The 57671-nt window shown below is 69.7% G+C and carries 42 protein-coding genes, 1 tRNA gene, 3 rRNA genes and 1 riboswitch (2 of these 47 only partly in view); of the genes, 19 read left to right on the top strand and 27 right to left on the bottom strand.

What is annotated here, in order from left to right; genetic code table 11:
- The 4 genes in view from EDD29_RS04125 to EDD29_RS04110 are tightly spaced (at most 24 nt apart) and all read right to left on the bottom strand, a layout consistent with a single transcriptional unit that may run on beyond the window.
- On the bottom strand, positions 1-586 hold the beginning of the coding sequence (locus EDD29_RS04125) for a hypothetical protein (protein WP_123662437.1). The gene continues 1178 nt to the left of window position 1, outside the view; the window shows 586 of its 1764 coding nt (coding positions 1-586); the start codon lies at positions 584-586; its stop codon lies beyond the left edge, outside the window.
- Positions 587-610: 24 nt separating this feature from the next.
- Positions 611-2545, bottom strand: coding sequence for a hypothetical protein (locus tag EDD29_RS04120; protein WP_123662435.1), 1935 nt, complete (start codon positions 2543-2545; stop codon positions 611-613).
- A 1-nt stretch (position 2546) separates the two neighbouring features.
- Positions 2547-3509 carry a hypothetical protein gene (locus tag EDD29_RS04115; protein WP_123662433.1) on the bottom strand — a complete coding sequence of 321 codons (963 nt, stop codon included), beginning with the start codon at positions 3507-3509 and terminating at the stop codon, positions 2547-2549.
- 5 nt (positions 3510-3514) lie between these two features.
- Positions 3515-4882, bottom strand: a complete 1368-nt coding sequence (locus EDD29_RS04110) for a hypothetical protein (protein ID WP_123662431.1) — start codon at positions 4880-4882, stop codon at positions 3515-3517.
- Between the two features lie 239 nt (positions 4883-5121).
- On the opposite strand from EDD29_RS04110, the gene EDD29_RS04105 reads away from it, so the two are divergent.
- The gene (locus EDD29_RS04105) at positions 5122-6618 is read left to right on the top strand and encodes a DUF4407 domain-containing protein (RefSeq protein ID WP_170201283.1); all 1497 of its coding nucleotides are present in this window, start codon (positions 5122-5124) and stop codon (positions 6616-6618) included.
- Positions 6619-6620: 2 nt separating this feature from the next.
- A complete protein-coding gene (locus EDD29_RS04100) occupies positions 6621-7973 on the top strand; it encodes a serine/threonine-protein kinase (protein WP_170201282.1) in 1353 nt (450 codons plus the stop codon).
- Between the two features lie 61 nt (positions 7974-8034).
- Here EDD29_RS04100 and EDD29_RS04095 read toward each other — a convergent pair whose 3' ends face one another.
- The gene (locus tag EDD29_RS04095) at positions 8035-8652 is read right to left on the bottom strand and encodes a TetR/AcrR family transcriptional regulator (RefSeq protein ID WP_123662425.1); all 618 of its coding nucleotides are present in this window, start codon (positions 8650-8652) and stop codon (positions 8035-8037) included.
- 197 nt (positions 8653-8849) lie between these two features.
- Between EDD29_RS04095 and EDD29_RS04090 the strand changes: the two genes are divergently transcribed.
- From EDD29_RS04090 to EDD29_RS04040, 11 genes are all read left to right on the top strand, one after another.
- Positions 8850-10502, top strand: a complete 1653-nt coding sequence (locus EDD29_RS04090) for an MFS transporter (protein WP_123662423.1) — start codon at positions 8850-8852, stop codon at positions 10500-10502.
- Positions 10503-10682: 180 nt separating this feature from the next.
- Positions 10683-11693, top strand: coding sequence for a phosphotriesterase family protein (locus EDD29_RS04085; RefSeq protein WP_123662421.1), 1011 nt, complete (start codon positions 10683-10685; stop codon positions 11691-11693).
- A 53-nt stretch (positions 11694-11746) separates the two neighbouring features.
- Positions 11747-12703, top strand: a complete 957-nt coding sequence (locus tag EDD29_RS04080; RefSeq protein ID WP_123662419.1) for a phosphotriesterase family protein — start codon at positions 11747-11749, stop codon at positions 12701-12703.
- An 11-nt stretch (positions 12704-12714) separates the two neighbouring features.
- Positions 12715-13845: an FAD-dependent monooxygenase gene (locus EDD29_RS04075; protein ID WP_123662417.1), complete on the top strand. Its 1131-nt coding sequence runs from the start codon at positions 12715-12717 to the stop codon at positions 13843-13845.
- 3 nt (positions 13846-13848) lie between these two features.
- Positions 13849-14769 (top strand): alpha/beta hydrolase, encoded by a 921-nt coding sequence (locus EDD29_RS04070; protein WP_123662415.1) that lies wholly within the window; start codon positions 13849-13851, stop codon positions 14767-14769.
- A 35-nt stretch (positions 14770-14804) separates the two neighbouring features.
- Positions 14805-15764, top strand: a complete 960-nt coding sequence (locus EDD29_RS04065) for an MBL fold metallo-hydrolase (protein WP_123662413.1) — start codon at positions 14805-14807, stop codon at positions 15762-15764.
- Positions 15757-17481, top strand: coding sequence for a CocE/NonD family hydrolase (locus tag EDD29_RS04060; protein WP_123662412.1), 1725 nt, complete (start codon positions 15757-15759; stop codon positions 17479-17481). Before EDD29_RS04065 ends, EDD29_RS04060 begins: the two co-directional genes overlap by 8 nt.
- A gap of 5 nt (positions 17482-17486) precedes the next feature.
- Complete coding sequence (locus tag EDD29_RS04055) at positions 17487-18689, top strand: thiolase family protein (protein WP_123662410.1); 1203 nt, start codon at positions 17487-17489, stop codon at positions 18687-18689.
- Positions 18686-19381, top strand: a complete 696-nt coding sequence (locus EDD29_RS04050; RefSeq protein ID WP_123662408.1) for a 3-oxoacid CoA-transferase subunit A — start codon at positions 18686-18688, stop codon at positions 19379-19381. The genes EDD29_RS04055 and EDD29_RS04050 overlap by 4 nt, the downstream gene beginning before the upstream one ends.
- Positions 19381-20013 carry a 3-oxoacid CoA-transferase subunit B gene (locus EDD29_RS04045; protein WP_123662406.1) on the top strand — a complete coding sequence of 211 codons (633 nt, stop codon included), beginning with the start codon at positions 19381-19383 and terminating at the stop codon, positions 20011-20013. Before EDD29_RS04050 ends, EDD29_RS04045 begins: the two co-directional genes overlap by 1 nt.
- Positions 20014-20887: 874 nt before the next feature.
- Positions 20888-22474: an IPT/TIG domain-containing protein gene (locus tag EDD29_RS04040; RefSeq protein ID WP_246052497.1), complete on the top strand. Its 1587-nt coding sequence runs from the start codon at positions 20888-20890 to the stop codon at positions 22472-22474.
- 178 nt (positions 22475-22652) lie between these two features.
- Here EDD29_RS04040 and EDD29_RS04035 read toward each other — a convergent pair.
- The 3 genes from EDD29_RS04035 to EDD29_RS04025 form a co-directional block, all read right to left on the bottom strand.
- Positions 22653-22724 (bottom strand) — tRNA-Gln (locus EDD29_RS04035).
- Positions 22725-22834: 110 nt separating this feature from the next.
- Positions 22835-23602, bottom strand: coding sequence for a fumarylacetoacetate hydrolase family protein (locus EDD29_RS04030; RefSeq protein WP_123662404.1), 768 nt, complete (start codon positions 23600-23602; stop codon positions 22835-22837).
- 25 nt (positions 23603-23627) lie between these two features.
- Positions 23628-24851: a cellulose binding domain-containing protein gene (locus EDD29_RS04025; RefSeq protein ID WP_170201281.1), complete on the bottom strand. Its 1224-nt coding sequence runs from the start codon at positions 24849-24851 to the stop codon at positions 23628-23630.
- A 355-nt stretch (positions 24852-25206) separates the two neighbouring features.
- Between EDD29_RS04025 and EDD29_RS04020 the strand changes: the two genes are divergently transcribed.
- Positions 25207-25557, top strand: coding sequence for an antibiotic biosynthesis monooxygenase family protein (locus tag EDD29_RS04020; protein WP_123662400.1), 351 nt, complete (start codon positions 25207-25209; stop codon positions 25555-25557).
- Between the two features lie 524 nt (positions 25558-26081).
- On the opposite strand, the gene EDD29_RS04015 is transcribed toward EDD29_RS04020, so the two are convergent.
- From EDD29_RS04015 to EDD29_RS04000, 4 genes are all read right to left on the bottom strand, one after another.
- Positions 26082-26360, bottom strand: a complete 279-nt coding sequence (locus tag EDD29_RS04015; RefSeq protein ID WP_123662399.1) for a GNAT family N-acetyltransferase — start codon at positions 26358-26360, stop codon at positions 26082-26084.
- A gap of 18 nt (positions 26361-26378) precedes the next feature.
- Positions 26379-27953 (bottom strand): citramalate synthase, encoded by a 1575-nt coding sequence (gene cimA, locus EDD29_RS04010; protein ID WP_123662397.1) that lies wholly within the window; start codon positions 27951-27953, stop codon positions 26379-26381.
- A 496-nt stretch (positions 27954-28449) separates the two neighbouring features.
- Positions 28450-29541, bottom strand: a complete 1092-nt coding sequence (locus EDD29_RS04005) for a branched-chain amino acid aminotransferase (protein WP_123662395.1) — start codon at positions 29539-29541, stop codon at positions 28450-28452.
- Positions 29542-29738: 197 nt separating this feature from the next.
- On the bottom strand, positions 29739-30788 hold the full coding sequence (locus EDD29_RS04000; RefSeq protein WP_123662392.1) for a 3-isopropylmalate dehydrogenase: 1050 nt from the start codon (positions 30786-30788) through the stop codon (positions 29739-29741).
- A gap of 123 nt (positions 30789-30911) precedes the next feature.
- Positions 30912-31055: riboswitch (adenosylcobalamin (AdoCbl) riboswitch) on the top strand.
- Between the two features lie 2 nt (positions 31056-31057).
- Between EDD29_RS04000 and EDD29_RS03995 the strand changes: the two genes are divergently transcribed.
- Together EDD29_RS03995 and EDD29_RS03990 are read left to right on the top strand one after the other, a co-directional pair.
- Positions 31058-31252: a CbtB domain-containing protein gene (locus EDD29_RS03995; RefSeq protein ID WP_123662391.1), complete on the top strand. Its 195-nt coding sequence runs from the start codon at positions 31058-31060 to the stop codon at positions 31250-31252.
- Entirely contained in the window at positions 31252-32007 is a 756-nt protein-coding gene (locus EDD29_RS03990; RefSeq protein ID WP_123662389.1) for a CbtA family protein, read from the top strand. The genes EDD29_RS03995 and EDD29_RS03990 overlap by 1 nt, the downstream gene beginning before the upstream one ends.
- A 48-nt stretch (positions 32008-32055) precedes the next feature.
- Here the strand turns inward: EDD29_RS03990 and EDD29_RS03985 are convergent, their stop codons facing one another.
- The 3 genes from EDD29_RS03985 to EDD29_RS03975 form a co-directional block, all read right to left on the bottom strand.
- Positions 32056-34140 carry an AAA family ATPase gene (locus EDD29_RS03985; RefSeq protein ID WP_148085871.1) on the bottom strand — a complete coding sequence of 695 codons (2085 nt, stop codon included), beginning with the start codon at positions 34138-34140 and terminating at the stop codon, positions 32056-32058.
- A 449-nt stretch (positions 34141-34589) separates the two neighbouring features.
- A complete protein-coding gene (serA, locus tag EDD29_RS03980) occupies positions 34590-36179 on the bottom strand; it encodes a phosphoglycerate dehydrogenase (protein WP_123662385.1) in 1590 nt (529 codons plus the stop codon).
- Positions 36180-36268: 89 nt separating this feature from the next.
- Positions 36269-37021: a hypothetical protein gene (locus EDD29_RS03975; RefSeq protein WP_123662382.1), complete on the bottom strand. Its 753-nt coding sequence runs from the start codon at positions 37019-37021 to the stop codon at positions 36269-36271.
- A 158-nt stretch (positions 37022-37179) separates the two neighbouring features.
- On the opposite strand from EDD29_RS03975, the gene EDD29_RS03970 reads away from it, so the two are divergent.
- From EDD29_RS03970 to EDD29_RS03960, 3 genes are read left to right on the top strand one after another with little or no spacing between them, the layout of a single operon-like run.
- On the top strand, positions 37180-37683 hold the full coding sequence (locus EDD29_RS03970; protein WP_123662380.1) for a PadR family transcriptional regulator: 504 nt from the start codon (positions 37180-37182) through the stop codon (positions 37681-37683).
- Between the two features lie 35 nt (positions 37684-37718).
- On the top strand, positions 37719-38399 hold the full coding sequence (locus EDD29_RS03965) for an ABC transporter ATP-binding protein (protein ID WP_123662378.1): 681 nt from the start codon (positions 37719-37721) through the stop codon (positions 38397-38399).
- Positions 38396-40357, top strand: a complete 1962-nt coding sequence (locus EDD29_RS03960) for an FtsX-like permease family protein (protein ID WP_123662376.1) — start codon at positions 38396-38398, stop codon at positions 40355-40357. Before EDD29_RS03965 ends, EDD29_RS03960 begins: the two co-directional genes overlap by 4 nt.
- A gap of 195 nt (positions 40358-40552) precedes the next feature.
- Here EDD29_RS03960 and rrf read toward each other — a convergent pair.
- From rrf to gatA, 12 genes are all read right to left on the bottom strand, one after another.
- Positions 40553-40669, bottom strand: a 5S ribosomal RNA gene (gene rrf, locus EDD29_RS03955).
- Positions 40670-40801: 132 nt separating this feature from the next.
- A 23S ribosomal RNA gene (locus EDD29_RS03950) occupies positions 40802-43910 on the bottom strand.
- Positions 43911-44325: 415 nt separating this feature from the next.
- Positions 44326-45836 (bottom strand): 16S ribosomal RNA (locus EDD29_RS03945).
- The 16S, 23S and 5S rRNA genes sit together here, the layout of an rRNA operon.
- Before the next feature lie 542 nt (positions 45837-46378).
- The gene (locus EDD29_RS03940; protein ID WP_123662375.1) at positions 46379-47323 is read right to left on the bottom strand and encodes an NADP-dependent oxidoreductase; all 945 of its coding nucleotides are present in this window, start codon (positions 47321-47323) and stop codon (positions 46379-46381) included.
- A gap of 104 nt (positions 47324-47427) precedes the next feature.
- A complete protein-coding gene (gene ilvC, locus EDD29_RS03935) occupies positions 47428-48411 on the bottom strand; it encodes a ketol-acid reductoisomerase (protein WP_211360203.1) in 984 nt (327 codons plus the stop codon).
- Positions 48412-48446: 35 nt separating this feature from the next.
- Entirely contained in the window at positions 48447-48974 is a 528-nt protein-coding gene (ilvN, locus tag EDD29_RS03930) for an acetolactate synthase small subunit (protein ID WP_123662371.1), read from the bottom strand.
- Positions 48974-50716, bottom strand: coding sequence for an acetolactate synthase large subunit (locus EDD29_RS03925; protein WP_123662369.1), 1743 nt, complete (start codon positions 50714-50716; stop codon positions 48974-48976). The genes ilvN and EDD29_RS03925 overlap by 1 nt, the downstream gene beginning before the upstream one ends.
- 261 nt (positions 50717-50977) lie before the next feature.
- On the bottom strand, positions 50978-53650 hold the full coding sequence (locus EDD29_RS03920; RefSeq protein ID WP_123662367.1) for a putative bifunctional diguanylate cyclase/phosphodiesterase: 2673 nt from the start codon (positions 53648-53650) through the stop codon (positions 50978-50980).
- A 340-nt stretch (positions 53651-53990) separates the two neighbouring features.
- Positions 53991-55493 (bottom strand): Asp-tRNA(Asn)/Glu-tRNA(Gln) amidotransferase subunit GatB, encoded by a 1503-nt coding sequence (gene gatB / locus EDD29_RS03915; protein ID WP_123670257.1) that lies wholly within the window; start codon positions 55491-55493, stop codon positions 53991-53993.
- Complete coding sequence (locus EDD29_RS03910) at positions 55484-56056, bottom strand: DUF4276 family protein (RefSeq protein WP_170201280.1); 573 nt, start codon at positions 56054-56056, stop codon at positions 55484-55486. The genes gatB and EDD29_RS03910 overlap by 10 nt, the downstream gene beginning before the upstream one ends.
- An 11-nt stretch (positions 56057-56067) precedes the next feature.
- Positions 56068-57315 carry an AAA family ATPase gene (locus EDD29_RS03905; RefSeq protein WP_123662365.1) on the bottom strand — a complete coding sequence of 416 codons (1248 nt, stop codon included), beginning with the start codon at positions 57313-57315 and terminating at the stop codon, positions 56068-56070.
- Between the two features lie 26 nt (positions 57316-57341).
- On the bottom strand, positions 57342-57671 hold the end of the coding sequence (gene gatA, locus EDD29_RS03900) for an Asp-tRNA(Asn)/Glu-tRNA(Gln) amidotransferase subunit GatA (protein WP_123662363.1). 1155 nt of this gene lie beyond the right edge of the window; only the last 330 of its 1485 coding nucleotides appear in the window; its start codon lies off the right edge, out of view; the stop codon is at positions 57342-57344.

The following is a 57671-nucleotide window of genomic DNA, read 5'->3' as shown; positions in this document are numbered from 1 at the left end:
GGTCGACGGTCGCGCTCACCCAGGTCGAGACCGACAGCCGGGCCCGCAGGCCGAACGGGAGCATCGCGGCGACGTCGTCGAGGAAGCCGATCCGCGCGGCGAGGTCGAGGCCGCCGGGATCCAGCACGGCCACCGGCTCGCCGGTCAGCAGCAGCGCCGCCGTGGTCAGCGCCTGGTCGTCGGGCCGCCGTTCCGTCGAGCGCGGGTCCGGTTTCGGGAAGGACACCGCCAGCGCGCCCTCAGCGGGCAGCTCCACCCCGGCGAGCGCCCCGTAAAGGGCCGTGTAGCCGATCCGGCCCAGAGCGAGCCCCGCGTAGGGCACGCAGAACACACGCCTGCGCACCCCTCGGCGGCCGTAACGGTCGGGCACCGGCGCCGGCTCGTGGACGATCAAGCAGACCCTGGCCCGCACGTCCTGCCCGAGCCAGGCGATGGTCACCTGCGGCAGATCTTCGGGCGTGCCCACCGCGTAGCGGTCGAGGACCCGCTCGAAGTCGCCGCGGCGCAGCTCCCCCGGGCCGTGGCGCAGCCCCTCCCCCGGGTCCGCGCACGCCCATTCGACGTCGAGCTCGATCCCGTCGTGCATCCGGCCTCTCCATCAGATCGGGAACTACGCGAGCAGAAGGACTATGGCGACCACGACGGCGACGAGCCCGAGGGCGATCAACGTCGACCGCGCGATCGGGCCGGCCAGCACCGCGCGCAGCCGGCCGGGCCAGGTCGATCGCAGATCGCCGCCGGACGCGTGCGCCACCAGGCCCGCCTGGAACCCGGCCGCCTCCGCGGGCGAGTACAGGGGCGCGGGCACGTCCTGGAGCAGCGCGTGAATCCGGTCCTTCTCCAACCGGTTCATGCCCGACTGCTCGATCACGACCGCGAGGAACTTGTGGATGAGCGCGGCGCCGGCCCCTTCGCCGTACGTCTCGGCCGCGGCGCCGATGAGGGCGACCGTCGGCAGCACCTTGACCTCGCCCGAGGTCAGCGCCTCCTGGAGTTCGCGCGGTCCGAAGCCCTCATGGCCGTAGACCTTCGCCAGGAGCTTCTTGAGCCGCTCGGCCTGAGCGCCGTCGACACCCGGGAGGTGCCGCCGCAGCACGTCGCACAGGAAGGCGTGGCGGAGCAGGGCCGTGGCCAGTTCTTCGCTCGGATCCCTGCGGTCGATCTCGCGGAAGACCGCCTCGCGCAGCTCATGGGACGTCCTGACGTCCGCGGCCACCGTCACCAGCTCGTCCGGGCTCGCGGCCTGCAGAAGCTGACCGAGGACGTCGGCGCCCTGCCACCAGGCGAGGGTGAACTTGAGCCACACGTCCCCCGTCGTGAGCTGGCGCAGCGCCTGGATGTGCTCCTTCGAGAACGACGCCCTGCCCACGAAGTCCACGATCTGCTTGTAGGACTCCTCCGTCAGCCTCTGCCCGAACGCCGTGGCGAAGAGCGACTGGTAGAGCGCGACCTTCGCCGAGGGCTGTACCCGCACCGCCGCGGAGAAGAGGCGGTAGGTCATGATGTTCTCGCGCAGCCGCTTCTTGACGTGCTCGGGATGGTTCGCCGCACTGGCGATCTTCAACTGCTTGAGGCACGAGTCCACCTTGTCGGTCTCGCCGGACTCCAAGGCCGCGCCGAGCGCGCGCACGACCTCCGGAGGGTCATCGGGCATCCGGCCTCCGGCGTCCCCGAAGTGGACGTCGGAAGGCCGGTCGTCCAAGGCCTTCAGCAGCAGGTGCGGATCCTCGAAGGAGACGGGCGCGACCGTCCCGGCGAGCCGTCCCACGAGGTGGTCGCGGCGCAGGCTTTCGCGCAGCCTGGTCTGGTAGTTCACGGCCATCTGCCACGTGGCCCTCGGAGGCTCCTCGCGTGGCCGGACGAGTTCCTCGCTGTCCCAGAAGAGATTGAAGGAGTCCTCGCGCGGCTCGTCGGTGAACGAGAACCGGATCTTGTGATCGGCCGTGGAGCTCGTCCAGGTGGAGGCCGAGAGCTTCGTGCGCACCCCGTAGGGCAGGAGCGCGGCCGCCGCGTCGAGGAACCGCAGCCTGTCGTGCACGGTGACCCGCTCTCCGGCGACGACGCAGATGGGCTTGCCGGTGATGAGCAGGGCGGCGGCCTTCTCGGCCTTCGACGTCAGGTCCACCTCGATGTGGTCGGGGCGCAGCAGTGGCACGGTCACCGTCACGGGCATGCCCTCATCGGGCAGCGAGACGTTCCAGAACTGCTGGAACAGGTCGAGGTAGGTGACCTGATTGTGCCGGAGGATCTCGTAGGGGACGCAGAAGAAGCGGGTCTCGCTGACCCGGCGGCCGACCCGGTCGGGCCGGCTCGACGCCTCCTGGATGCCGATCCCCACCCAGTGCGTCCGCTTCTGCCCGGCCCACCCGATCGTCACCTGGGGCAGCCGCTCCGGGGTGCCCGGGGAGAAGCGCTGGAGCAGCTGGTGGAAGTTCTCCCTGGTGAAGTGCGCGGCGCTGTGCGCCAGCACCTCGTAGCCCCGGTCGTCCGCCCTCTTGCCCCACTGGGCCCATTCGGCGCTGATCTCCACCAGGTCGCCGCTCATGTCAGGTCCCCTTCCCGGAAGTAAGCCTCTCCCCCAGCCAGCTCAGGGGCTCCAGCACGTTGATCGGGTTGACCGCGCCGCGGATGCGCTTGAAGCCCTGGGCGTCGACCATGTCGTTCTGGAAGTCCTCGGCGTCGAAGGTCCCGGTGTCCTTGTCGACGTGGAAGCCGATCGCCGACGTCACGAAGTACCTGGTCCGGTCCGGCAGGAAGTACTGCTCGATGGAGTTCAGCACCATCTCGGCGTCGCCCGTCGCCGAGATCCGGCACAGCTCGGTGAAGAGCTGTTTGGCGTCCTCGGTGCCGACCCTGGGGAAGTCCTGGGGGTCGTCCGGGTCGAACTGGATCAGGTCGAGCTTGTCGGCGGTCTCCAGCACCCGCGGCTCGTCGAACTTGGTGATGACGACGGCGAGGTGGTGCGGCAGCCGCCCGCCGACGAGGTCGGAGTTCTCCATGACGTGCTGGGCGAGATGCGACAGCACCCCGAAGAAATGGGTGAAGGAGTCGCCCTCCTCGAACTCGCGCACCGGGTCGAACAGGAAGATGATCCCGCCGCCGTTCACGAGGTTGTCGATCAGGCCCTTGGGCGGGGAGACCAGGGTCGAGGAGTAGCCCTCACCGCCGAGGTCCGCGAGGTCGAGGGCGAGCCGCACCTCCTGCGTCTCCGCGCGCAGGAAACGCTTCCAGCTGCGCACGGTCCGCTCGCCCACCAGCCGCCAGCGGTACTGCTCGATGACCAGGTCGGACGCCTTGGGGAAGACCCGGTCCTTGGTGAGCTTCGTGGTGAAGTTCACCAGCGCGTTCGTCGACGGGGTGTCCGCGCCGATCACCTTCCAGCCCACGTTCCTGCGGCCGAGCGCGATGCTCAGGGCCGCGAGGAACGTCGTCTTGCCGCAGGCCGGCGCCCCCCACATCACGATGCCCGCCTTGTGCGGCCGCTGCTGACCGCCGGGCGCCTCCGCCATCGGCCTCACTCCGTCTCGCTCAGAGGGAACGCGTACTCTTCGCCGGGCCCTGGCAGCCGTAGTGCCTCGGCCACCCCGTCCTGGTCCCGCGCCGCCGCGTCGAAGAGCGCGTCGGGGGCGAAGGTCCGCCAGAAGTCCGCGGCGTCGTGCCCGTCGCGCACCGCCGCGATGCGGACGCCCCGCCGCCGCAGGTCGGCGGCCAGCCGCTGCCAGTCGTGCCGTTTCGGGCACGGCAGAATCTGCGACGGGTGGACCCGCGGCGGGAAGGCCGGCCGCGAACCGACCGCGAGCAGCGCCGTCTCCTCGGCCCCGTCCTCCAGCCGCGCGGCGACCAGCGCGAGCGCGCACTCCAGCCGGGCCGCCAGCGGATAGCCCTCGGTCGCGGCGGGCCGGTTCGCCAGGTCCGTCAGCCGGTCGAGGAAGACGGGCACGGGCTCCGCCCAGCACAGCAGCTCCGGCACCGAGTCATCGGCGGCGCGTTGGAAGGCGTGCGGGCCGTAGGCGAGGAGCGAGAGCCGCATGCCGGGCGGACAGGTCTGCGCCAGGCTGCGGAGCAGCGCGATCCGCTCGGCCATGACCTGGGCGCCGCTGCCGGGCACCCCGGCCTCCACCGCGCAGACGAGATGGCCGGTCCGGCCCGCCGGACGCGGCGCGGTCCTGCCCTGGAGGCCGTCCACCAGCTCCGGCCACGGGCGGCTCTCGGGAACGATCCGGCCCGGCACGTCCGGGAAGCCGACCTTGCCGGGGCCGTCGAGGTCGACCCGCAGCTCACGGGCCGCGGGCGCGGTGTGCGCGCGGACCAGGACGACGGGGCGGAAGCGGCGTTCCCTCGGGCTGCTCGCCACGACGGCGAGCGTGGTGCCCGTCTCTTCGCGGGCGGTGAAGCGCACCGCGACCCGGACCGTCGCGCCCCGCTGCGTCCCCATCGGGAACAGCGGCACCGCGCCGAACTCCAGCCGGCCGCGCGGGGTGGCGCGCAGCGTCACGAGCTCGTACATCTGGGTCAGCGGCTCGTCGGCGATCGCGGTGCGCAGCGCCTCCCGCACCGGCGCCGCCGACTCCATCGTGTGGACCGCACCCACGCGGAGGCCCGGATCGGGAACGGGGCCACCGGGCCGGGCGACGACCAGCACCGTGTCCGCGGGGCCGACGCCCAGCCGGCCGAGAAGTCCCCTCACCATCGCCGCACTCCGGTCCGGCGCGGATTCGGCGGCGAAGGACGCGGAGCGCATTCGGGGAACACCCGCGTCATCGCGCTTCACCTTCCACACCGAGACCTGCGCGCCGGTCATCTCGACGACGACGAGCCGCCGTGTGCCGAACACCTCCGCCAGACTTCCGACGAGGGCCTTGCCCAGGTCCTCATCAGGCACCGCTTACCGTCCCCCTCCGGTCCATTCGCAGGGAAGGCTAGCCCAACCACTCCCCTCGCATACTGGATTACGGGCACCATTGGATAACTCTGCCGCACCTGACACAGATTGACCGCATGCGGCCATCAGTATCACTCACGTAACAGCGTCCATTTCGGCTACCCGGCGAACTAGGGTGGCCGTCGGAGAAGTGGAGACACCGGCTAATGGGGAACGGTGTCGTGCCGAGGGGCGAGGTAGTGCGCGATTTCCTGATCATCCTGTCCGGCGCCAATCGCAAGGTCCTGGCCCAGTGCCCCAGTGAACGGCCCAAATTCCAGGGGATCGGCGGCGCCGTCCTCACCACGTCGGTCCTCGCGGTCTTCTCGATGTGGTTCGCCCTGTCGAGCGCGGTCGGCGTGTCGGGGCTCGTCGCCCTGCCCGTCGCGGTCATCTGGGGCCTGATGATCCTGGGCCTCGACCGGTGGCTGGTCAGCACCCTGCCCACCGAGGGCTCACGCCGGTTCCGCACCGCGGCGCCGCGCATCGCGATGGCCCTGCTCATGGGCTTCGTCATCTCCACCCCGCTGGTGCTGCGGATCTTCGAGTCCGAGATCAACGCGCAGATGGTGGTGATCAAGCAGCGGGACATGGACACGTTCGCCGAGAGCCAGAAGACCGGCGCCAACGGCCAGGACGTCGCGACGCTGCGGGCCACGGTCGAAGGGTTCCAGGAGACCATCAACAAGAACGGCGACGTCCCCGCCGACCCGGCCAAGGACCCCCGGGTGATCGCCCTCTCGGCCGAACTCGAGGGCGCCAAGACCGAGATGGACGACGACTACGACAAATGGCAGTGCCAGCTGTACGGCGGCGCCGGCTGCACCAAGAAAGGCAACGGCCCGCTCGCCGAGGCGAGCCACAATGCCTACCTCAAGTCCAAGAAGCGCGTGGACAATCTGACGGGTCAGATAGAGAAGCGCAAGAACCAGCTCATCTCCAGGGACGAGGGCGCCCGGGCGGGCCGCGTCGCGGAGGCCAAGGCGGAACTGCCGAAGGCGAAAGAGCAGTTGGCCGCCGCGGTCGATCGGCAGAACGATCTCCAGGAGAAGTTCGACTCCCAGAACACCGCGGCCAATGGCCTTCTCATCCGGCTGAAAGCACTCAACGAGATCACCGGGGGCAATACCACGCTGACCGGCGCGCGCATTCTGCTGTTCCTGCTCTTCCTCCTCATCGAGTGCCTGCCGGTGCTGGTCAAGCTGATGCTGCGGGCCGAGAACTACGAGCGCATCCTGGAGATCGAGAAGCGCGACGAGCTCCGCAGGGCCCGGGGCAACTACTCGCGCGGCAGGCTCGGCGGGCTGGGCGGGGGCCGCGGCGACGGCGACCGTGAATGGTCGGTCAACGACACCTGGAAGCGCGACGGCGGCGGCAGGTCCGGCGACTCCCGCAGGGCCGGCGAGGCCGACGGCGGCGCGCGCGGAGCCGGTACCGACCGGGACCGCGACGGCGACGGCGCGGTGAGCGGCAACGGGGCGAACGGCACCTTCACCACCACCGCGATACCGCGTCCGGCGACGGTCCCGCTGCCCACGGACCCCGCAACGGGCACGCCCGCCGAGTCGGGCCAGGCGCACACCTCGCTCGACCACGTGAAGATCCGGGACATGGAGGTGTCCCCCTTCCGCCTGCCCGGCGACTCCTTCGACGGGCTGGGCGACGACGAGGACCTCTTCGGCGACGAGAAGTTCTGAGGATGGAGCGTGTCCTGAACGACCGCTTCCGCCTGCTCTCCCAGCTCGGCAGGGGCGGCATGGGCAGCGTCTGGCTGGCCGAGGACGGCATGCTCGACCGGCAGGTGGCGCTGAAGGAACTGGTCCGCCAGCGCGATCCGAACCATCACGAGGAGTTCCGGCGCAGGGCGCTGCGCGAGGCCCAGGCCCTGGCCCGGCTGCGGCACCCCGCGATCGTCCAGGTCTACGACGTGATCATGCACGAAGGCGATCCGTGGATCGTCCTGGAGTACATCCCCGGCCGGTCCCTCGCCGAGATCATCGCGGCCGAGGGACGGGTCGCGGAGCGGATCGCGGCGCAGATCGGGCTGCGCGTCGCGGGCGCGCTCAACGCCGCGCACAAGGCGGGGGTGCTGCACCGCGACGTGAAACCGCACAACATCCTGCTGTCGGCCGACGACCGGGTCCACCTCGTGGACTTCGGCATCGCCCAGCTCACCGGGACCGATCCGATGACGTCCGCGCACATGATGATCGGCACCGTGGAGTACATGGCGCCGGAACGCTTCTCCGGGCAGCCCGCGCAGCCGTCGGCCGACCTGTGGGCCCTGGGCGTCACCCTCTTCCAGGCGCTGGAGGGCTACTCTCCGTTCCGGCCCGACGAGTCCGACGAGGTCGCCGCGACGATCCGGGCGGTCATCGACGGCGCCGTCCCCACCCCCGTCCACGCGGGTGCCCTCGCCCCCGTCCTCGCCCGCCTCCTCGACCCGTCCCCGCGCACCCGCATGACCGTCACCGAACTCGCCCGCGCGCTGCGCGCCGTCCTGACCGTCCGGGACCCCATCCCCAGCCGGCCGCCGATCCCGCGGCAGGCCCAGGCCCAGGTCCCGGCGACCGTGGCGGTCCCGGACTCCTCCGCCCGCCGGCCGGTCCGTACCGCCGCCGAACGCGCCGCGGCCATCCTCGAGGCCGAGTCGTTCACCGACCGCCTGGCCCTCATCTCCGCTCTCCCCGGGACACCGGGCGCGGCCGACGTGGTGCAGGCGCTCCCCGCCCCGCTGGTGGGCCGCGCGCTGGGCCACCTGCCCCCTGCGGAAGCCGCCGACCTCCTCCACGGCCTCACCTCGACGGCCCTGGCCGCGATCCTGGCCGGGACCGACGCGCGCACCGCGGCCGGAATCCTCACCGACCTCCCCGCCCAGGCCGCCGCCGACCTCATCGCCACCCTCACCGTCGAGCGCGCCGCGGCGATCCTCACCTACGTCCCGCCCCCCTCCACCGCCACCATCCTCCGCGCCTCCGCCGACGGCCGCTCCCCCACCCTCCTGGCCGCCCTCAACGCCTCGGTCCGCGACCAGGTCCTCCGCCACCACTGACCGCGGCACGGAGAACGCCACGGACGCCGTCCGCGGCGCAGTCGACGGGTCGGGCGGACGGTCAGGGGGCTCCGAGGAGGGCGGACCAGCTGGCGGCGAGTTCTTCGAGCATCTGGTCCCGGGTGAGCTTCCAGTCGGCGGCGCCCCAGTTCTGGGCGACGAAGTCGAGCTGGGCCATGGCCAGGACGCCACGGAAGCGGCGCTGGTGGGGAGCGAAGCGGCCGGCGGCGGTGAGGCCGTCCTCGACGTCGCTGATCGCCTCTTCCATCCAGTGCTCGACGAGGTCGTGCAGGAGGTCGGGTTCGGCGGCGGCGGCCTGACGGCCGATGCGGATGATCGGGTGGATCACCGGCCACTGGTCGGCGGTGCGGCGGAGCCAGTCCGCGATCACCTCGCTGCGGCCGTCGCGGACCGCCTCGACCAGGCCGAGCGCGGTCGAGCCGTGCTCGGCGGACCGCTCACGCTGGAGCACCTCGTTGAGGCGCTCGGCGATGAGCGCCTTCATCAGCTCGCCCTTGGACGGGAAGTGCGCGTAGAAGGTGACCCGCGTCGTGCCCGCCGCCTGGGCGATGTCCTCGACGGTCGTGGCGATGTAGCCCCTGCTCGTGAACCGTTCCAGCCCGGCGTCGAGCAGCATCCGCCGGGTCATCTCCTTCTGCGCTTCACGGAGGCTGGCCACGCGAAGACCCTAGCGCAGGCGTCCCCTCGCCCGTCCGTCGCGGCAGCTCGCCATACAGACCAACCGTTCACTTGACGCCACGTCAGTCGATATGACACTGTGCACAGGCACTACGGGTGATCTCGATCACAAACACTTGCCGCTCCCCACGGACTGTGAGCACGAGCCGCCCGGTGAACGACAAGGAGTCCCATCCCATGGCCCAGAACCCGTTGCCCGGCACTCGGATGCCGGGCTACGCCCCAACGGTGGTCGCCGGCTGCTTCGCGGTCCTGCTCGCGCAGGTCGCCTACTCGCTGCCCGGTGCCCTCAACGGCACCTTCCAGCAGGAGTTCGCGACCACCGGGTCGCAGCTCACCTGGATCACCGCGGCCTTCGCCATCCCGATGGTCGTGCTGGAGCTGACCACCGGTGTCATCGGCGACCTGTTCGGCCGCAGGCGGCTGCTCCAGTCCGGCGCGGTCCTCACCGTCATCGGCTCGCTGATCTGCGCCCTGGCGGGCACCGTCCAGGCGATGTGGGCCGGCATGGTCGTCGCCGGGCTCGGCGCGGCGATCCTCTACCCGATCTCGCTGGCCATGATCGCCGCGGTCGCACCGGACGAGGAGGGCCGTGCCAAGGCGATCGCGCTGTGGGCGGGCTTCCTGTCCATCGGCGCGGCGGTCTCGCCGCTGCTCGGCGGGGCCTTCGCCGAGGGCGGTAGCTGGCGCGGCGCGTACGGCGTCGTCATCGGCGCGGCCATCGTGTCCTTCCTGATCACCTTCAAGGCGACCGACTCCTCCGCGCCGGAAGGCCGCAAGCTCGACATCCCCGGTCAGGCCACCCTCGCGCTCGGCCTCATCGCGCTGCTGTTCGCCGCCACCCAGGGCTCGGAGACCGGCTTCGCCGACCCGAAGATCATCGCCGCGTGCGTCGCCGGCGTCGTGCTGCTCGCCGCGTTCATCGTGATCGAGCTGCGCACCGAGGTCCCGCTGCTCAACCTGCGCCTGTTCGCCAACCGCGCCTACGCGATCGTCGCGATCGCCACGGTCATCGGCATGTTCGCCTTCCTGGCCATCTGCTACTCGATGAGCATCTGGCTCGGCGCGATCCAGCACCAGAGCGCGCTCAAGATCGGCGTGCTGTTCGTGTTCATCCAGGGCCCCGCCCTGCTGCTGGTGCCCGTCGTCTCCCACCTGATCCGCAACGTGGCGCCGCGTTGGGTGCTGACCGGCGGCTTCGCGCTCATCGCCGTCGCCGGGATCTGGTGCTCGACGTTCGACGTCGCCGACCTGGACTGGGTCCGGTTCATCGCCCCGATGGCGATCATGGGCGTCGGCTTCGCGCTGACCGTCGGCTCCATCACCGCGGTCGCGATCAACACGGTCCCCGTCCGGCTCGCCGGCATGGCCAGCGCCACCACCAACCTGCTGCGCGACCTCGGTTTCGCGCTCGGGCCCGTGCTGATCGCCGCGCTGGCGATCGGCAAGGCCAACGACGGGCTGCTCACCGGCCTCGGCGGCGCCATCGGCGCCTCCGGCCTCCAGGCGCCCTACACCGACATCGCCGGAGGCATCGCGCACAGCGGCGGCGCCATGGCGATCAACGCGATGCCGGTCGTGCCGGGCGCCGGTCCGGACGCCGCGCCGGTGCCGATGCCGCAGCAGCTGACCGAACTCGCCTTCACTTCGCTCGGCGACGCCTACAGCACCGCCTTCCTCGTCGCGGGCCTGTGCGCGGCCGCGGCCGGAGCGCTGACGCTGGTGGGCCTGTTCGGTCGGCACGGCAGGCATGTGCAGACCGATTCCGGCTCGGTTTCCAGCCCGCTCGAAGGCGATGGCAATGCGTCACACAGCCTCGTCGGAAAGTGACTTAGCCCACGTCGGAGCAGGGTCATGAGGAGGCCCCCGCCCTTGTGGGCGGGGGCTTTCTCCATGGAAGCGATCTTTACTACCAGAAAGTTCGGTTGACATCACGTAAACTCAAGTGACACCATTCACACCGCGGCGTGATCGCTGTCACTCGCCACCACCCCGAGAGGAGTACCAGTGATGGGTACCCAGACCGCCGAGGACACCACCGGCACCACCATCAACACCAGCACCACCGTCAACACCGTCCTCGGCCCCGTTCCCGCGCAGGAACTCGGCGTCGTCGCGGTCCACGAGGCCCTGCTGTCGGTCGTCCCCGGAGCCGAGCACGCGTTCGACATCACCATCGACCGGGCCGAGATCTTCCAGACCCTCGCCGCGAAGCTGACGGAGTTCCGCGGCGCCGGCGGCGGCACGATCGTCGACAGCACCGGCATGTTCCACGGGCGCGACGTGAAGCTGTACGAGGCCCTCTCCCGCACGACCGGCGTGCACATCGTCGCGTCGACCGGCCAGGGCCCCGAGGAGATGCTCGGCGGCTACTTCCTGACCCCGCAGACCAACCCGCCGACCCCGTGGCCCGCCGACAGGTTCGCCGATCTCTTCGCCCAGGAGATCACCGAGGGCATGGTCGTCCCCCGGGTCGAGCGGCGCGGCCCGGCCGGCCTCGTGGCCACCGCCGCGACCCTCACGGGCATGACCGCGACCGACGAGAGCCTGCTCCGCGGCGCCGCCCGCGCCGCCCTGGCGACCGGGGTCCCGGTGTCCCTGCGCCACGGCCACGACGCCGTGCGCGAACTCGACACCGTCCTCGACGAGAAACTGCCGGCCGACCGCGTCGTCGTCGGCGGACTCGACCGCAAGGACGCCGTCGCCGCCTCCGCCCCGCTCGAGGTCGCCCGCCGCGGCGCCTACGTCGCGATCGACCACGTCGGCACCGAGGACGGCGCCCGCATCACCGACGCCGAGCGCGCCGCCCTGGTGGCCGAGCTGGTCGAAGCCGGGTTCGGCGACCGGATCCTGCTCTCCAGCAGCTCGACCGGGGTGGCCAAGGGCCACGAAGGCAACGACGTGTCTTACGGCCACGTGCTGTCCGCGTTCGTCCCCCTCCTCAAGGCCCGGGGCCTGAGCGACGAGGAGGTCCAGCGGATCCTCGTCGCCAACCCGCGCGCCCTGCTGTCCGTGCGCTGAGCGCGCCCGGCAGCCGGCCCAGAACAACCATGAACGTGATTGAGGTGAGCGTTGTGTCGAGAGTGAACACGGTCCTGGGACCGATCCCGACCGAGGAGCTGGGTCTCGTGGCCGTCCACGAGCACATCGGCTACGGCATGCCCGGCTCCGAGCTGGACACCAAGTGGTGGAAGACGCCGGAGCAGCGGTACGACGAGACCGTCCCGAAACTGCGCAGGTTCCACGAGTACGGCGGCGGCACGTTCGTCGACGCGACCGGCATCTGCAACGGCCGCGACATCAACTACTACCAGTCGCTGTCGGAGAAGACCGGCGTGCACATCGTCGCCTCCACCGGCTTCGTCGGCGGTGACACCGCCCTGCCGTTCTTCGAGCGGGCGAGCGTGGAGTACCTCGCGGACCACTTCGTCCACGAGATCACCGTGGGCATCGGCAGCACCGGCGGCAAGGCCGGGATCATCAAGGTCGGCGTCAGCCGGGGCGGCCGGATGACCGACCTGGACAAGCGCATCTACCGCGCCGCTGCCCGCGCCGCCAAGGCCACCGGGGTCGGCATCCTGACCCACCTGGCCATCGACGCCGAGAACGCGATCGCGATCTTCAACGAGGAGGAGCTCCCCCTCGACCGGGTGCTGTTCGGCCACGTCGACGACGGCGTCAACGCCGACAAGACCCGCGACACCTGGATCGCCGAGCAGGGCGGCCGGATCGGCTTCGACACCTTCGGTTACGAGACCGAGCTCCCGGACCCGCCGTTCTGGGCCCGGCCGCGCAAGGAGCGCCTGGACCACTTCCTCCGGTTCATCGCGGGCGAGGGCCGCATCAAGCAGGTGCTCGCCTCCGCGGACGCGAACTGCAGCGCGCTGGGCTGGCCCGGCGTGAAGGGCCACACGGTCAACTACATCTTCGAGGACCTCATCCCCGACCTCCGCGCCGCGGGTCTCGACGAGGCCGCGATCCGGACGATCTTCGTCGACAACCCCGCCGACTTCCTCTCGATCAAGAACTGAAGGACCACCCCATGCAGTCCGAAGACCTCAAGAACCTGAACATCGCCATCGTCGGCGCCGGATACGGCGGCGCGGCGGCGGCCAAGGCCCTCAGCCTCCTCGGCGCCACCGTCAACGTGTACGAGCAGGCGAGCCAGATCCGCGAAGTCGGCGCCGGCATCGGCCTCCGCCCGTCCACCATGGGCCGGTTCCACGAGTGGGGCATCGCCGAGGCGGTCCAGAAGGTCAGCTCCGCGAGCGACTACTTCTCGATCCTCACCGGCACGGGCAACCCGATCATGCAGGAGGAGTGGCCGGAGAAGGAGACCTTCGGCTTCACCACCCACCTGATCCACCGCGGCGACTTCATCGAGGCGCTGCTGTCGGTGCTGCCCGAGGGCATGGTCCACCTCGGCCACAAGCTGGAGAAGATCGAGGACAAGGGCGCCACGTCGGTCCTCACCTTCGCCAACGGCGTCACCGTCGAGGCCGACCTGGTCATCGGCGCCGACGGCATCAAGTCGGTCGTCCGCAAGGCCCTGTTCTCGGAGAACGAGCCGGTCTTCTCCGGCGAGCACGCCTACCGCGCCGTCATCGACATCGACGCCGCCCACGGCATGGTCGTCGACGACAACCTGCGCATGTACATCGGCAAGGGCACGAAGGTCTACCTCCTGCCGCTGCGCCACCGCGGCCAGGTCTCCTTCGACATCACCGCGCTCTGCCCGGACGGCACCTGGGCGCCGGACATCACCGTCGCCGACATGGTCAAGACCGTCGAGGGCTTCGACGAGCGGATCGTGGCCATCACCCGCGAGCTCGACCTGAGCACCGTCAACTGCCGCGCGGTCTACGACATCGACCCGGTCGACCACTGGCACACCGACTCCGTCGTGCTGATCGGCGACGCCGCCCACTCGATGCTGCACCACCAGGGCCAGGGCGCGAACTCCGCGATCCTGGACGCCGGCGCGCTCGCCGACTCCCTCAAGGAGGCGCCCTCGGTCAAGCAGGCGCTGGCGCTCTTCCAGGCGACCCGAAAGCCGGTGACCGACGAGCTCCAGCGGATCTCCCGCCAGGGCTGGACCGAGGACGAGGTCAACGACGTCTTCCCCGGCCAGAAGCCCGCGTCCCAGAGCCCCTCCCAGAACCCGGAGGCCTGAGCCATGCCGCTGCACCCCGCCATCGCCCAGGCCCTCGCGAGCCTGCCCGCGCCGCCGCCCGGTCCGCTGAACCCGGCGGCGATGCGCGCGGGCGAGGAGTCCCAGGTCCCGCCCCTGGCCGACCGCCTGCCGCTGCACTCCGTCGCCGACCTCACCGCCGAGACCGCCGTCGGCGACGTCCCGGTGCGGGTCTACACGCCGGTCGAGGCCGACTCCTACGGCGTCCTGGTCTACTTCCACGGCGGCGCGTTCTTCCTCGGCAGCCTGGAGACGCACGACCACGTCGCGCGTTCCCTGGCCAAGGAGACCGGGCTCAAGGTCGTCTCCGTCGGCTACCGGCTGGCGCCCGAGCACGCCTTCCCGGCGGGTCTCGAGGACTGCTACGCCGTGGTCCGCTGGGCCGCCGACAACGGCGAGTCCCTCGGCTGGGACGGCACGACGCTGGCCATCGCCGGCGACAGCTCCGGTGGCACGTTCGCCGCCGCGGTCGCCGGCCTGGCGCACGACGACGGCTTCGACCGGATCACCCACCAGGTGCTGTTCTACCCGTCGCTCGACCTCGACTTCGACGTCGACCGCTACCCGTCGCTGCGCGAGAACGCCGTCGGCTACGGGCTGGAGACGGCCGGGCTGAAGCCGTTCAACGCCTTCTACCTCGACGGCGGCGCCGACCCGGCCGACCCCCGCGTCTCGCCGATCAAGCGGGCCGACCTCACCGGGCTGCCGAAGGCGCTGGTCATCACCGGCGAACTCGACCCGATGCGGGACGAGGGCGAACTGTACGGCCGGCGGCTCAAGGACGCGGGCGTGGACGCCACGGTCAGCCGCTACGACGGCGCGGGCCACGGGTTCGTGCAGCACTTCGCGTGGATCCCGGAGTTCCACCGGGCCTACGCGGAGACCCGCGACTTCCTCGCGCGCTGACCCGCACCCGCCTTACGGACCTCGGAAGGAGAGCCATGTCCGCAGTGAAAGTCCACCCCCTCGTCTCACCGTGGGGCCGGTTCGGCCTGTACAGCTTCTTCATCGACGCCCCGGAGCCGGCGATCGTCGACACCGGCATCGCCTCCTCGCCCGCCGAGGGCATGGCCCCCGCGCTCGAGGCCCTCGGCCGCAGGATCGAGGACGTGCGCTGGATCCTGCTGACCCACGGCCACATCGACCACGTCGGCGGAGCCCACGCGCTCTGGGAGATGACGGGCCGCAAGGCCCAGGTCGTCGTCCACGACGCCGACGCGCCGTTCCTGCGGTCCCGCCAGGCCCACGTCGACGAGTACCTCGCCAACCGCGGGCGGTACCTGAACGATCCCGAGGGAGCCGCCAAGGTCGCCGGGGCCGCGCGCGCGGTCATCTCCGGGGAGATGGAGCCGACCATCCTCGTCAAGGGCGGCGAGACCCTCTCCCTCGGCGGCGGCGTGGACGTCTCGGTCCACGCGATCCCCGGCCACACCGCCGGTTCGGTCGCCTATGTGATCGACGGGCAGCGTTCGGTCTTCGTCGGCGACGCCGTCCAGGTGCACGGCGCGGCCAACGGCTTCCCGGGCTTCGAGGACCCGGCCGCCTACCGCGCGAGCCTCGAGTACCTGCGCGACGAGGTCCGGCCGCGGCACCTCTACCTCGGCCACCCGTATCGCCGTGCCGACGGTACGCCCTACGGCGTCGAACTCGACGCCGAGCAGGCCGCGGAGGCACTCCGCGAAAGCCTCGAGATCGAGGGCCGGGTCGGCGACGCCGCCCGCGCCTGCCTGTGCGGCGGGCTGCTGGAGACAGCGTCGCCGTACTCGCCCTTCGCTCCCGTCGCCGAGGCGATCGGCTACGAGGGCGACCCTTCGCTGGAGCCGTCGCCGTTCTTCACGTCGCTGCACGGCTACCGCACTCACTTCACCCAGAACCGTGACGAAGGAGCTTCGCATGGCTGACTTCCAGACCATCCAGGCGGGCCAGGACGAGATCGCCGTCCGCAAGGACCTCCGCGTGCCGATGCGCGACGGCGTCACGCTGGCCGCCGACGCCTACCAGGGCCTCGACGACAAGCCGCGGCCCGCGCTCGTCGCGCTCAGCCCGTACGGCAAGGAGCTCCAGGCGCTCGCGCTCACGACGCCGCCGCAGCGGCGCCCCAGCCCGATGTGGGACGGCTGCATCGAGGCCGGCGACATCGCGCGCGTCGTCCAGGAGGACTACGTCCACGTCATCGGCGACCTGCGCGGCTCCGGCGCCTCCGAGGGCGAGCACATCGGCAACTACAACGCCGGCGGCGTCTCGCTCGGCCAGGACGCCTACGACTTCATCGAGTGGGTCGCGGCGCAGCCGTGGTGCGACGGCAACGTCGGCATGATCGGCATCTCCTACTTCGGCTCGATGCAGGTGATCGCGGCCGCCGAGCGGCCGCCGAGCCTCAAGGCGATCTTCGTCAGCGGCGGCCACTACGACTTCTACGAGACCACGTACCACGGCGGCGTCATGTGGTTCATGCCGCGCGCGGCGCGCGAGGGCCGCGGCGGCGACTCCGGCTGGGCCTTCACCGACGGCGTCAAGTCCCGCATGCTCGAGACCTACTCGGCCGAGGAGATCAGGGAGCGCGTAGCGAAGCGGCTCCAGGACCCGGACGTCGCGGCCTGGCCGAACCTGTTCCACGTGCTCAACTACCCGAAGAACCACGAGGCCTGGTTCGACATCGTCATGAACGAGGTCGACGGCGAATGGTACGAGGAGCGCAACCCGGTCAATCTGGCCAGGAACATCGACATCCCGGTCTGGCTCCAGATCGACCAGGGCCGCGGCTGGACGATGGACGGCACCATCGAGGCCTACAACGCGCTCCAGGGCCCGAAGAAGCTCGACATCGGCCCCTACCCGCCGATGCAGTCGCGCCCCTTCATCGAAGAGCACGACAAGATGTTCCGCTGGTACGACCACTGGATCAAGGGCATCGACAACGGGATCATGGACGAGCCCGCCGTCACCGTCCACGTCGAGGGGTCGCGCGAGTACGTCACCGGCGCGCAGTGGCCGCCGAAGGACGTCGAGTACAAGTCCCTGTACTTCCGGCCGCGCCGCAAGCTCTCCTTCGAGCCCGAGCTGATGGCCGCCGAGCACGCCGCGCCCGACGGCTTCTACCAGGCGCCGCTCACGGTGACCGACAAGGTGGAGATCCTCAGCTGGAGCACCGAGGCGTTCACCGAGCCGACCGAGCTGATCGGCCAGGGCGCGGCGCACCTCTTCGCCGAGATCGACCAGCCCGACACCAACTTCATCCTGCGCCTGTGGGACGAGGCGCCGGGCGGCAAGCGGCAGCTCATCACGACCGCCTACCTCAAGGCCTCGCACCGCGAACTCGACGAGGAGCGCACCACCGAGGGCGACCCGTACCACCCGCACACCCGCGCGGTGCCGGTCGAGCCGGGCCGGATCGAGGAGTACGTGCTGCGGATCTACCCGTTCGCGGCGACGTTCCTGCCCGGCCACAAGCTGGTCGTGGAGCTCTCCAACGACGAGCCGCTGGCCGACGAGCACAACGCGCTGCTCCCGCCGGACGCGTTCCACCTGCCGGTGGGCCGCCCCGTCACGCACAAGATCTACCGCGACGCCGCGCACCCGTCCCGGCTGGTGCTGCCGTTCACGGTCGAGAACAGGTAAGGACCATGGCTTTCGTCTACGCGGCGGCCCGCACGCCGTTCGGCCGGTTCAACGGAGCGCTCTCCGGCGTCCGTCCCGACGACCTCGCGGCCACCGCGATCACCGGAGTGCTCGCCAAGGCGCCCGCGCTGGACCCGGCCGGGATCGGCGAGATCGTCTGGGGGTGCGCCAACCAGGCGGGCGAGGACAACCGCAACGTCGGCCGGATGGCCGGGCTGCTCGCCGGGCTCCCGGTGTCGGTGCCCGCGACCACGGTCAACCGGCTGTGCGGCTCCTCGCTCGACGCCGCGATCATCGGCTCGCGCGCCATCGACACCGGGGACGCCGACGTCGTGCTCGTCGGCGGGGTCGAGTCGATGACCCGGGCGCCGTGGGTGCTGCCGAAGCCGGACCGGGCGTTCCCGGCCGGGAACGTGACAGCGGTCTCCACGACGCTCGGGTGGCGTCTGGTCAACCCGAAGATGCCCGCGGAGTGGACGGTCTCGCTCGGCGAGTGCAACGAGCGGCTCCAGGAGCGGTTCGGCATCCCGCGCGAGCGCCAGGACGCGTTCGCCGCGCGCTCGCACCGGCTCGCGGCCGCCGCGTGGGACGAAGGCTTCTACGACGACCTTGTCGTCCCGATGAAAGCCGGACCGGTCGAAGGCGTCGAGCTCTACCGGGACGAGAGCATCCGGGCCGGGTCCACGCCCGAGAAGCTCGCCGGGCTCAAGCCGAGCTTCCGGCCCGACGGCACCATCACCGCGGGCAACGCCTCGCCGCTCAACGACGGGTCCGCGGCGGTCCTGCTCGGCTCCGAGGCCGCCGCCGGGCGGATCGGGCTCGACCCCGTCGCCCGGATCGCGGGGCGCGGCGCGGCCGCGCTGGATCCGCAGATGTTCGGATTCGCGCCGGTCGAGGCCGCGAACCGGGCGCTGGAGCGGGCGGGCATCGGCTGGGACAGGGTCGGCGCCGTCGAGCTCAACGAGGCGTTCGCCGTCCAGTCGCTCGCCTGCGTGGACGCCTGGCGGATCGACTCCGAGATCGTCAACACCAGGGGCGGCGCCATCGCGATCGGCCACCCGCTCGGCGCGTCGGGCGCCCGGATCCTCGGCACCCTCGCCAGAGTGCTGGTCGAGCGGCGCGCGCGGTACGGCGTCGCCGCGATCTGCATCGGCGTGGGCCAGGCGCTCGCCGTGGTCCTCGAGAACGTGACGGAAGGAGCAGCATGAGCAAAGCGCAGATCTTCGCCTCGCCGGAGGAGGCGGTGCGCGTCGTCCAGGACGGCGACACCGTCCTGGTGGGCGGCTTCGGGCTCGCCGGCATGCCGTTCGACCTGATCGACGCGCTGATCGGGCACGGCGCGGGCGACCTCACCATCGTGTCCAACAACGCGGGCAACGGCGATGTGGGCCTCGCGGCGCTGCTGAAGGCGGGCCGGGTGCGGAAGATCCTGTGCTCCTTCCCCCGGCAGTCCGACTCCTACGTCTTCGACGACCTCTACCGCCGCGGCGAGATCGAGCTCGAGGTCGTCCCGCAGGGCAACCTCGCCGAGCGGATGCGCGCGGCCGGGGCGGGCATCGGCGCGTTCTACTGCCCGACGGCCGTCGGCACGCCGCTCGCCGAAGGCAAGGAGACCCGGACGATCGACGGGCGCGACTACCTGCTCGAATACCCCATCAAGGGCGACGTCGCCCTGATCTCGGCCGACACCGCCGACACGATGGGCAACCTCGTGTACCGCAAGACCGCCCGGAACTTCGGCCCCGTCATGGCCACGGCCGCCGCGACGACCGTCGTGCAGGTCGCGTCGATCGTGGCGGTGGGGGAACTCGACCCCGAAGCCGTCGTCACCCCGAGCATCCACGTCGACCGCGTCGTCCAGGTCGAACCGCGCCACTACACCGTGCAGGGAGCCCGCTGATGCCGCTCGACCCCGACGAACTGGCCGCCCGGGTCGCCCAGGACATCGCCCCGGGCAGCTACGTCAACCTCGGCATCGGCCGGCCCACCAAGGTCGCCGACCACCTCCCCGCCGCCCTCGGCGTCGTCCTGCACACCGAGAACGGCATGCTCGGCATGGGCCCGGCGGCCTCCGGGTCCGACATCGACCCCGACCTCACCAACGCCGGCAAGGTCCCCGTGACGGAGCTCCCCGGCGCCGCCTACTTCCACCACGCCGACTCCTTCGCCATGATGCGCGGCGGCCACCTCGACGTCTGCGTCATGGGCGCCTTCCAGGTCTCCGCCACCGGCGACCTCGCCAACTGGGACACCGGCGCCCCCGGCTCCATCCCCGCCGTCGGCGGCGCCATGGACCTCGCCATCGGCGCCGAACAGGTCTACGTGATGATGACCCTCTTCACCAAGGCCGGCGCCCCGAAGCTCGTCCCCACCTGCACCTACCCCCTGACCGGCATCGCCTGCGTCAGCCGCGTCTACACCGACCACGCGGTCTTCGAAACCGGCCCCACCGGCGCCCGCCTCCTGGAGACCTTCGGCACCCCGCTCGAAGAACTCCGCGACCGCCTGGGGATCCCGCTCATCACCATCTGACCCGTCGCTCCGGCGGACGGACCCGCGTCCACGTCGACGTTTCACCGAAAGGCCCCTTCGTTCACCGAAGGGGCCTTCGTCGGCGAACGCCGCCTCCCCACCTGACCGCCTCCGCTTCTTCGCGGGCGGGCGGCTCCCGCGCGGCCCCTTCCCGGGACCGATCGGCCCGAGGCTTCGGCGACCGGCATCGGGCGCGGGCCGGGACCATGAGCGAATCCTCCCGAGCCGCCAGCATGGCCAGGATGTTGGGAGAAGAGCGCAGATCGCCGTTATGTGGCGATAAAGCCGTTAGCAGGTGGCAGATCATCCCAAAGATGAATGTTCATTCTGTTTACTCGCGGCAGTGACGAGCCCCCAGGATGCCGTCCGCAGCCGGTGGGCCGGGCGGGGATGATCACGGCGACGGAGTCGAGCGTTAGCGGGCACCACGGACTTCGGAATGATCGGCGCGGGCGCCTGCGGGCCGATCCGCCCGTCTTGAAGCCGTGCCACGGTAACGGCCTGTCGGATATCGCCTGAACGGCCAGAATAGCGGAAAGTTATGATACCTAACCGCTTGTGACAGATGGGGCCGTGTGTGAGTCTTCGGGAAGACGACTCAGGGCGTACGGGCGAATGCTCCTGGTGACCTCCGGTGCCCCGCGGCACACCGTCATCGCGCGCCTTGGGGTGGAGATCCGCTTCCGCGCCGGCGGTCTCGCACGTCTGGGATCGACCGCACCGCCCACGGTTCCCCCGGGCCCTCTCAGAGCCCACCGGTGGCGGCACGGAAGCCGAGAGGAGTCCTCCCCTGTACCCGATCAACCGTCCCCGACGGGCACCGCGCAGACGTCTCACCACCCTGGCCACCGCGTTCGCCCTGGCCGCCACCGGCTTGACGGCGCTCCCCGCTCCCGCGCACGCGGCGGCGCCGGGGGCCACGGCCTACGTCACGAACCTGCGCGGCAACTCGGTCTCGGTCATCGACGCCACGACCGGCACGGTGACCGCGACGGTCCCGGTCGGCTCCTTCCCGTCGGGGGTGGCCGTTTCCCCGGACGGAGCCGAGGTCTACGTCACCAACCAGGGTTCCAACAACGTGTCGGTGATCGACACCGCCACGAACACGGTGTCGGCGACCATCCCGGCCGCCCAGAGCCCCAACCCCGTGGCGTTCGCTCCTGACGGCGCGCACGCCTACGTGGGCGTCAGCCTCGGCGGCGGACCCCAGGGGGTCAGGGTCATCGACACCGCCACCCGCACGGTCGTCGCGACCGTCACCGTCACCGGCCAGCCCTTCGACATCGCGGTGACCCCCGACGGCGGCGAGGCGATCGTCGCCGGCTTCGTCGGCAGCGCGGTCACGGTCATCGACACCGCCACCAACACCGTCACCGCCACCATCACCGACCCCGGCGCCCTGACCCCGGCCGGCGTGGTGATCAGCCCCGACGGGACGCACGCCTACACGGCCAACTACAACAGCAGCAACGTCTCCGTCATCGATCTCGCCACCAACACGATCACGGGCACCGTCCCCGTCGGCGGCCGTCCGCAGGACGTGTCGATCAGCCCGGACGGCGGTCGCCTCTACGCGGCCCTCTCCAACACCAACGCCGTCGCCGTCATCGACACCGCCACCAACGCCGTCACCACCACCATCCCGGTGGGAACCGGGCCGACGGGCATCCGCGTCGACCCGGCCGACGGCACCGCCTACGTCGGCAACTCCGCCGACGACAACGTCTCGGTCATCGACCTGAACACCAACGCCGTCACAGCCACCATCGGCGTCGGCGACACCCCGTACAACGTCGACGTCTCACGCGCCCTGCCCGTCGTGACCGGCGTGAGCCCCGGCAGCGGACCCGCGGCCGGCGGCACCACCGTCACGATCACCGGCAGCCACCTCTACAGCACGAAGTCGGTCAAGTTCGGCGGCACCCCGGCGACCGGCGTGACCGTGGTCGACGCCACCACCGTCACCGCGACCGCCCCGCCCCACGCCGCGGGCACCGTGGACGTCACCGTGACCACCCAGGCCGGCACCAGCGCCACCGGCGGCGCCGACGAGTACACCTATCTCCCCGAGCCGAAGGCGGACATCGACGTCGACCTGACCGCCCGGCCCCACCTCGGCGTCCTCGTGCCGTTCCTGTCCTACACCCTCACCGCCCGCAACACCGGCCCCGACTCCGTCACCTCGGCCACGCTCACCGCCACCCTCCCGCCCGGCGCGACCGCCACCGGCCTCCCGGCCGGCTGCACCGTCGCCTCCACCACCGTGACCTGCACCTACGGTGCGATCGCCACCGGAGCCGGCGTCGGCAAGACCTTCCGCGTCCCGCTGCACCTGCTCTCCCTCGGCCCGGTGACGGTCACCGGTGTCCGCACCGCCAGCGCCCCCACCGACCCCGGTCCCGCCAACGACACCGCCGGCAAGACCTGCCACGTCATCTCGATCATCCTCGCCACCTGCTGACAGCCGCCCGGCGGACCAGTCGTCCACCATCGAACACGACACCGCGGCCGGGACCCGATCGGGTCCCGGCCGCGGCCGCGCGGCACGGTTCCGGGGCCCTCCCCCTACGTCCCGACTCCCCCGAAAACGACAAAGGCGCGGGTCTCAATGAGACTCGCGCCATACGTCAGACTTAAAGCTGGGGTACCAGGACTCGAACCTAGAATAACTGAACCAGAATCAGTCGTGTTGCCGATTACACCATACCCCATCGCGCTGGGGGGCTTCCCGTTTCCGGGGGCTCCCTGGCGACCTCCGAAAGCTTACAGGACTTCGGGAGTAGTAGCCAAAACGATTGCGGCTTGCGGGGGAAGAGGGGGGTTAGTCCCTGGCGGTCACGCGGTTGGAGAGGGTGCCGAGGGACTCGATCTCGACGGTGACGGTGTCGCCGATCTCGAGGGGACCGACGCCCTCGGGGGTGCCGGTGAGGATGACGTCGCCGGGGAGGAGGGTCATGACCTGGGTGATGTGGGCGATGAGGTTGGGGATGTCGTGGATCATCGCCGACGTGCGGGAGTCCTGGCGGACCTGGCCGTTGACGAGGGTGCGCAGGGCGAGGTCGGAGGGGTCGACGTCGGTGACGATGTAGGGGCCGAGCGGGCAGAAGGTGTCGAAGCCCTTGGCCCGCGTCCACTGGCCGTCCTTCTTCTGCAGGTCCCTGGCCGTGACGTCGTTGGCGCAGGTGTAACCGAAGATCACCTCGTGGGCGCGCGCCACGGACACGTCGCGGCAGACCCGGCCGATGACGACGGCGAGCTCGCCCTCGTAGTCGACGCGCTGGGACAGCTTCTCCGGGTAGAGGATCGACTGGTTCGGGCCGATCACCGAGGTCGAGGGCTTGCTGAAGATCAGCGGTTCGACCGGCGGCTCACTGCCCATCTCGCGGGCGTGCTCGGCGTAATTGCGGCCGATGGCGATGATCTTGTTGGGGATGATCGGGGCGAGCAGCCGCACGTCCAGCAGGGGGAAACGTGCCCCCGTGAACGTGATGTCCCCGAGGAGCGGATGCGCGGAGATCGCGGCGATCTCCTCCCCCTCGACGACCCCGAAAGCGACTTCTTCCCCGACGGCAAACCTTGCGATGCGCATCGGTCCAGTTTTCCACAGCGCGAGGTCAGAACCCGCAGGGCGTGCCCCCGAACGTGCAGCCCTGGGGGCGTGACGGGGTCCCGCCGCCGCCGAACCTGATCTCGACGCTCTCGCCGGGGGCGATCGGAGAGGTCGCGTCGTCGCTGATGATCGTCACCTCGTTGCCGGGGTCGGTCAGCTCGCCGCCCCAGACGTTGCGGATGAAGGCGCCGGGGTAGGTGAAGGCGACGGTCCAGGACGGGATGGTGTCCTTCGAGTCGTTCGTCAGGGTGAGGGTGCCCTCGAAGTAGCCGGTGGAGACCTCGACGGTCTTGTAGACGACGCGGACTCCGTCGGGCGTGACTCCGGAGACGCCCTGTGCCGTCTGATCCGCCGGTGCGGCGACCGTCGGGGCGAGGCCGGACGCAGGTGTGCGCCGCGGGCCCTGGGCCGTCTCCGGCCAGATGAGGGCCGCGACGGCCCCGATGACGAGCAGGCCCGTGGCGATCACCCCGGGGATGACCAGGCCGATCTTCCGCTTGGGACGCGGAGGCGTGTAGAGCGCCTCGGCGAGGACCGGCGAGATGGGCGGGTGGACGCGCCGGTCCGCATGGGTGCGCAGCGTCTCCCCGTGCGGATCGCCCTGTGCGGGGGGACGGCCGAGCAGGCCCATCAAGACGGGCAGCGGAGGCTGCGGCCCCGTCGCGTCGTCCGCCCCTACGACGGGGCCGAACATCACGTCGGGCTGCGGCCTTGGCGGCAACCCCGGAAGCGCCTGCCCCACGCCCTCCCCGGGCGCCTCGGCTTCGGCGGGCGCCCTTCGGTCTACGACGGTCTCCTCGCTTACCCTCGCCTTCGGCACCGTCCCCTGGGCGTCCACGACCGTCCTGGCGTCGGCGGGCCCTCCTTCGCCGCTCCTGCCCGCGACGGGCACGTCCCGCTTCCGCGCCGCCATGTCCACGATCGTCTGCCCCGCGTCGTCCGGCCGCACCTCGCCGAACCGGGCGTCCACGACCGTCCGTTCGTCGTCCTCCCGCGCCGCCGCGGCGGACGCCGACTCCACGACGGTCCGCTCGGCGCGCGGGACCGGGGTCCCCCAAGGGGTCTCGGCCGTGCCCGCGGTCTCGGGGGCACGGTCGGCGATGGTCGCCTCGACGTCTTCCTCGGGAGCGACGGCGTCCTGCGCGGTCTCGCGGCGGGCCCTCGCGCGCGCCCGCCTGCCCGGCAGCGGCAGGTCCCTGCGCGTCGCCCGATCCTTCTTGCCGCCCACGCCGACTCCTCCCCAACCCGTCCCACGGAGTCCGACGCCGCTCGCCCATCCGGAGTTCGGCGCCGTCCACCTTCGCGGGTCCCAGAGCGGAAAGTCCTTCCCGCCGTTTCCAACGTGTGGACGCGGCCCCGCGTCCCCGTCTCGGGCACGGATTCGGCGCACATCCCGGCACCTGAGCGCTATCGGCATCAGGAGACCCTCCCGTCACGCGACCCAAGGGTGCGCCGCGCAAGCGCGCGGGCCTGCGGGCTTCGGGGTGAGTTGTCCACAGCGCCGTCGGATGCTCGACGGGCCGGGCCTATAGCGTGGGGGCGGTGCGCCGGCACGGGGCCGGCGCGGCGGCGAGGAGGCCGGAATGTCGGTTGTGCGGATCAACGTGCTGACGGTGCCCGAAGGCTCGGGCGCGGAACTGGAGAAGCGGTTCGGCGCACGGGCCGGGCTCGTCGAAGGGTCGGAGGGCTTCGAGGGATTCGAACTGCTGCGCCCCACCGACGGCACGGACAAGTACCTCGTCTACACCCGCTGGCGCAGCCAGGAGGACTTCGAGAACTGGACCAAGAGCGCCGCCTTCACCCAGGGCCACGCCAAGGCCGCCGCCGACGCCCAGGGCACCGGCCACGGCCATGGCCACGGCCACGGCGGCCCAGCCTCCACCGCCGCCGAACTGTGGGGCTTCGAGGTCATCCAAAAGGTCGAACCCCAGTAAGCCCCCCGAACAACCCGAACCGCCGAACCCGAACCGCTCGACGCGGCGCGGGCTCGACACGAACGGGCCTGAGTCGCGAGGGGGCCGCCGTCGGCGCGCCCCCATGCGGGGCTCGGCGCGGGCCGGGCCTGGACGGGCGCAAGGCGGGCCGGGCTCGACATGGCTGGCTTTTGAGTCTCTAGGGCTCGCCGCTCGCCGCTCGCCCAAAGGTGAAGGGCCGGGCGCGCGCTCGGCGCGGGTGCGACTCAGCCCTGGAGAAGGGGAGACACCCGCGCCCGGCACGATCGCCCGCGGCGCGGGCACACCCCATGACGCGGATTCCGCTGAACGGGTTCCAGCGCGACCGCGGGCCATGGGCCCTGATGAGGAATCACACCGGTGTGATCGGGCGCCCCGGCGTCTGCCCCGGAGACCTGTGAGCCGTTAGGAGAGCAGGCCGGAGGGGCGGGCGCCGGGATCTGCGGCGCCCGATCACCGCCACGCCGAAGGCGGGACAGAAATCACGCCGAAGGCGGGGGCGGAAATCACGCCCTCAGGTCTTCGTATTCAGGGTGGCGGGACATGTACTCCTTGACGAACGGGCAGCGGGGGACGACCTTGAAGCCACGGGCGCGGGAGTCTTCGAGTTCGCCCTTGACGAGCCTGCCACCGAGGCCCTGGCCTTCGTAGGCCATGTCGACCTCGGTGTGCAGGAAGGTGATCACGCCGTCCCGCACCGAGTAGGTGGAGAAGCCCGCGAGCTCTCCCTCGTCGGTGAAGATCTCGTACCTGTTGCGCTGCGGGTTGTCCGCTACCTTCGGCATGATCAGATTTCTACCAGTTCAGGAGGCGTCGTAACCCGCGCGGAGCAGGCAATACGTCACAGCCTCCTCGAGGGCCTCCCACGAGGCGGCGATGATGTTCTCGCCGACGCCGACGGTGCCCCATTCGGCCTTTCCGTCGGAGGAGTCGATGAGGACGCGGGTGACGGCGTCGGTGCCGTGCGAGCCTTCGAGGATGCGGACCTTGAAGTCGACGAGTTCCAGCGTCGCCAGCTCGGGGTACAGCCGCTCCAGGGCTACCCGCAGGGCGGTGTCGAGCGCGTTGACGGGCCCGTTGCCCTCGCCGGTGGCGACGATCCGCTCGCCCTTGGCGTGGACCTTGACGGTCGCCTCGCTGACCTGGGTGCCGTCGGGCCGCTGCTCGACGATCACGCGCCACGACTCGACCTTGAAGTAGGAGGTCCTGGCGCCCGCGAGCTCCTCGCGCAGCAGCAGCTCGAACGACGCGTCCGCGGCCTCGAACGTGTAGCCGCGCGACTCCAGGTCCTTGACCCGGGTGACGACCTCGGCGGCCTTCTCGCCGGACAGGTCGTAGCCCAGCTCCTTGCCCTTCAGCTCGACCGACGCGCGGCCCGACATCGACGACACGAGCATCCGCATGTCGTTGCCGACACGGGCGGGGTCGAGGTGCTGGTAGAGGTCAGGGTCGACCTTGATCGCCGAGGCGTGCAGGCCCGCCTTGTGCGCGAACGCCGAGTATCCGACGTAGGGGGCCTGGGAGCCGAGGGTGATGTTGGTGACCTCCGACACGGCGTGCGCGATGCGCGTCATGTCGGCGAGCTGGGCGTCACTGACGAGGTCCATCCCGCGCTTGAGCTGGAGGTTGCCGACGACGGTGAAGAGGTTGGCGTTGCCGGAGCGCTCGCCGTATCCGTTGGCGCAGCCCTGGACATGGGTGGCGCCGGCCCGGACGGCGGCCAGCGAGTTGGCGACGGCGCAGCCCGAGTCGTCGTGGCAGTGGATGCCGACGCGGGCACCGGTGGAGACCACGTCGTGGACGACGTCGGCGAGCTCGTCGGGGAGCATGCCGCCGTTGGTGTCGCAGAGGGCGACGACGGAGGCGCCGGCCTCTGCGGCGGCCAGAACCGCCTCCAGGGCGTAGGCGCGGTTGGCCTTGTAGCCGTCGAAGAAGTGCTCGGCGTCGACGAAGACCCGCTGGCCCTCGGCGGTCAGGTGCGCGACCGTGTCTCGGATCATCGCGAGGTTCTCCGCGAGGGTGGTGCGCAGCGCCAGCTCGACGTGCCTGTCGTGGGCCTTGGCGACGAGGGTGACGACCGGGGCGCGGGAGTCGCGCAGCGCGGCGACCTGCGGGTCGTCGGCGGCCTTGAGCCCGGCCCGGCGGGTCGCGCCGAACGCGGCGAGCTTGGCGTGCTTGAGGTCGAGCTCGGTCCGCGCGAGCCGGAAGAACTCGGTGTCCTTGGGGTTGGCGCCGGGCCAGCCGCCCTCGATGAAGCTCACGCCGAGCGCGTCCAGGTGCCGGGCGATCACCAGTTTGTCCTGGACGCTCAGGTTGAGGCCCTCCTGCTGGGATCCGTCCCGCAGGGTGGTGTCGTAGACGTGGAAGCCGTCGCTCATGGGTGGTGCCCCTCAGATCAGAAGGTCCGGCGAAACAAAAAAACCCCTCACGGGACGTGAGAGGTCTGCGCGCCGGCGATGTCCTTTTAGCCGACGCGCCGTCCGATAATGATCAGGCCGGAGCGCATAGTGCTCCGCAGTCTGCCACACGTGTTACAACCCCGTCACATCGATCTCAGATTCCGAGATGGATGTCACACGGCGTCCATCTCGTGAGACGGACGTCCCAGGACAGAGCCCGTGCCGGGTTCTTCCACAGAGCGCCGAAGGCGCGGCCGCTCACACGAGGCGAGCCCCCCAACGGTTTTCACACGAGGTGAGCCCACCGACGGTCTTCCAGGGAGCGCCGCCAGGCGCGGCCGCGCACGTGATCGGGCGCCCCTGGGCCGCCCCGTAGGCCCCCAAGGGCCGAAGGGGCGGCCCAGGGCGCGAAAGCGCCCGATCACCAGCCCGACCGCAGGCCCCCAGGGCCGGAGGTCGGGCCGGCGAACACAGCTCAGGCGAGGGTCGTGATCCACTGGTAGGGGTCGGGGCGGTTGCCGTACTGGATGCCGACGAGTTCCTCGCGGAGGCGGAGGGTGGTCTGGCCGCCTTCTTCGGAGATCGTGAACTGGCCGTCGGCGCCCTTGACCTGGCCCACGGGGGTGATGACCGCGGCGGTGCCGCAGGCGAAGACCTCGGTGAGGGCGCCGGAGGCGACGTCGTCGCGCCACTGCTCGACGCTGATCGGCTCCTCGGAGACCTTGATCCCGAGGTCGGGGGCGAGGCGGAGGATCGAGTCGCGGGTGATGCCGGGAAGGATCGTGCCGGTGGCGGGCGGGGTGATGATCCGCGCGTCGGCGCCGGAGCCGTAGACGAAGAAGAGGTTCATGCCGCCCATCTCCTCCACCCAGCGGTGCTCGGCGGCGTCGAGCCAGACGACCTGGTCGCAGCCCTGCGCGACGGCCTCCTGCTGGGCGACGAAGGCCGCGGCGTAGTTGCCGCCGCACTTGGCGAAGCCGGTGCCGCCGGGGGCCGCGCGGGTGTACTCGGTGGACAGCCAGACCGAGACCGGCTTGATCGCGCCGGAGAAGTACGCGCCGGACGGGGAGGCGATCACGCAGAACAGGTACTTCTGCGACGGGTAGTTGACGCCCATGCCCGTCTCGGTCGCGATGATGAAAGGCCGCAGGTACAGGCTGTGGCCCTCGCGGGTGGGGACCCAGTCCCGGTCGGCGTCGACGAGCAGGCGCAGCGCCTCGAGGAAGGTCTCCTCGGGCAGTTCGGGCATCGCCATGCGACGGCAGGAGACGTTGAAGCGGGCGGCGTTGGCCTCGGGCCGGAAGCTGACGATGGAGCCGTCGGGCTGGCGGTAGGCCTTCATGCCCTCGAACAGTTCCTGGGCGTAGTGGAAGACCTTGGTGGCCGGGTCCAGGGAGAGCGGACCGTACGGCCGGAGCTGGGCGTCGTGCCAGCCGCGCTCGGTGTCCCACTCGATGGTGATCATGTGTTCGGTGAACACCTGCCCGAACCCGGGCTCCGCCAGCACCGCCTCCCGCTCCTCGGGGGACTTGCGCTGCTCGGCGAGCTTGACGGCGAACTCGATCATGTCTGTCCAAACCTCTTCCGGGACACCGGGAAATCCTCCGGTGCTCTCCATTGTGTGCTCTGTCTCACGTTCGCGCGACCTGGACCTTTCAGACGACGCGGTGCACACCGGAGAAACCAAAAAACGGGCGCACCGCGTCCGCGGCACGCCCGTCCCGACACCCGAAGATCCTCCGGGCGGAGCCAGGTGGCTGCCGCCTACCCGGCTACTCGCTTGGCGATGTCGTCACCGATCTGCTGGGTGGAACGCGCACCCGAGCGCTCGGTGAGGTCCGCACCGACCGCATGCTCGATCTTGCGCGCAGCCTCGGGCAGGCCGAGGTGCTCCAGCAGCATCGCGACGGACAGGATGGTGGCCGTGGGGTCGGCCTTGCTCTGCCCGGCGATGTCGGGGGCACTGCCGTGGACCGGCTCGAACATCGACGGGGCGGTCTTGTCCGGGTTGACGTTGCCGGACGCGGCGAGGCCGATGCCGCCGGCGATCGCGGCGCCGATGTCGGTGATGATGTCGCCGAACAGGTTGTCGGTGACGATCACGTCGAAGCGGGCCGGGTTGTTCACGAAGAACATCGTGGCCGCGTCGACGTGCACGTAGTCGGTGGTGACCTCGGGGAACTCCGCGGCGACCTGCTTCAAGATCCGCTGGTACAGCTCACCGGCGAAGGTGAGGACGTTGTCCTTGTGGACCAGGGTGAGCTTGCGACGCGGGCGCGAGGCCGCGATCTGGAAGGCGTACCGGATGACGCGCTCGACACCGAAGGCGGTGTTGACGCTCTCCTGGGTCGCGATCTCGTGCGGGGTGCCCTTGCGCAGCACGCCGCCGACGCCGGTGTACGGCCCCTCGGTGCCCTCGCGGACGACGATCATGTCGATGTCCTCGGGGGTGACGCCCGCCAGCGGGGTCTCGACGCCGGGGAACAGCTTGACCGGGCGGAGGTTCACGTAGTGGTCGAGGGCGAACCGCAGCTTGAGCAGCAGCCCCCGCTCCAGGGTGCCCGACGGGACGGTCGGGTCGCCGACCGCGCCGAGGAGGATGGCGTCCTGCCCGCGGATCTCCTCCAGGACCGAGTCCGGGAGGACCTCGCCCGTCCGGTGCCACCGGGCGGCTCCGAGATCGTAGGAGGTCTTCTCGATCGCGAGGTCGTACTGACCGGCGATCACATCGAGGACCTTCAGGCCTTCGGCGACGACCTCGGGGCCGATGCCGTCACCTGCGACGACTGCGAGTCGGATGTTGCGGGATGCCATGGCGGCATCCTAGTGCATCCGTCTCATGCATCGGGCATCCGTCTTACATTTCAAGACACCTCCCGAGACGCCGGGAAGGGCACGGCTTGACGGGCGGCCCTGCGAAAGAGCACCCTCCAGGGGACAAGTACATACAGAGGCGACGGTGTGCAGGAACCCGGTGAGAGTCCGGGACGGTCCCGCCACTGTGATCCGGCCGCGGCCGGAGAGTCAGAACACTGACCCGTCGTCCTCCCTGATCCGGGGCGAGGCACCCCGTAAGGAGAACCATGAACACTCCCGAGACGACGGCGGTAATCGGCGCACAGCCCGCGGCCGTAAGCGATCTCCGTACCTATGTGTTCCTCGCGATCGCCCTTCTCGCGGCGTTCGCCACCCTCTACGCCCTCTTCTTCGCCCCGCAGACCGTCCTGCACGAACTCGCGCACGACGGCCGGCACCTCTTCGGCGCGCCCTGCCACTGATGGCCGCCGATCTCCTCCCCCGGCTCCTCGGCCGGGGCGTCTTCGCCGGTGCCCTCGCGGGCCTGATCTCGGGCGGTTTCGCCTTCCTCGTCGCCGAGCCGGTCATGGACCGGGCGGTGGAACTGGAAGGCGAGCGATCGGCCGCGGAAGCGGCCGCCGCAGGCGTCCACGAACACGCCGAGGAGGTGTTCACCCGCTCCGAGCAGCACCTCGGCCTCATCCTTGCCTCGGTAGGGGCGGGCATCGCCTTCGGCATCATCTTCGCCGCCGTCTACTGGGCCGTCTTCCGCCGTACGTCGGCGGACCGCCCCTGGCAGCGTTCCTTGACGCTCGCCGGAGCCGCCTTCACGGGCTACTGGCTCCTCCCGTTCATCCGCTACCCGGCCAATCCGCCGGGCGTGGGCGACGAGGGGACCCTCCAGCAGCGGACGCTGTCCTGGGCCGCGGCCATCGTCCTCGGCCTCGCCGCGATGTTCGTCGCGTGGCGGGTCCACTCGGCACTGCGGGCCAGGCCCGACCACGTCAGGCAGCTCGCGACCGGCGCGGTGCCGGTCGCGGGGCTCGCGGTGCTCTTCCTCATCCCCGCCAACCCCGACGCGCTTCCGGTGCCCCCGGAGCTGCTGTGGGACTTCCGGATCCTGGCGGCTGCCTCGGCCGTCATCCTCTGGACGTCGCTCGGCGTCGGCTTCGGGCTCCTCGGCCTGCGCGCCGCGGCGCCCGCCGAAGCGGCGGAACCCCTGCCCGCACCCGCCTGATCCGGACGCTGCGCGCCGGGCGGGCACGACTCCGCCCGGCGCGCCGCGTCAGACCGGCGGGGCCAGCAGGACCGCGAGCCGCTCCGGCCCCGAGACGCCCAGCCGGGTGCAGATCTCGGCGATCTGCTCGGCGACGGTCTTGGCCGGCATCGCCATCTGCTCGGCGATCTCCGGCTCGGTCCGGCCCGCCGCGACGAGTTCGGCCATCTCGTACTGGATGCGGCTGAGGTCGGGCACGGCCGCGGTGCGCAGCGCGGGCGTGCGGACCTGGTCGGAGCGCTGCGCGAGCACCCACGCCCTGGTCCCGGCCGCGGCGGCCTGCTGCTTGTCCCAGTGCACCTCGGCGGCCTGCGCCGCGGCCTCCGCCGCGTGCAGCGCCATGCCGAGCTCCTCGAACTCGAACGACACCCCGATCAGCCCCGACCAGTCGCCCGCCGCCGACGCCTCGGCGTGCCTGGCGCACAGTGCGGCGAGGTCGCCCTCAGCGTCCTCGGCGAGGTAGGCGAGCCGGTCTGCGACGACGCCCGCGGCGCCGAGCCGCACGACGTCGTGCAAGGCGGTGAGCGCGTAAGGCCGCAGCTCCAGCGCCTCGGCCGCGGCCGCCGCGTCCAGCAGCCCGTGCACCGCCGCGCCGGTCGCACCCTGGGCGACCAGCAGCCAGGGGCGGGCGAGGGCGACGGGGAACCACAGCGCGCGCAGCGTCGGCAGGGCGCGCCGGTCGGCTTCGGCCAGCGCGTGCCGGGCGGTGGCCAGGTCGCCCGCGAGCGCCGCGGAGTGCGCGAGCTCGCCCAGGCAGGGCCCGGCGAACAGCGATCTGCCGCGCTCCAGCATCCGCGCGCCGTCCCAGCCCTCGCGCAGCGCCGCGTGCACCTGGCCGCGGGCGCGCAGCACCCGCGCGCGGGTCGCGGCTCTGGCGACGGGATCGTCCGACGGGGTGCCGTGCTCGGCCGCGGCGTCCAGGTCGCCGACGCTGATCCACACCCACGCGCGCGCGAACTCCAGCAGCGGGCCGGACTCCGGCGCCTGCTCGTGCCAGTGCTCGACGTGGCGGAGGCCCGCGCGCACCTTCTCCAGCGCGGCGGTCGCCTGCCCGGTGAGCGCGGCGGTGACGGCTTCGACGGTGTCGATCCTGGTCCGGATCGCGGGGTCGGCGTCGCTCAGCTCGGCGGCGTCGTCGGCGAGGTCGAACGCCTCGCGGTTGGCGGCGCGGTGCACCGCGAACGCGGCCCGCTGGGCGAGCAGCCGCTGGCGCGCGGCGGGCATGCCGACGGTCTCCAGCGCCACCGACAGAACCCGGTCGGCGTCCTCGGCGCGGCCCAGGCCGTAGGCGAGGACCGCGGCGCGGGCGCAGGCGAGCACGGTGCGCGCCTTGTCCTCGGGGCGGCGCGGGGCGTCGGCGAGCATCCGCTCCGCTTCTTCCGCGGAGCCGAGCGCGGCGAGCAGGGAGGCGCGCGCGATGGCCTCCTCCAGGGAGGCGGGGCCGTCCCCGGCGCGCGCGGGCACCTCCTTCCACTGGCCGCCGTCCAGGACACCCGTGGACCGTCCGGCGCGCAGCAGCTCGTGCAGCAGGCGCAGGTCGCCGCCGGTCGCTTCGGCAAGGTACTCGGCGGTCGGCTCGTCCACCTCTTCCAGCACGGCGAGGTCGGCGAGCGGGCCCAGTTCGACGCGGCCGAGCGCCAGCCCGGCGAGCGGTTCCGGCACCTCCTCGCCCGCGGTGACCAGGCGCATCCGGCCGGAGCCGGCGAGCTCGGCGAGCAGCAGGCCGGAGTCGGCGTCCAGCTCGTGCACGTCGTCGACGACGACGGTGAAGGCTCCTTCACCCGCGCGGGCCAGCAGGGCCTCGACCCCGGCCGCGACGTCCTTGACCGGGGTACGGATTGGGAGGAGGTGAGCAAAAGCCCCGAACCGGACAGCAGGGGCCTGGCCCGCCCGGGCCTCGAGCACCGGCGTGTCGACCGTCGCGGCGAACTCGTGGATCAGCCGGGACTTGCCGACTCCCCCCGGTCCGATGACGAACGCCCCCACCAGCGACGGGTCGAGCACCGCGGTGCGCACCGCGGCCATGTCGGCGTCCCTTCCGCGGAACGGCCACGCGGTCCCCACATCGGGAGCGAAGATTCCCCAGCGCGTCACGACCAGCCCTCAACTCTCCGGTGCGTCCCGGGCCACACCTCGACCTCGCGGTCACGGACCATCTGACGCCTGCCTCCTGCCGACGGTTCGCAGTTCATCAGTGTCTTTTACAGCGGGCGGTAGCCGCATTTCTCGCCGCCGGGCGGAACTCGAAGAAACAGGCGGCAGCCCTTACGCGGCCGTGAGGAAGTCAAGGCGACCTCCAGAGGCGTCCGCTCCAGCATCGCACCGCCCACCCCCTGCCGCGCGGGGGCGACCCACGGCCGATTCCGGACACGTGCGGCACCGGAGGTGCACCTTCTGCCGACATAAGACAGATCAATCATGAATGCGCGCGGCATCCGTTTTGCTAGGTCACGCCTTCGTCATCCGAAAAAAGGAGAAACGCCCGCCGGAGAACCGGCGGGCGTCTCGGACGCACGACTGCGGGCGCGGGCCCGCGGCGCGGACTACTCGCTCAGCTCGACCCGGCGCACCAGGCCCGCGCCGATCTCCTCGGCGATGGACTCCAGCACCTTCTGGTCGATCGCGGAGTCGACGGTGAGGACGGTGAGGGCCTTGCCGCCCTTCTCGTCCCGGCCGACCTGCATGCCCGCGATGTTGATGTTGAGGTCGCCCAGCAGGCGGCCGATGACGCCGATGACGCCCGGACGGTCGACGTAGCCGAGGACGGCCATGTGCGGTGCCGGCGACAGCTCCACGTCGAAGCCGTTGATCTCGACGATCCGCTCCCAGTTGCGCGGGCCCGACAGGGTGCCCGACACCGAGACGACCTCACCGTCGGCCATCGTGCCCTTGACGGTGATGACGTTCCGCCACGCCGGGGACTCCTCGCTGGTGACCAGCGAGACCTCGACGCCGCGCTCGGAGGCGACCAGCGGCGCGTTGACGAAGGTCACCGACTCCTCGACGACGTCGGAGAACACGCCCTTGAGCGCGGCGAGCTCGATCACCTTGACGTCGTGGGCGGTGATCTCGCCGCGCACGATCACGTCGAGCCGGGCGGGGACGCCCCCGGCCAGCGCGGTGAAGACCCGGCCGAGCTTCTCCGCCAGCGGCAGGCCCGGCTTGACGTCCTCGGCGACCGCGCCGCCCTGGACGTTGACCGCGTCCGGCACGAACTCGCCCGACAGCGCCAGCTTGACGGACTTGGCGACCTGGGTGCCCGCCTTCTCCTGCGCCTCGTGCGTGGACGCGCCGAGGTGCGGGGTGATGACGATGTTGTCGTGCTTGAACAGCGGGCTCTCGGTCATCGGCTCGCTGGAGAACACGTCGAGACCGGCGCCGGCGACGCGGCCCTCGGTCAGCGCGAGGTCGAGCGCCGCCTCGTCGACGATGCCGCCGCGGGCCGCGTTGACGATGCGCACCTCGGGCTTCACCATGCGCAGCTCGCGGTCGCCGATGAGACCGAGGGTCTCCTTGGTCTTCGGCAGGTGGACGGTGATGAAGTCCGCCTGGGTCAGCAGCTCGTCCAGCGAGACCAGCTTGACGCCGAGCTGGGCCGCGCGCGCGGCCTGGATGTAGGGGTCGTAGGCGACGATCTCCATGTCGAACCCGGCGAGGCGCTGGGCGACCAGGACGCCGATGCGGCCGAGGCCGAGGACGCCGACGGTCTTGCCCTGGAGCTCGACGCCGGTGTACTTGGAGCGCTTCCACTCACCCTGCTTGAGGGCCGCGTGGCCCTGCGGGACGTTGCGGGCCGTCGCCAGCAGCAGCGCGATCGCGTGCTCGGCGGCGGTGACGATGTTCGAGGTCGGCGCGTTCACGACCATGACGCCGGCCTTGGTGGCGGCCTCGACGTCGACGTTGTCCAGGCCGACACCGGCGCGCGCGACGACGCGCAGGCGCTTGGCGTGGTCGAAGACCTCGGCGTTGGCCTTGGTGGCCGAACGGATGATCAACGCGTCGACGTCGGCGACGGCGGGCAGCAGGGCGGCGCGGTCGGCACCGTCCACGTAACGCACCTCGAAGTCGTTCTCCAGGACGGCGATGCCGGCAGGGGACAGCTCTTCGGCTACGAGGACGACTGGCTTGCTCAACGTGAGAATCCTTGAGGTGAGATCTTTGCAGGTGAACGGCCGCCACGCCCTCGTGCCAACCTGGTGCCGAGTCTATCCCTGCCGGGGTGTCAGGCCCGACGAGACCGCCCGAACTCCCAGAATCGGCGGGGCCTGGCCGGCGGTGCGCCCCCGTCGATGCCGATCCACAGACCCTCGGAGAGGTCGAGGGTGACCCCCTCCCGGACCTTGGGGTTCTTGAACCCGTCGGCCCGGACCGTCCCGAACGGGGCGGTCCGGCGAAGCCCGAGGACGGTCACCTCGACGTCGACGGTCCACAGACCCGTTTCCGGCAGTTCGAGGAGGTATTCGAACTCCTCCCCCGAGGTGGAGACGGGGTGCGTGATGGTCTCGTCGCCATCGCGCAGGATCAGCTGGACGTCCTGGCCGCGGGCCTGGACCCGCGAGATCGCGGCGCGCCCGGCGACCTTGAGCCGTCCGGCGCGGTCCCAGGACAGTCCGGTGAGGACATGCTCGACACCGACCTCGGCGGTGATGTCGGCGTCCTGGCGGGGCACCCCGCGCAGGTAGGGGTAGACCGCGTAGACCCGGCCGCCTACGACGACCGCGCCTTCCTTGTGCCCGGCGAGCTCGTCGGCGATGAGCCGCTCCAGCTCCTCGAACAGCTCGTTCTCGATGCAGAACGCGCGCAGCCGCGCGCTCTCGGGCAGTTCCTGCCGGACGTCGGCGGTGAGCAGACCCCCGAGCATCCCCTTGGTGGCGGTCACCACCTGCCTGCGGACGGGCTGCTCCACCTCCAGGAACCGCTGGTCGTACACGCGCAGGATCTCGCGGGTGATGCTGAGGGTCGGTGTCGTCGTCACTGGTGAAGGGCTCCCCGTGGGGCGTCGGGCGGGCACTGCGGACAACCCTGAACGGTAGGCCCGGAAGGCCTTTTCGCGCGACTCCGACACGGCGCATGACGAACCGGGCGGCCCATCCCCCTTGTCCGGTACATACTCGGTATGCATACTCAGTATGTATGTCGATCCGTCACGGCCTGCTGGCCCTCCTCGCCCGGGGGCCCCGCTACGGCTACCAGCTGCGCGCCGAGTTCGAGTCGGCGACGGGCGGCGCCTGGCCCCTGAACGTCGGGCAGGTGTACACGACGCTCGGCCGCCTCGAGCGCGACGGGCTCATCGAGCAGGGCGAGGCCGACGCGGAAGGACGGCAGTGCTACGCCGTCACCGAGGCGGGCCGGGGCGAAGCCGTCCGGTGGTTCGCGGCCCCGATCACCCGTGCCGACCGGCCGCGCGACGAGCTCGTCGTCAAGCTGGCCCTGGCACTCGCCGGATCGGGCGTGGACGTCCGCGCCGTCGTCCAGGTCCAGCGCGCCGCGACCCTCGCGGCGATGCGCGACCTCACCCGGCGGAAGCTGACCGCCGCCGACCCCGCCCAGGCACTCGTCCTGGACGCACAGATCTTCCAGGCCGAGGCCGAGATCCGCTGGCTCGACCACTGCGAACGCACCCTCAGCACTCGCTGACCCTTGATCCGTCCCTCCTACCCCCGAGGACGACCATGAGTGTGCTCGACCTCCGCGACGTCCACCGTGACTTCGGCAGCGGAGCCTCCCTCGTCCACGCCCTGAGCGGCCTTTCCCTGACCGTGGAAGCCGGCGAGTTCGTCGCCGTGATGGGCCCGTCGGGCTCCGGCAAGACGACGCTGCTCAACATCGCCGGCGGACTGGAGCGGCCCACCCGCGGCGAGGTGCTCGTCGCCGAACGGCTGCTCACCGGCGACCGCGCCGTCCTCGCCGCGCTGCGCCGCCGCACCGTCGGCTATGTCTTCCAGGACCTCAACCTCATCCCGGCGCTCACCGCGGCCGAGAACGTCATGCTGCCGCGCGAACTCGACGGCGTCCGCACCAAGGCCGCCCGCGCCGAGGCGCTCGCCGCGCTCGACGAGGTGGGCCTCGCCGAGGCCGCCGACCGGTTCCCCGACGAGCTGTCCGGCGGCCAGCGCCAGCGCGTCGCCATCGCCCGCGCCCTCATCGGCGAGCGCCGCCTCATCCTCGCCGACGAGCCCGCGGGCGCCCTGGACTCGGTGTCCGGCGACGAGCTGATGAAGGTCCTGCGCGCCCGCTGCGACGCCGGGGCCGCCTGCCTCATGGTGACGCACGAGTCCCGTCACGCCGCCTGGGCCGACCGCACGGTCTTCCTCCGCGACGGCGCGCTGGACGGCTCCGAGGTGACGGTGTGAACCGTCTCCGCGTCCCCCTCCTCATCGCCTACCGTGACGCGCTCCGCGCCAAGGGCCGCACCCTCCTCGTCATCGCGATGATCGGGCTGCCGGTAGCCGCGATCGTCACCGTGGCCCACGTGCTGTTCGCGATCGACGACCCGCGCGCGGCCCTCCCCGAGGCGCCCAGCGCGGACCGGGTGAGCGGCGACGAGCTCGCCGTCTACGCCCTCGTCATCGCGATGGCCGTGCTCCAGGTCGTCCTCCTGGCCGGTCCTGCCTTCGCGGTCGGCCTGCGCCGCCAGCGGCTGCTGCTCGCCCAGCTCGCGGCGGCGGGCGGCACCCCCGGGCACCTGCGGGCGGTGGTCCTGTCCGCGGGGCTGCTGCTCGGCGCCACCGCGGCGGTCCTCGGCACGGCCACCGGACTCCTCACCGCCGCCGTGCTGCGCCGGGCGCTGTCCGGGTCCGGGGACACGGTGTTCGAGCCCTGGCACCTGGAAGGCCCGATCATCGCCGTCACGATGGCCGTCGCGGTGCTCAGCGGGCTCGCCGCCGCCTACGCGCCCGCCCGGCAGGCGGCGCGGACCGACCCCGCGGCGGTGCTCGCGGGCCGCCTGGACGAACCCCGGGCGAGCCGCGGCCTGCCCGTCGTCGGCCTGCTGCTCGTCGGCGCGGGACTCGCCTTCGTCAAGGTCTCGCTCTGGCACCTGCGCGAGTGGGGGCCGACGCTCGGCGCGGTCCCGATCATCCTCGGCTTCGTGCTGCTCACCCCCGCCGCCGTCGCGCTGTGCGCGAAGGCCGCGGGACCGCTTCCACTGCCGCTGCGCCTCGCCGTCCGCGACGCCGGCCGGCACCGCTCACGCACCGCCCCGGCCGTCGCGGCCATCATGGCGGCGACCGCCGCGCTGACCGCCCTCGGCATCGGCATGGCCAGCGACGCGGGCCAGCGGGAGGCCGAGTACACCGGGCCCATCGCCGAGGGCCACACGATCGTGGGCGGCTTCCGGCCGGACACCCTCGACGCGGTTCGCGCGGCGGTCACCACGACGCTGCCCGGCACCGTCGCGGAACCGATCCGGAGCCTGGACGAGCACGGACCCGACCTGTCCCCGATTTGCACCGAGTGCGCCTACTACGGACCGGGCGACAACGACCTCGGCTCCCGCTACCTCGTCGGCGGACCCGAGATCATCCGCCAGGTGCTCGGCCGGGACGTCCCCGCCGCGACGAGCGCCCTCGCCCGCGGCGACGTGGTGGTGCTCCTGCCGAACGGACTCAGCGACGGCGTGTTCCGCGTCCGGCTCGCGGAGTTCCCCGACGACGGCTCCGAGGGGCCTTCGGCGATCCCCGAACGCACCCTCGAGTTCCCCGCCGTCCAGGTGACCGCGTATCTCAAAGGCCCCATCGCGGTGCTCCCCGAGTCCCGGGTCGCCGAGACGACCCTGCCCGTGCGTACCGCGGCGCTCGTGGTGACGCGTCCGCTCGACCTCGACGAGACCGCGGCGCTGTCCCGCGCGGTGCGGGAGTTCGGCGCGTCGGTGCGCACCGAGCGCGGCTACCGCGACGACACCATGGTGCCCGCCCTCGTCCTCGCGGTGACCGCGTCGATCCTGGTCCTCGCCGGCGCGCTCATCGCCACCGGCCTGGCCGCCGCGGACTCCCGGCCCGACCTCGCGACCCTCACCGCCGTGGGCGCCCGGCCGTCGACGGTCCGGCTGGTCCGGATGGCCCACGCCGCGTTCGTCGCGCTGCTCGGCTGCCTCCTCGGCGTCCTGGCCGGGCTGGGCCCCGGCATCGCCGTCTCCCGCCCCCTCACCGCCGAGTTCGACAGCGCGACCGCTCCCCCGCACGGCGTCATCACCGAGATCCCCTGGTCCCTGCTCGGCACGGTGTGCCTGGCGGTCCCCCTCATCGTGGCCCTTCTCTCCGCCCTCTTCACCCGCACCACGATCGTCCGCCCGACCCGCCGGCTGCTCTAGGCGTCCGCCGACCGTCCCGTGTGCCCCCAGGCCCCTGGCCTGGGGGCACATTTCGCCTGCGGGACCCCTCCGGATATGCGGAGAGGTCCGGGAATGCAGGACCCCCCGGGAATGCGGAAAAGCCCGGGAATGCAGGGACCCCCGGGAATGCGGAAAGGCCCCGAACCTGTGGTTCGGGGCCTTTCCTCACAACAATTGCGGCGGTGTCCTACTCTCCCACACAGTCTCCCGTGCAGTACCATCGGCGCTGGAGGGCTTAACTTCCGGGTTCGAGATGGGACCGGGTGTTTCCCCTCCGCCATAACCGCCGCAAGCCTCAGCTCGCGGACACAAACGGTCAGCGAAAGTATTCTCTTTTTTTGGTGTTGCGGTTCGGCCGGCTGTTTTCCGGGAACCGCACAGGGACGCGAGCACACATGTTACGTCTTGCAGCATGGATGTGTTGTAGGCAAGTCACTCGGCCTATTAGTACCGGTCGACTCCACACCTTGCAGTGCTTCCATCTCCGGCCTATCAACCCAATAGTCTGTTGGGGGCCTTACCCACCGTAAGGTGGAGGGAGTCCTCATCTAGAGGCAGGTTTCCCGCTTAGATGCTTTCAGCGGTTATCCCTTCCGAACGTAGCCAACCAGCCGTGCCCTTGGCAGAACAACTGGCACACCAGAGGTCCGTCCGTCCCGGTCCTCTCGTACTAGGGACAGATCCTCGCAAGACTCCTACGCGCGCAGCGGATAGGGACCGAACTGTCTCGCGACGTTCTAAACCCAGCTCGCGTGCCGCTTTAATGGGCGAACAGCCCAACCCTTGGGACCTACTCCAGCCCCAGGATGCGACGAGCCGACATCGAGGTGCCAAACCATCCCGTCGATATGGACTCTTGGGGAAGATCAGCCTGTTATCCCCGGGGTACCTTTTAGCCGTTGAGCGACACCACTTCCACACGTAGGTGCCGGATCACTAGGCCCAGCTTTCGCTCCTGCTCGACCCGTCGGTCTCACAGTCAAGCTCCCTTGTGCCCTTGCACTCGCCACCTGATTACCAACCAGGCTGAGGGAACCTTTGGGCGCCTCCGTTACTCTTTGGGAGGCAACCGCCCCAGTTAAACTACCCACCAGGCACTGTCCCCCACCCCGATAAGGGGCGCGGGTTAGACATTCGAAACAACCAGAGTGGTATTTCACCAATGACTCCACCCGAACTAGCGTCCGGACTTCACAGTCTCCCACCTATCCTACACAAGCCATTCCAAACACCAATGCCAAGCTATAGTGAAGGTCCCGGGGTCTTTCCGTCCTGCTGCGCGTAACGAGCATCTTTACTCGTAGTGCAATTTCGCCGGGCCTGTGGTTGAGACAGCGGGGAAGTCGTTACGCCATTCGTGCAGGTCGGAACTTACCCGACAAGGAATTTCGCTACCTTAGGATGGTTATAGTTACCACCGCCGTTTACCGGCGCTTAGATTCTCAGCTTCGACCCTCACGGGTCTAACCGGTCCTCTTAACGTTCCGGCACCGGGCAGGCGTCAGTCCGTATACAGCGTCTTACGACTTCGCACGGACCTGTGTTTTTAGTAAACAGTCGCTTCCCCCTGGTATCTGCGACCCCGAACAGCTCAAGGAGCAAGTCCCATCACCATTCAAGGCCCCCCTTCTCCCAAAGTTACGGGGGCAATTTGCCGAGTTCCTTAACCACAGTTCACCCGATCGCCTTGGTATTCTCTACCTGACCACCTGAGTCGGTTTGGGGTACGGGCCGCCGGTACACTCACTAGAGGCTTTTCTCGGCAGCATGGGATCACTCACTTCGCCTAAAACGGCTCGGCATCAGATCTCAGGCACATGAGAGACGGATTTGCCTATCTCTCGCCCTACATCCTTACCCCGGGACAACCATCGCCCGGGCTGAGCTACCCTCCTGCGTCACCCCATCGCTCACCTACTACCCGATCAGGTCCCGGACTAGCCCACATCCCCTTCACCCGAAGGATCCAGAGAGGGATTCGCGCGGTTAGTATCACGAGGTTCAGCGTTGGCGCGTACCAGCGGGTACGGGAATATCAACCCGTTGTCCATCGATTACGCCTGTCGGCCTCACCTTAGGTCCCGACTTACCCTGGGCGGATTAGCCTGCCCCAGGAACCCTTGGTCATCCGGCGGAGCAGTTTCTCACTGCTCATTCGCTACTCATGCCTGCATTCTCACTCGTACAGCCTCCACCACTAGCTCACGCTGCGGCTTCACCGGCTGCACGACGCTCCCCTACCCAACCAGCCATAAGACTGATTGCCACGACTTCGGCGGTGTGCTTGAGCCCCGCTACATTGTCGGCGCGGAATCACTTGACCAGTGAGCTATTACGCACTCTTTCAAGGGTGGCTGCTTCTAAGCCAACCTCCTGGTTGTCATCGCAACTCCACATCCTTTCCCACTTAGCACACGCTTAGGGGCCTTAGTCGATGATCTGGGCTGTTTCCCTCTCGACTACGAACCTTATCGCCCGCAGTCTCACTGCCGTACTCTCACTCACCGGCATTCGGAGTTTGGCTGACGTCAGTAACCTTGTAGGGCCCATCGGCCATCCAGTAGCTCTACCTCCGGCGAGAAACATACGACGCTGCACCTAAATGCATTTCGGGGAGAACCAGCTATCACGGAGTTTGATTGGCCTTTCACCCCTAACCACAGGTCATCCCCCAGGTTTTCAACCCTGGTGGGTTCGGTCCTCCACACCGTCTTACCGGCGCTTCAACCTGCCCATGGCTAGATCACTCCGCTTCGGGTCTACAGCATGCGACTAAAGTTCGCCCTATTCAGACTCGCTTTCGCTACGGCTCCCCCACACGGGTTAACCTCGCCACACACCATAACTCGCAGGCTCATTCTTCAAAAGGCACGCCATCACGGACAGCAGCAAAAGCCACTGGAGACGCTCTGACGGCTTGTAGGCACACGGTTTCAGGTACTATTTCACGACCCCTCACCGGGGCACTTTTCATCTTTCCCTCACGGTACTTGTCCGCTATCGGTCATCAGGGAGTATTCAGCCTTACCACGTGGTCGTGGCAGATTCACACGGAATTTCACGGGCTCCGTGCTACTCGGGAACACACCCAAGAGACCTCGCAATTTCGTCTACCGGACTCTCACCGTCTACGGTCGGCCTTCCCATGCCGTTCGACTACCACGAGATTTTGTAACTCTTCGCCAGAGCAGCGGCTCTAACAGGGTGGTCCCACAACCCCGACCGTGCAACGCCCGCCGGCTATCACACACGATCGGTTTAGGCTCTTCCGCTTTCGCTCACCACTACTCACGGAATCACTATTGTTTTCTCTTCCTGCGGGTACTGAGATGTTTCACTTCCCCGCGTTCCCACCAACCTGCCTATACATTCAGCAGGCGGCGACACCCCATGAAAGGTGCCAGGTTTCCCCATTCGGAAATCCCCGGATCAAAGTCTGGTTGCCGACTCCCCGAGGCATATCGCAGGCTCCCACGTCCTTCATCGGCTCCTGATGCCAAGACATCCACCGTATGCCCTTAAAAACTTGACCAAACACAATTGGCCCATACCAAGACATAGATGTGAACTGAAAAACTCTGCAAACAAGACCCAAAAGGCCTCGCATCAGATATTTCAGGCTCTTAAATTGCTTTAAGATGCTCGCGTCCACTGTGCAGTTCTCAAAAAACAGACGGCGCCAAAATTCCGGGGAAGAAACAAGTTCTCCCCCAGGCCCCTGGCCCGCGGTATCCGAAGACACGGTCGCCCGTTTCTTCAGGACCCAACAGCGTGCTCAACAGGTCCAGACCCTCGATCGACCCCGTTCCACTCCGGGAGGCGAACCCCTCGGTTGTACTTGCGGAAGGACGATCAGTCCCTGCTGAATAGTCAGTGCTCCACGAACTAACGAGCAGCTCTATCTGCCGGACCTTGTGGCCCGGTCTGTTTGAGCTCGTGCTCCTTAGAAAGGAGGTGATCCAGCCGCACCTTCCGGTACGGCTACCTTGTTACGACTTCGTCCCAATCGCCGGCCCCACCTTCGACCGCTCCCTCCCTTGCGGGTTGGGCCACGGGCTTCGGGTGTTGCTGACTTTCGTGACGTGACGGGCGGTGTGTACAAGGCCCGGGAACGTATTCACCGCAGCGTTGCTGATCTGCGATTACTAGCGACTCCGACTTCATGGGGTCGAGTTGCAGACCCCAATCCGAACTGAGACCGGCTTTAAGGGATTCGCTCCACCTTGCGGTATCGCAGCCCTCTGTACCGGCCATTGTAGCATGTTTGCAGCCCAAGACATAAGGGGCATGATGACTTGACGTCATCCCCACCTTCCTCCGAGTTGACCCCGGCAGTCTCCCATGAGTCCCCACCATTACGTGCTGGCAACATGGAACGAGGGTTGCGCTCGTTGCGGGACTTAACCCAACATCTCACGACACGAGCTGACGACAGCCATGCACCACCTGTCACCGGCCCAAAAGGACCCCGCATCTCTGCGAGTTTTCCGGCGATGTCAAGCCTTGGTAAGGTTCTTCGCGTTGCGTCGAATTAAGCAACATGCTCCGCCGCTTGTGCGGGCCCCCGTCAATTCCTTTGAGTTTTAGCCTTGCGGCCGTACTCCCCAGGCGGGGCGCTTAATGCGTTAGCTGCGGCGCGGAAACCGTGGAAGGTCCCCACACCTAGCGCCCAACGTTTACGGCGTGGACTACCAGGGTATCTAATCCTGTTCGCTCCCCACGCTTTCGCTCCTCAGCGTCAGTACAGGCCCAGAGAACCGCCTTCGCCACCGGTGTTCCTCCCGATATCTGCGCATTTCACCGCTACACCGGGAATTCCGTTCTCCCCTACCTGCCTCTAGCCTGCCCGTATCGGATGCAGACCCACGGTTAAGCCGTGGGCTTTCACACCCGACGCGACAAGCCGCCTACGAGCTCTTTACGCCCAATAATTCCGGACAACGCTTGCGCCCTACGTATTACCGCGGCTGCTGGCACGTAGTTAGCCGGCGCTTCTTCTGCAGGTACCGTCTTGATTCGTCCCTGCTGAAAGCGGTTTACAACCCGAAGGCCGTCATCCCGCACGCGGCGTCGCTGCATCAGGGTTTCCCCCATTGTGCAATATTCCCCACTGCTGCCTCCCGTAGGAGTCTGGGCCGTGTCTCAGTCCCAGTGTGGCCGGTCGCCCTCTCAGGCCGGCTACCCGTCGTCGCCTTGGTGGGCCACTACCCCACCAACAAGCTGATAGGCCGCGAGCCCATCCCCAACCGAAAAACTTTCCACACCAACCGATGCCGATCGGTGTCGTATCCGGTATTAGACCCAGTTTCCCGGGCTTATCCCAGAGTCGGGGGCAGGTTGCTCACGTGTTACTCACCCGTTCGCCGCTCGAGTACCCCGAAGGGCCTTTCCGCTCGACTTGCATGTGTTAAGCACGCCGCCAGCGTTCGTCCTGAGCCAGGATCAAACTCTCCATTAAGGTCTACCGACCCGAAGCAAGCTCCGAGCCAAACCTAAAGGTGTTGAAACTGGCAAGAACAAGGTCTTGGCTGACCTTGTCGATTGCCTCAAAGAAATCCTCAGACGAGGATGACCAGAACCGAAGTCCTGGCCTAATTTGGCACTGACTTTTAGCACGCTGTTGAGTTCTCAAGAAACGGACTCGCAGTTCGTTCCGCGCCTTTCGGCGTTTCCCTTGCGGCGATGTCTCTAATTTAGCAGGTCCTTTCGGAGTGTCAAACCGGCGCGTTTTCCGCCGTTTTCACACTTCAGCCCATTTCCCCCGCACAGCAGTAACCCCGAACTACGAAGAGTTGGCGATTTCGTACTGGAGCGGAGTCCCACCGGGGCCGGCCGCCTCTCGACGTCCTGCATCCCCTCAACGGGCCGACCGGACCAGGGTAACCCGTGAACGGCGAGGTTCGCAGAGGTTTCCCGGATCGGCCTGCCGAGCTTACGTACAACGGCCGGATCGGTCAAACCGAAGGCCCCGTCCCAGGGGGGACGGGGCCTTCGGCACAGTCAGAGCACGATGACGGTCTTGCCCTTGGCCTTGCCGGAGCGGAGCGCCGCGATGGTCTCGGGGGCCTCCTCCAGCCGGACCTCGTGTTCGATCCGGATCTTGAGGCGGCCGCCGTCCGCGAGTTCGGCGAGCAGGCCGAGCAGCTCGGCCGTGGTGCGGTTGAAGAGGTTCGCGCCCTGGATGTCGATCGCGGCGAGGGCGTCCGGGTCGGCGGCGCCTAGCGTGCTGATGAAGATGCCGCCCCGGCGCAGCACCGCGGCGAGCGGGGTGTCCCCGCGGGTCGTGGTGACGAGGTCGATGACGACGTCGATCCCGCCCGGATGGGCCGCCATGACGTCCTCGACGACCTGGCCCCGGGTGAAGTCCACGGTCTCCATCGCGCCGAGTTCCATCAGGTAGTCGGCCATCTCCGGCTCCGTCGTCCCGATGACGTGGGCGCCCTTGTTCGCGGCGAGCTGGACCGCCGACTGGCCCACCCCGCCCGTCGCCCCGTTGACGAGCACGACGGTGCCCGGTTCGATCTTGGTCGTCTCGACGAGGTTGTAGGCGGTGCTGCTCGCCGTCGGCAGGGCCGCCGCCCACGTGTAGGGCAGCCCCTCCGGGAACGTCGAGACGGGCCCGTGCTCCTCGGCCACCGCGTAGTCCGCGTACGACCCCAGACCCTTCTGGACGCGCATGAACTGCCCGTAGACGGCGTCGCCGACCTTGAACCTGCTGACGCCCGGCCCCACCTTCTCGACGACCCCGGCGCCGTCCGAGCCCATGATCATCGGAAAGTGGTGGTCGACGTTGCCGCGCATCGCCCCGTCGGCGGCCTTCCAGTCGAACGGGTTGACGCCCGCGACCCGTAGCCGCACCAGGATCTCCCCCGGGCCCGCCTCCGGTGCCGGAAGCTCCATCATCTCGGGCGTAGCCCCGAAGTCCGCCACCGCCACAGCACGCATGTCTTCTCCCCCCGAACGGTCCCCGTACCGGGAGAGACCTACCCCGAAGCGGACCGCCCGCACACCCCAGGGGTGTACGGGCGGTCGGCGGGCCGAAGCCGACGTCAGTCGTTCAGCCAGGAGAACATCGGGCGCAGCTTGGCGCCGGTGACCTCGATCGGGTGCGAGCCGAGCTCTTCCCGGTACTTCAGGTGGTTCGGCTGGCCGGCCGCGAACTCCGCGACCAGTTCCTTGGTGAACTCACCCGACTGGATCTCGGCGAGGATCTTCTTCATCTCGGCCTTGGTGTCCGAGGTGATGATGCGCGGGCCGCGAGTGTAGCCGCCGAACTCGGCGGTGTCCGACACCGACCAGTACATCTTCTGGATGCCGCCCTCGTAGATGAGGTCGACGATCAGCTTGAGCTCGTGGAGGCACTCGAAGTACGCGACCTCGGGCTGGTAGCCGGCCTCGACCAGGACCTCGAAGCCGGTCTTGATCAGCTCGGCGGTGCCGCCGCACAGCACGGCCTGCTCACCGAACAGGTCGGTCTCGGTCTCCTCCTTGAAGGTGGTCTTGATGCCACCCGCACGGAGGCCGCCGATGCCCTTGGCGTAGGACAGGGCGAGGGCCCAGGCGCTGCCGGACTCGTCCTTCTCGACGGCGACGATCACGGGGACGCCGCGGCCGGCCTCGAACTGGCGGCGGACCAGGTGGCCCGGGCCCTTCGGGGCGACCATGGCGACGTCGACGCCCGCCGGCGGCTCGATGAGGCCGAAGCGGATGTTCAGGCCGTGGCCGAAGAAGAGCGCGTCGCCCTCCGACAGCTCCGGCTTGATGTCGTTCTCGTAGATGCCGGCCTGGAGGTGGTCCGGGGCCAGGATCATGATCAGGTTCGCTTCGGCGGCGGCCTCGCGCGGGGTGACGACGCGCAGGCCGTCGGCCTCGGCCTTGGCCCGGGACTTGGATCCCTCGGGCAGGCCGACCCGCACGTCGACACCGGAGTCACGCAGGGAGAGCGCGTGCGCGTGACCCTGGGAGCCGTAGCCGATCACCGCGACGCTCTTGCCCTGGATGATGCTCAGGTCAGCGTCGTTGTCGTAGAACATCTCAGCCATGGTGGGGCTGTTGCCTTTCTCGTGGGTTACGCGCTGCGCGATTCGAGCGCACGCAGCGAACGATCGGAGATGGAGCGGGCGCCGCGGCCGACCGCGATGATGCCCGACTGCACCAATTCCTTGATACCGAACGGCTCGAGGCACTTGAGCAGCGCCTCTAGCTTGTCACGGTTGCCGGTCGCCTCGATCGTCACCGCGTCGGGGGCGACATCGACGACCTTGGCCCGGAACATCTGGACGATCTCCAGGACCTGGGAGCGGATCTCGGCCGAGGTGGCGACCTTGACGAGGATCAGCTCGCGCTGGACCGAGGAGGACGGTTCGAGCTCGACGATCTTGAGCACGTTGATGAGCTTGTTCAGCTGCTTGGTGACCTGCTCCAGCGGAAGGTCCGAGACGCTCACGACGATCGTGATGCGCGAGATCTCCGGGTGCTCGGTCTCACCGACCGCGAGGGAGTCGATGTTGAAGCCGCGGCGGGAGAACAGGCCCGCGATGCGGGCCAGGACCCCCGGCTTGTTCTCGACGAGAACGGAGAGTGTGTGCCGGCTCATCAGTCTTCGTGCTCCCACTTCGGCGCGAGGTCGCGCGCGTAGTTGATGTCGTCGTTGCTGGACCCTGCGGCGACCATCGGCCAGACCATCGCGTCGTCGTGGACGACGAAGTCGATGACGACGGGCCGGTCGTTGATCGCCATTGCCTTCTCGATGGCCGCGTCGACCTCTTCTGCGCGCTCGACCCGCAGGCCCTCGCAGCCGTAGGCGTCGGCGAGCTTGACGAAGTCGGGGATGCGCTTGGAGTGCAGCTTGGTGTTGGAGTAGCGGCCGTCGTAGAAGAGGGTCTGCCACTGCCGGACCATGCCGAGGTTACCGTTGTTGATGAGGGCGATCTTGATCGGGATGCCCTCGATGGCGCAGGTGACGAGCTCCTGGTTCGTCATCTGGAAGCAGCCGTCGCCGTCGATCGCCCAGACGGTCTTGTCGGGCGCGCCGACCTTGGCGCCCATCGCGGCCGGGACGGCGTAGCCCATGGTGCCCGCGCCGCCGGAGTTGATGAACGATCCGGGCTGCTCGTAGTTGATGAACTGCGAGGCCCACATCTGGTGCTGGCCGACGCCCGCGCAGTACAGCGCGTCGGGTCCGGCGATCTTGCCGAGCCGCTCGATGACGTACTGCGGGGCGAGTTCGCCGTTCGGCGGGGTGTCGTAGCCGAGCGCGTAGGTCTCCTTCCACGCGTTCAGCTGCTGCCACCAGGCGGCGTAGTCCGCGGTGCGGCCCGCGGCCTGCTCGGCCTGGATCGCCGCGACCAGGTCGGTGATGACCTCGCGGGCGTCGCCGACGATCGGGACGTCGGCGTGCCGGTTCTTGGAGATCTCGGCCGGGTCGATGTCGGCGTGCACGATCGCGGCGTGCGGCGCGAACGAGTCGAGGTTGCCGGTGACCCGGTCGTCGAAGCGGGCTCCGAGCGCGACGATCAGGTCGGCCTTCTGGAGCGCGCCCACGGCGCCGACGGTGCCGTGCATGCCGGGCATGCCCATGTGCTGGGGGTGCCCGTCGGGGAAGGAGCCCAGCGCCATCAGGGTGGTGACGACGGGGGCGCCGGTCAGCTCGGCGAGCGCGCGCAGCTCATTGGACGCGCGGGCCTTGATGACACCGCCGCCGACGTACAGGACGGGGCGCTTGGCGTCCATGATCAGCCTGGCGGCCTCGCGGACCTGCTTGGAGTGCGGCCGGGTGACGGGCCGGTAGCCCGGCAGCCGCATCTCCTCGCCCCAGACGAAGTCGAACTTGGCCTGGAGCGCGTCCTTGGCGATGTCGACGAGGACGGGGCCGGGGCGTCCGGTGCCCGCGATGTGGAACGCCTCGACGATCGTCCTGGCGATCTCGCGGGGGTCGGTGACGAGGAAGTTGTGCTTGGTGATCGGCAGGGTGATGCCGGAGATATCGGCTTCCTGGAAGGCGTCGGTGCCGATCGCCTTGGAGGCGACCTGGCCGGTGATCGCGACCATCGGGACGGAGTCCATGTAGGCGTCGGCGATCGGCGTCACCAGGTTGGTGGCGCCCGGTCCCGACGTCGCCATGCAGACGCCGACCCGGCCCGTGGCCTGGGCGTAGCCCTGTGCCGCGTGGCCCGCGCCCTGCTCGTGCCGGACCAGGATGTGCCGCAGCTTCTGCGAGTCGTAGATCGGGTCGTACGCCGGAAGGATCGCCCCGCCCGGAATCCCGAACATGGTGTCGACGCCGACGTTCTCCAAGGCACGGACCAGCGCCTGGGCCCCGGTCATCTGCTCGGTCATCTGTACTTCCTTCAGAAGGAGGGAGGGTGGTGAGACGGACTCGGTGCGGCCGGGGCGAGGAGTTCCCGGCCAACAAAAAACCCCTCGCGCCGCTAGGCGGTCGAGGGGAGCGCGCATGCCGGGAGCTTGGCTCAGGCCGCGCGCCTGCCAAGTACTACGAGGATGCGGAAGCTGTTCTGCACACCCCTACTTTTGCCGATGTGACACCTCCAGGTCAAATCCATGTTGCCGATATCTCATGAGGTGAGATAGAGGGGGGTCTCAACCGGCCTGGACACCGGGCAGCGGGACGACCCCGGGACGGATCTCCGCGTCGATGCGCGCGGCCGACATGGGCCGTGCCAGGTGGAATCCCTGGCCCCGGTGGCAGCCCATGCCGCGCAGGGCCTCCTGCTGGGCGGCGCTCTCGATCCCCTCGGCGACGACGGTCAGGCCCAGGTCGGAGCCGAGGCTGATGATCGTCCGGGTGAGGAGGGTGCGGGTCTCGTCACCGTCGAGGCCCGCGGTGAAGGACGGGTCGATCTTGATGACGTCGACGGGGAGCTGGCCGAGGAAGGCCAGGGAGGCGTAGCCGGTGCCGAAGTCGTCGATCGCCAGGCGCACGCCGAGCTCCCGGAGCACCGCGAGGCGCTCGTCGTTCTGCTCGCCGCCCTGGATCTGCTCGACCAGGACCTCCTCCTTCACCTCGAGGGTGAGGGCGTGCGGCGGCAGGCCGGTCTCGGTCAGCGCGGCGGCGACGGTCGCGGCGAACTTCGGGGCGGCGATCTGCCGGGCGGTGAAGTTCACCGACAGGCCGATCTCCCAGCCCTCGGCCCGCCAGCGCGCGGCCCGGCCGCACGCCTCGCGCAGGATCCAGGCGCCGAGCGGCACGATCAGGCCGGACTCCTCGGCGGCGTCCAGGAAGTCCTGAGGCGGCACGAGATCGCCGTCGCGGCGCCAGCGGGCGAGCGCCTCGACCCCGGTCACCCTGCCGTCGGCGAGGTCGAAGACCGGCTGGAACACGACCTCGAACTCCTCTTCGGCGAGGGCGCGCTGGAGGTCGCTGCTCAGTTCCATCCGGCGGACGACGGCGGCGTGCATCTGGGTTGCGAACACCTCTACGCGCCCGCCGCCCAGTTCCTTGGCCCTGGTCATCGCCAGGTCGCCGTTGCGGATCAGCGAGGCCGAGCCCGTCTCGTCGAGGCTGTGCGCCTCGGTGGTGGAGGCGAGGTCGTCGTCGGCGAAGGCCACGCCCACCCCGGCGGTCAGCGCGATGCCGCGCTCGCCCACCCGGTAGGGCTCGGCGGACAGCACCCGGAGCAGGCGCTCGGCGAGATCCACGACGGACTGGGCGTCGGAGGCCGTCTCGACCAGGACCGCGAACTCGTCGCCGCCCCAGCGCGCGACCGTGTCGTCGGCGGGGACCGCGGCGCGCAGCCGCCGTGCGGCCTGGGCCAGCACCTGGTCGCCGGCCGCGTGCCCGGCCGAGTCGTTGACGGCGGTGAACCCATCGAGATCCACGAAGATCACCGCGCTGACGGGGCTGCGGCGGGCCAGCACCTGACGGGTCCGCTCCTCGAGGTAGGCGCGGTTGGGCAGTCCGGTGAGGCCGTCGTGGAACGTCAGATGGTCGACCTGGCGCTTGAGCGCGGCCTCCTCCGACAGGTCCCGGACGGTGATCAGCACCCGGCCCGGGGCGTATCTGGAGAAGGTGGACTCCGTGGGCAGCCAGGTGCCGTCCTCGGTTCGGAGCCGGCAGGCCAGCCTGAGCGGCTCGCGCGCGCCCTCGTCGCACCGGTTCAGCGCCGCGACGACCTCCGCGACGTCCTCGGAGTGCAGCAGTTCGGTGAGCGGGCGGCCGAGGAGGTCGGGCAGGGCGTGCCCGGTGTTCCACTGCTGCCCCGCGTTGACGTACTGGACGGTGCCCGGCTCGTCGCAGATCAGCACGAGGTCCTCGACGCTCTCGGCGAGCGCCCGGAAGTGTTCCTCGCCCGCGCGGATCTCCGACTTGAGCCTGTCGTTCTCGCGCAGCAGGTCGGTGAGGCGGGCGATGAGGACGAGCAGGGCGGTGCCCGCGACGATCAGCACGACGGGCTCGACCGGGCGGCTGCCCGTCAGCGTGTGCCCGGCGACGAACATCGCGGCGGCCCCCGCGAGCAGCGCGGGCGCGATGCCGGGACCGACCATCCGGCCGCGCACCCCGCCCCGGCGTGATCCCGTGCCTATCCAGGGGGCCGCGCCCAGCAGCAGGAGGCCGCCGAAGCGGAACACGTCGCCGATGACCGAGGTGCCGCTCTCCAGCCGCACCGCGGTGTTGACCACGTCGCCCGCGGTGAGCGCGAGCAGGGCGAGATAGGCGATGACCGCCGTCGGCCGCTGCCTGCGGGCCGCGCCCAGGACGAACGGCAGCAGCGCGCACACCAGGACGATGTCCAGCAGCGGGAAGACGAGTTCCAGGAGGAACTGCACCGGGGCCTCGCCCGACAGCCGGAAGAGGTTCCCGAAGATCGCGTCCCAGCCCAGGACGAACAGCGCGACTCCACACACATAGGAGTCGGCGCCATATCTCAACCACTGCCTGGGCGAACGCGGCAGCCTGGTCGGCACGATGAAGCCCGCGGCGAACGCGACGATCGCGGCGACCCCGAACAGGTCGGCCAGCGACAGCGACATCACCTGCCCCGGCAGCACCAACCGGGAGACCGCCCGGACGACCCCGCTGACCCCCCACAGCCCCGCCGCCGCGCCGAACCAGCGCCAGGAGCCGGTGTCCCCCGGCTTGTGCCAGGCGGCGTACAGAAGGCTGCCGCACGCGGCGGCGCCCGCTCCCGCGGCGAACCAGTCGCTGGTCCACCCCAGCAGCGCCCCGATCGCGTACAGCGCGCCGAACGCGACGACGATGGTCAGCGGCAGCGCCTGCGCCGGTAGGCGGCGCGGCGATTCCTCGCCCGTCATCGTCGTTCGTGCTCCTGGTTCGCGCGGCCCGCCGGACGGCCACGGCATTCGAGGTGGGACGTAGGCGGCGCTGCCTGTACGGGCACCGACCCATGTCGGCACCGTGCCCATCAATCTACGTTCCGTAGGTCACGGACCGATTGAGGGTGAGTGCCCATCCGGCGACAGAATCTCACGGCGCGTAATCGCAGCAGGGCAGGCGGTGCCCCGGCTTGCCGTTTTGTGATCTGGAAGACAGCGGATTGCCGCCATCGGGACACAGCGTGATCACCGCGGGGTGACGGCCGGCCGCCGCAGAGGCGACCGGCCGTCACGGTGTGTCGCGGGTCACGGCCTCGGCCTAGGCCTGGCCGAGACGCTCCAGGATCAGCTCACGGGCCCGGCCCGCGTCGGCCTGGCCGCGGCTGGCCTTCATGATCGCGCCGACGAGCGCGCCGGCCGCGGCGACCTTGCCGTCGCGCACCTTCTGCGCGGCGTCGGCGTTGGCGGCGATCACCTGGTCGACGAGCGCGAGCAGCTCGCCCTCGTCACTGACGACCTTCAGGCCGCGGGCCGCCACGACCTCGTCCGGCGTGCCCTCGCCCGCCAGAACGCCCTCGAACACCTTGCGGGCGAGCTTGTCGTTCAGCTCCCCGGCGTCCACCAGCGCCTGGATGCGGGCGACCTGCCCGGAGGTGATCGGCAGCTCGGACAGCTCGACGCCCTGGGTCGTCGCGGTCCGGGACAGCTCGTTCATCCACCACTTGCGCGCGGCGGCGGGCGAGGCGCCCTCGGCGATCGTCTCCTCGATGAGGTCGAGCGCGCCCGCGTTGACCACGTCGCGGAACTCCTCGTCGCTCAGCGACCAGGCGGCCTTCACCCGGACCCGTCGGGCGGCGGGCAGCTCCGGCAGGGTCGCCCGGATCTCCTCGACCCAAGCCCGCGACGGCGCCACCGGCACCAGGTCGGGCTCGGGGAAGTACCGGTAGTCCTGCGCCTCCTCCTTGGACCGGCCGGGGCTCGTGCTCCCGTCGGTCTCGTGGAAGTGGCGGGTCTCCTGGGTGATCTTGCCCCCGGCGTCCAGGACGCCGGCCTGCCGCTCGATCTCGTACCTGACGGACCGCTCGACGCTGCGCAGCGAGTTCACGTTCTTGGTCTCGGTCCGGGTGCCCCACTCGGTGGCGTCCTTGAGCATGAGCGACACGTTCACGTCGCACCGCATGGAGCCCTCCTCCATGCGCACGTCCGACGCGCCCAGCGCCCGCACCAGCTCGCGCAGCTCCGTGGCGTAGGCCCGAGCGACGAGCGGGGCCTTCTCCCCGGTCGCCTCGATCGGCTTGGTGACGATCTCGATCAGCGGGATGCCCGACCGGTTGTAGTCGACCAGCGAGTGGTCCGCGCCGTGGATGCGCCCGGTCGCCCCGCCCACATGGGTGGACTTGCCGGTGTCCTCCTCCAGGTGCGCCCGCTCGATCCCGATCCGGTACGTCTCGCCCTCGACCTCGACGTCGAGGTACCCCTCGAAGCAGATCGGCTCGTCGTACTGCGAGATCTGAAAGTCCTTCGGCATGTCCGGATAGAAGTAGTTCTTCCGGGCGAACCGACACCACTCAGCGATGTCGCAGTTGAGCGCCAGCCCGATCCGGATCGCGAACTCGATCGCCTTCTCGTTGACGACCGGCAACGACCCGGGCAACCCCAGGCAGACCGGGCAAACCTGAGTGTTCGGCTCTGCCCCGAACCCCGTCGCACACCCGCAGAACATCTTCGACGCAGTCCCCAGCTCGATGTGCGTCTCAATGCCCAGCACCGGCGAATACTTCTCCAGCGCCTCGCTGAAGGGAACCAGCGTGCTCACAGATATCCCAATCCTTTCAGGGCTTCTTTGGTCTCGTCCGCCCACCGGGCGAAAGCAGGTATCCGTCCCAGCACCTGCAAGCTGATGTCCTCGCCGAGACGTCCAAAATAGTCGGTCGGCCGAGTGATCCCCGCCGGACGCAGCACCTTGGCCAGCATGGCCTTGGGCTCAGCGACCCTCTCGGCCGCCGCCGGATCCTTCGGCAACGACCCGAGGTCCGCCCCGCGCACCTTCGCGAACGCGTCGGGATCGGCGAGCATCCACGACTCGGTCTCCCGCTCGGGGACGAGAACGACGGTCCGGCAAGCGATGACGGTCTTCAGCGCCACGGCCTCATGCGCCTCGTTGTGGTCGGCGTGCACGAACACCAGATGGCAGCGCTTCCCGAGCTTCGTCGCCGCCTCGGTGAACCGCTCTTTCCCGTGCTTCTTCACACAGGTGGACGACAGCGTCTCCGACAGGTCGAAATCGGCGGCCGGATTCTCGATCAGCAGCTCTTTCAGGAATCTGAAGATCACCGGCCGCAGGAAGTCATGGTCCGACTCGCCTTCTGCGACGAGTCCGGGCACCAGAGGACGACTCAAAGATCGCCCTCCCGCACCGTCGCCAGGAACCGCTCCACATCCCAAGGAGTCGCTGCCGCACCCGGTTCGGCATCCTCACGGACCGGCAGCACCCGGGTGACCCGCGAAGTGCGATGGCCAGGGCCATCGATCCGGGTGACGACATCCACGAACCGCAAGCCCGCACTGTGCTCGGCCCATAGGGCGGCGACCAGGGCGGGTGAATGCGAGGTGAGGAGCACCTGCCGAAGGCCATGGGCCTCCTCACCTTCACCAAGGTCCGCAAGATCTCTGGTGAGACGACGAACGAGTTCGGCGACCCGGCCCGGGTGGAAGCCGTTCTCCACTTCCTCGACCGCGAGGACGCCCCGAAATCCCGGATCATGCGCCGCTGCCAGAAGCGCCAGCGCGCGCAACGTGCCGTCTGAGAGAACTCTGGGCAGGACGGAGCCGACCCCGGCGAAGACCGCGTCGAAATCGAACTCCTGCCGCCGTTCGTCCAGCAATGGCTTGATCTCGCGCAAACCTGGGATCAGCGCGGCAAGGTCCGCTTCGAGCCGCCAGAGGACCTTCTCGCGGTCGAGGCGGTGGAGCACCGCCGCCAGGTTCCGGCCATCCAGGCTCAGGGGCCCGCGGTCAGGCGCGCTGACCGGTAGCCGCATGACCCTTGGCTCAAGCGCATACGGCCGCCACGTGGCGCACTCCAGGCGGAACAGCTCCAGCAGGATCGAGTTGGACGAATGATCGGCCACCAACGAGAAGTCGGCCCACTCGGCCTCTGGCTCCGCGTCGTCGTCGGCATAGTCGATGTGACCACCGGCCACACCCGTCACCGCAAGCAGACTCCAATGCCCGTTCGCCACCGCCTCCCCCAGCGACCCGTACTCGATGCGGGGGATGACCCGCAGGCGGCCCTCGATCACCTGCGGATACTCGCCTGACTTGTCGAGTACGAGCGTGCACTCCATGGGCAGAGCGCCTGTCCGTCCGAAGCCGGGCTCAACGAGCGCGGTGACCGCGATCGTCAGCTGATCGAGCGAACTGCCGTCCTCGAAGCGGTGGAACATGTCCAGGGCGGAGCCGCGCGGCTGAAGCGTCAGGGCACGCTGCGGGCCGTGCTGCACCACGTCGGCGACGAGGGCGAGTGCGTCGAAGAGGTTGGATTTGCCGCTGGCGTTGGGGCCCACCAGGGCGAGGAAGGGGGGCACGTCGAGTTCGAAGTCCAGGAAGGACTTGAAGCCGTTGATCCTTATGTTGGTGATCATTTGACGTGCCGCCCCTTCTTCGGCGCCTAGAGGGCCGGGGCCTTCGACAGGAGGGGGGCGTTCCAGCGGGATTCCAGGGCCTTCTCGACGGCGGCGGCGACGCGGTAGCAGCGGTCGTCGGCGAGGGTGGGGGCCATGATCTGGAGGCCGACCGGGAGACCGTCCTCGTCGGCGAGGCCGCAGGGGACGGAGATGGCGGCGTTGCCGGCCATGTTGGACGGGATGGTGCAGAGGTCGGCCAGGTACATGGCCATGGGGTCGTCGGCGCGTTCTCCGATGGGGAAGGCCGTCGTGGGGGTGGTGGGCGAGATCAGGACGTCCACCTGGGCGAAGGCCGCGTCGAAGTCGCGCGCGAT

Origin of the sequence: Actinocorallia herbida (genome assembly GCF_003751225.1) — a bacterium.
GTDB classification, from domain to species: Bacteria; Actinomycetota; Actinomycetes; order Streptosporangiales; family Streptosporangiaceae; genus Actinocorallia; species Actinocorallia herbida.
Note: the sequence above shows the minus strand (reverse complement) of the source record. Positions and strands in the feature narration are given on the sequence as shown.

What these genes read in the sequence shown, in the direction of transcription:
- EDD29_RS04030 (WP_123662404.1), bottom strand. Translation starts at nt 23,602, where the DNA reads ATGCGCATCGCAAGGTTTGCCGTCGGGGAAGAAGTCGCTTTCGGGGTC.
- EDD29_RS04020 (WP_123662400.1), top strand. Translation starts at nt 25,207, where the DNA reads ATGTCGGTTGTGCGGATCAACGTGCTGACGGTGCCCGAAGGCTCGGGC.
- EDD29_RS04085 (WP_123662421.1), top strand. Translation starts at nt 10,683, where the DNA reads ATGGGTACCCAGACCGCCGAGGACACCACCGGCACCACCATCAACACC.
- EDD29_RS04120 (WP_123662435.1), bottom strand. Translation starts at nt 2,545, where the DNA reads ATGAGCGGCGACCTGGTGGAGATCAGCGCCGAATGGGCCCAGTGGGGC.
- EDD29_RS04090 (WP_123662423.1), top strand. Translation starts at nt 8,850, where the DNA reads ATGGCCCAGAACCCGTTGCCCGGCACTCGGATGCCGGGCTACGCCCCA.
- EDD29_RS04055 (WP_123662410.1), top strand. Translation starts at nt 17,487, where the DNA reads ATGGCTTTCGTCTACGCGGCGGCCCGCACGCCGTTCGGCCGGTTCAAC.
- EDD29_RS04050 (WP_123662408.1), top strand. Translation starts at nt 18,686, where the DNA reads ATGAGCAAAGCGCAGATCTTCGCCTCGCCGGAGGAGGCGGTGCGCGTC.
- ilvN (WP_123662371.1), bottom strand. Translation starts at nt 48,974, where the DNA reads ATGAGCCGGCACACACTCTCCGTTCTCGTCGAGAACAAGCCGGGGGTC.
- EDD29_RS04060 (WP_123662412.1), top strand. Translation starts at nt 15,757, where the DNA reads ATGGCTGACTTCCAGACCATCCAGGCGGGCCAGGACGAGATCGCCGTC.
- EDD29_RS03965 (WP_123662378.1), top strand. Translation starts at nt 37,719, where the DNA reads ATGAGTGTGCTCGACCTCCGCGACGTCCACCGTGACTTCGGCAGCGGA.
- EDD29_RS04000 (WP_123662392.1), bottom strand. Translation starts at nt 30,788, where the DNA reads ATGGCATCCCGCAACATCCGACTCGCAGTCGTCGCAGGTGACGGCATC.
- EDD29_RS04065 (WP_123662413.1), top strand. Translation starts at nt 14,805, where the DNA reads ATGTCCGCAGTGAAAGTCCACCCCCTCGTCTCACCGTGGGGCCGGTTC.
- EDD29_RS03905 (WP_123662365.1), bottom strand. Translation starts at nt 57,315, where the DNA reads ATGATCACCAACATAAGGATCAACGGCTTCAAGTCCTTCCTGGACTTC.
- EDD29_RS03940 (WP_123662375.1), bottom strand. Translation starts at nt 47,323, where the DNA reads ATGCGTGCTGTGGCGGTGGCGGACTTCGGGGCTACGCCCGAGATGATG.
- EDD29_RS04045 (WP_123662406.1), top strand. Translation starts at nt 19,381, where the DNA reads ATGCCGCTCGACCCCGACGAACTGGCCGCCCGGGTCGCCCAGGACATC.
- EDD29_RS04115 (WP_123662433.1), bottom strand. Translation starts at nt 3,509, where the DNA reads ATGGCGGAGGCGCCCGGCGGTCAGCAGCGGCCGCACAAGGCGGGCATC.
- EDD29_RS03920 (WP_123662367.1), bottom strand. Translation starts at nt 53,650, where the DNA reads ATGACGGGCGAGGAATCGCCGCGCCGCCTACCGGCGCAGGCGCTGCCG.
- cimA (WP_123662397.1), bottom strand. Translation starts at nt 27,953, where the DNA reads ATGAGCGACGGCTTCCACGTCTACGACACCACCCTGCGGGACGGATCC.
- EDD29_RS04015 (WP_123662399.1), bottom strand. Translation starts at nt 26,360, where the DNA reads ATGCCGAAGGTAGCGGACAACCCGCAGCGCAACAGGTACGAGATCTTC.
- ilvC (WP_211360203.1), bottom strand. Translation starts at nt 48,411, where the DNA reads ATGTTCTACGACAACGACGCTGACCTGAGCATCATCCAGGGCAAGAGC.
- EDD29_RS03925 (WP_123662369.1), bottom strand. Translation starts at nt 50,716, where the DNA reads ATGACCGAGCAGATGACCGGGGCCCAGGCGCTGGTCCGTGCCTTGGAG.
- EDD29_RS04100 (WP_170201282.1), top strand. Translation starts at nt 6,621, where the DNA reads ATGGAGCGTGTCCTGAACGACCGCTTCCGCCTGCTCTCCCAGCTCGGC.
- EDD29_RS04070 (WP_123662415.1), top strand. Translation starts at nt 13,849, where the DNA reads ATGCCGCTGCACCCCGCCATCGCCCAGGCCCTCGCGAGCCTGCCCGCG.
- EDD29_RS04075 (WP_123662417.1), top strand. Translation starts at nt 12,715, where the DNA reads ATGCAGTCCGAAGACCTCAAGAACCTGAACATCGCCATCGTCGGCGCC.
- EDD29_RS04005 (WP_123662395.1), bottom strand. Translation starts at nt 29,541, where the DNA reads ATGATCGAGTTCGCCGTCAAGCTCGCCGAGCAGCGCAAGTCCCCCGAG.
- EDD29_RS03995 (WP_123662391.1), top strand. Translation starts at nt 31,058, where the DNA reads ATGAACACTCCCGAGACGACGGCGGTAATCGGCGCACAGCCCGCGGCC.
- EDD29_RS03970 (WP_123662380.1), top strand. Translation starts at nt 37,180, where the DNA reads ATGTCGATCCGTCACGGCCTGCTGGCCCTCCTCGCCCGGGGGCCCCGC.
- EDD29_RS03990 (WP_123662389.1), top strand. Translation starts at nt 31,252, where the DNA reads ATGGCCGCCGATCTCCTCCCCCGGCTCCTCGGCCGGGGCGTCTTCGCC.